At 68.8% G+C, this 57,671-nt stretch carries 39 protein-coding genes (2 of these 39 only partly in view); 24 read left to right on the top strand and 15 right to left on the bottom strand.

Annotated elements, in window-relative coordinates; all coding sequences use genetic code 11:
* The 5 genes from JOD97_RS24415 to JOD97_RS24395 all read left to right on the top strand — a co-directional run.
* Positions 1–623 carry the final stretch of a phospholipase D-like domain-containing protein gene (locus JOD97_RS24415; protein ID WP_209724372.1) on the top strand. Its footprint begins 1,051 nt before the window's first position, so only the last 623 of its 1,674 coding nucleotides appear in the window; its start codon lies beyond the left edge, outside the window; its stop codon occupies positions 621–623.
* 22 nt (positions 624–645) lie between these two features.
* Positions 646–861 (top strand): hypothetical protein, encoded by a 216-nt coding sequence (locus tag JOD97_RS24410; RefSeq protein ID WP_209724370.1) that lies wholly within the window; start codon positions 646–648, stop codon positions 859–861.
* Between the two features lie 22 nt (positions 862–883).
* Entirely contained in the window at positions 884–3,067 is a 2,184-nt protein-coding gene (locus tag JOD97_RS24405) for a tetratricopeptide repeat protein (protein ID WP_209724368.1), read from the top strand.
* Positions 3,068–3,221: 154 nt separating this feature from the next.
* A complete protein-coding gene (locus tag JOD97_RS24400; RefSeq protein WP_209724366.1) occupies positions 3,222–3,890 on the top strand; it encodes a hypothetical protein in 669 nt (222 codons plus the stop codon).
* A gap of 17 nt (positions 3,891–3,907) precedes the next feature.
* Positions 3,908–4,648: a thioesterase gene (locus JOD97_RS24395; protein WP_209724364.1), complete on the top strand. Its 741-nt coding sequence runs from the start codon at positions 3,908–3,910 to the stop codon at positions 4,646–4,648.
* A 14-nt stretch (positions 4,649–4,662) separates the two neighbouring features.
* On the opposite strand, the gene waaF is transcribed toward JOD97_RS24395, so the two are convergent.
* Positions 4,663–5,700, bottom strand: a complete 1,038-nt coding sequence (gene waaF, locus JOD97_RS24390) for a lipopolysaccharide heptosyltransferase II (protein ID WP_209724362.1) — start codon at positions 5,698–5,700, stop codon at positions 4,663–4,665.
* Positions 5,697–6,947, bottom strand: coding sequence for an O-antigen ligase (locus JOD97_RS24385; RefSeq protein ID WP_209724360.1), 1,251 nt, complete (start codon positions 6,945–6,947; stop codon positions 5,697–5,699). Before JOD97_RS24385 ends, waaF begins: the two co-directional genes overlap by 4 nt.
* Before the next feature lie 45 nt (positions 6,948–6,992).
* Between JOD97_RS24385 and JOD97_RS24380 the strand changes: the two genes are divergently transcribed.
* The 3 genes from JOD97_RS24380 to JOD97_RS24370 all read left to right on the top strand — a co-directional run bounded on the left by JOD97_RS24380 (position 6,993) and on the right by JOD97_RS24370 (position 10,249).
* Positions 6,993–7,847 (top strand): glycosyltransferase family 2 protein, encoded by an 855-nt coding sequence (locus tag JOD97_RS24380; RefSeq protein ID WP_209724359.1) that lies wholly within the window; start codon positions 6,993–6,995, stop codon positions 7,845–7,847.
* A 63-nt stretch (positions 7,848–7,910) separates the two neighbouring features.
* A complete protein-coding gene (locus tag JOD97_RS24375) occupies positions 7,911–9,950 on the top strand; it encodes a glycosyltransferase family 9 protein (RefSeq protein ID WP_209724357.1) in 2,040 nt (679 codons plus the stop codon).
* A 65-nt stretch (positions 9,951–10,015) separates the two neighbouring features.
* Positions 10,016–10,249, top strand: coding sequence for a DUF6139 family protein (locus tag JOD97_RS24370; RefSeq protein ID WP_209724355.1), 234 nt, complete (start codon positions 10,016–10,018; stop codon positions 10,247–10,249).
* 29 nt (positions 10,250–10,278) lie between these two features.
* Here the strand turns inward: JOD97_RS24370 and JOD97_RS24365 are convergent, their stop codons facing one another.
* Complete coding sequence (locus JOD97_RS24365) at positions 10,279–10,929, bottom strand: response regulator transcription factor (RefSeq protein WP_209724353.1); 651 nt, start codon at positions 10,927–10,929, stop codon at positions 10,279–10,281.
* Positions 10,916–12,550, bottom strand: coding sequence for an ATP-binding protein (locus JOD97_RS24360; RefSeq protein ID WP_209724351.1), 1,635 nt, complete (start codon positions 12,548–12,550; stop codon positions 10,916–10,918). The genes JOD97_RS24365 and JOD97_RS24360 overlap by 14 nt, the downstream gene beginning before the upstream one ends.
* 311 nt (positions 12,551–12,861) lie before the next feature.
* On the opposite strand from JOD97_RS24360, the gene JOD97_RS24355 reads away from it, so the two are divergent.
* Positions 12,862–13,770, top strand: a complete 909-nt coding sequence (locus JOD97_RS24355) for a DUF535 family protein (RefSeq protein WP_209724349.1) — start codon at positions 12,862–12,864, stop codon at positions 13,768–13,770.
* Positions 13,771–13,943: 173 nt separating this feature from the next.
* Here JOD97_RS24355 and dnaE read toward each other — a convergent pair whose 3' ends face one another.
* On the bottom strand, positions 13,944–17,495 hold the full coding sequence (gene dnaE / locus JOD97_RS24350; RefSeq protein WP_209724347.1) for a DNA polymerase III subunit alpha: 3,552 nt from the start codon (positions 17,493–17,495) through the stop codon (positions 13,944–13,946).
* A 352-nt stretch (positions 17,496–17,847) separates the two neighbouring features.
* Here dnaE and JOD97_RS24345 point away from each other — a divergent pair, with 352 nt between their 5' ends.
* The 3 genes from JOD97_RS24345 (at position 17,848) to JOD97_RS24335 (ending at position 21,719) form a co-directional block, all read left to right on the top strand.
* Positions 17,848–20,244 carry a M4 family metallopeptidase gene (locus JOD97_RS24345; protein WP_209724345.1) on the top strand — a complete coding sequence of 799 codons (2,397 nt, stop codon included), beginning with the start codon at positions 17,848–17,850 and terminating at the stop codon, positions 20,242–20,244.
* 73 nt (positions 20,245–20,317) lie between these two features.
* Entirely contained in the window at positions 20,318–20,752 is a 435-nt protein-coding gene (locus JOD97_RS24340) for a hypothetical protein (protein ID WP_209724343.1), read from the top strand.
* Between the two features lie 70 nt (positions 20,753–20,822).
* Positions 20,823–21,719, top strand: a complete 897-nt coding sequence (locus JOD97_RS24335; RefSeq protein WP_209724340.1) for a sulfurtransferase — start codon at positions 20,823–20,825, stop codon at positions 21,717–21,719.
* 125 nt (positions 21,720–21,844) lie between these two features.
* On the opposite strand, the gene JOD97_RS24330 is transcribed toward JOD97_RS24335, so the two are convergent.
* The 7 genes from JOD97_RS24330 to JOD97_RS24300 form a co-directional block, all read right to left on the bottom strand.
* Positions 21,845–23,383 carry a class I SAM-dependent methyltransferase gene (locus JOD97_RS24330; protein WP_209724338.1) on the bottom strand — a complete coding sequence of 513 codons (1,539 nt, stop codon included), beginning with the start codon at positions 23,381–23,383 and terminating at the stop codon, positions 21,845–21,847.
* Positions 23,384–23,481: 98 nt separating this feature from the next.
* A complete protein-coding gene (locus JOD97_RS24325; RefSeq protein WP_373999928.1) occupies positions 23,482–24,840 on the bottom strand; it encodes a TolC family outer membrane protein in 1,359 nt (452 codons plus the stop codon).
* Between the two features lie 5 nt (positions 24,841–24,845).
* The gene (locus JOD97_RS24320; protein WP_209724336.1) at positions 24,846–26,204 is read right to left on the bottom strand and encodes an HlyD family type I secretion periplasmic adaptor subunit; all 1,359 of its coding nucleotides are present in this window, start codon (positions 26,202–26,204) and stop codon (positions 24,846–24,848) included.
* Positions 26,205–26,206: 2 nt separating this feature from the next.
* Positions 26,207–28,021: a type I secretion system permease/ATPase gene (locus tag JOD97_RS24315; protein WP_209724335.1), complete on the bottom strand. Its 1,815-nt coding sequence runs from the start codon at positions 28,019–28,021 to the stop codon at positions 26,207–26,209.
* A 278-nt stretch (positions 28,022–28,299) separates the two neighbouring features.
* Complete coding sequence (locus tag JOD97_RS24310; RefSeq protein WP_209724334.1) at positions 28,300–31,176, bottom strand: DUF4214 domain-containing protein; 2,877 nt, start codon at positions 31,174–31,176, stop codon at positions 28,300–28,302.
* A 423-nt stretch (positions 31,177–31,599) separates the two neighbouring features.
* Complete coding sequence (locus JOD97_RS24305) at positions 31,600–34,476, bottom strand: DUF4214 domain-containing protein (RefSeq protein WP_209724333.1); 2,877 nt, start codon at positions 34,474–34,476, stop codon at positions 31,600–31,602.
* 373 nt (positions 34,477–34,849) lie between these two features.
* Positions 34,850–36,232, bottom strand: a complete 1,383-nt coding sequence (locus tag JOD97_RS24300; RefSeq protein WP_209724332.1) for a FecR domain-containing protein — start codon at positions 36,230–36,232, stop codon at positions 34,850–34,852.
* 255 nt (positions 36,233–36,487) lie between these two features.
* On the opposite strand from JOD97_RS24300, the gene JOD97_RS24295 reads away from it, so the two are divergent.
* The 7 genes from JOD97_RS24295 (at position 36,488) to JOD97_RS24265 (ending at position 47,734) form a co-directional block, all read left to right on the top strand.
* Positions 36,488–38,308, top strand: coding sequence for a CHASE2 domain-containing protein (locus JOD97_RS24295; RefSeq protein ID WP_229264678.1), 1,821 nt, complete (start codon positions 36,488–36,490; stop codon positions 38,306–38,308).
* Positions 38,296–39,597, top strand: a complete 1,302-nt coding sequence (locus JOD97_RS24290) for a tetratricopeptide repeat protein (protein ID WP_209724331.1) — start codon at positions 38,296–38,298, stop codon at positions 39,595–39,597. The genes JOD97_RS24295 and JOD97_RS24290 overlap by 13 nt, the downstream gene beginning before the upstream one ends.
* A 62-nt stretch (positions 39,598–39,659) precedes the next feature.
* Positions 39,660–40,409 (top strand): Crp/Fnr family transcriptional regulator, encoded by a 750-nt coding sequence (locus JOD97_RS24285; protein ID WP_209724329.1) that lies wholly within the window; start codon positions 39,660–39,662, stop codon positions 40,407–40,409.
* A 181-nt stretch (positions 40,410–40,590) separates the two neighbouring features.
* The gene (locus JOD97_RS24280) at positions 40,591–41,391 is read left to right on the top strand and encodes an ABC transporter permease (protein WP_373999927.1); all 801 of its coding nucleotides are present in this window, start codon (positions 40,591–40,593) and stop codon (positions 41,389–41,391) included.
* 30 nt (positions 41,392–41,421) lie between these two features.
* Entirely contained in the window at positions 41,422–42,642 is a 1,221-nt protein-coding gene (locus tag JOD97_RS24275) for an ABC transporter ATP-binding protein (RefSeq protein ID WP_209724327.1), read from the top strand.
* On the top strand, positions 42,639–43,964 hold the full coding sequence (locus JOD97_RS24270; RefSeq protein ID WP_209724325.1) for a bifunctional 2-polyprenyl-6-hydroxyphenol methylase/3-demethylubiquinol 3-O-methyltransferase UbiG: 1,326 nt from the start codon (positions 42,639–42,641) through the stop codon (positions 43,962–43,964). The genes JOD97_RS24275 and JOD97_RS24270 overlap by 4 nt, the downstream gene beginning before the upstream one ends.
* The gene (locus JOD97_RS24265) at positions 43,964–47,734 is read left to right on the top strand and encodes a glycosyltransferase (RefSeq protein WP_209724323.1); all 3,771 of its coding nucleotides are present in this window, start codon (positions 43,964–43,966) and stop codon (positions 47,732–47,734) included. Before JOD97_RS24270 ends, JOD97_RS24265 begins: the two co-directional genes overlap by 1 nt.
* Positions 47,735–47,762: 28 nt before the next feature.
* On the opposite strand, the gene JOD97_RS24260 is transcribed toward JOD97_RS24265, so the two are convergent.
* Together JOD97_RS24260 and JOD97_RS24255 are read right to left on the bottom strand one after the other, a co-directional pair.
* Positions 47,763–48,962, bottom strand: coding sequence for a hypothetical protein (locus JOD97_RS24260; protein WP_209724322.1), 1,200 nt, complete (start codon positions 48,960–48,962; stop codon positions 47,763–47,765).
* Positions 48,962–50,371 (bottom strand): MBOAT family protein, encoded by a 1,410-nt coding sequence (locus tag JOD97_RS24255; protein WP_209724320.1) that lies wholly within the window; start codon positions 50,369–50,371, stop codon positions 48,962–48,964. Before JOD97_RS24255 ends, JOD97_RS24260 begins: the two co-directional genes overlap by 1 nt.
* Positions 50,372–50,622: 251 nt before the next feature.
* On the opposite strand from JOD97_RS24255, the gene JOD97_RS24250 reads away from it, so the two are divergent.
* Genes JOD97_RS24250 through JOD97_RS24240 form a run of 3 tightly spaced genes read left to right on the top strand, consistent with a single transcriptional unit; the run spans position 50,623 to position 54,067 of the window.
* Positions 50,623–51,609 (top strand): glycosyltransferase family 2 protein, encoded by a 987-nt coding sequence (locus JOD97_RS24250; protein WP_209724317.1) that lies wholly within the window; start codon positions 50,623–50,625, stop codon positions 51,607–51,609.
* Positions 51,602–51,985, top strand: coding sequence for a GtrA family protein (locus JOD97_RS24245; protein WP_209724315.1), 384 nt, complete (start codon positions 51,602–51,604; stop codon positions 51,983–51,985). Before JOD97_RS24250 ends, JOD97_RS24245 begins: the two co-directional genes overlap by 8 nt.
* 9 nt (positions 51,986–51,994) lie before the next feature.
* Positions 51,995–54,067, top strand: a complete 2,073-nt coding sequence (locus JOD97_RS24240) for a glycosyltransferase family 39 protein (RefSeq protein ID WP_209724314.1) — start codon at positions 51,995–51,997, stop codon at positions 54,065–54,067.
* Between the two features lie 9 nt (positions 54,068–54,076).
* Here the strand turns inward: JOD97_RS24240 and JOD97_RS24235 are convergent, their stop codons facing one another.
* A complete protein-coding gene (locus tag JOD97_RS24235; protein WP_209724311.1) occupies positions 54,077–55,822 on the bottom strand; it encodes a glycosyltransferase 87 family protein in 1,746 nt (581 codons plus the stop codon).
* 239 nt (positions 55,823–56,061) lie between these two features.
* Here JOD97_RS24235 and JOD97_RS24230 point away from each other — a divergent pair, with 239 nt between their 5' ends.
* Entirely contained in the window at positions 56,062–56,919 is an 858-nt protein-coding gene (locus JOD97_RS24230; protein WP_229264677.1) for a bifunctional 2-polyprenyl-6-hydroxyphenol methylase/3-demethylubiquinol 3-O-methyltransferase UbiG, read from the top strand.
* 100 nt (positions 56,920–57,019) lie between these two features.
* Positions 57,020–57,671 carry the 5' portion of an acyltransferase gene (locus JOD97_RS24225; protein ID WP_209724309.1) on the top strand. The gene runs 506 nt beyond the window's last position, so the window shows 652 of its 1,158 coding nt (coding positions 1–652); it begins with the start codon at positions 57,020–57,022; the stop codon falls past the right edge of the window.

Raw genomic sequence — 57,671 nt, 5'->3', positions numbered from 1 at the left:
TGGACCGCTACATCGCCGGGATCGGCCAGGCCGACGTCGTGCTGCTGACGCTGGCGTTCTCCATCGACGCGCAGCTGGGCCAGGCCCTGGCGCCCGAACACGCCGGCCTGCGCTACGTGCTGATGGACGGTTTGAAAGGCAACAAAACGCAGGTGGACAAGCTCAAGCAAACGGTGCGGCAAATCCGCGCCACCGAAAGCGGCCGGGTGGCGATCGGCGCGTATCTGCGCACCAACGCGCTGGACCAGTTCTTGATCGAACGCAGCAACGCCATGGCGGAACACGTGCAGTTCGTCCACACCAAATTCATGCTGCTCGATCCGCTGGGCGCGCGCCCGCTGGTGATCACCGGCTCGGCCAACTTCAGCGCCGCCTCCAGCAAGCAAAACGACGAGAACATGCTGGTCATCGCCGGCGACCACGACGTCGCCGACATCTATCTGGGCGAATTCATGCGCTCGTACACGCATTACGCGTTCCGCGACGCCGTGCAATCGGCCGCGCAGTCCGGCAAGCCGTTCGTCAGCAAGCCGCTGAACGAGGACCGCAGCTGGGCCGCCGACTACTACGGCACCGGCTTCAGGAGCCGGCAACGCCAGTATTTTTCCCGCAGCACAGTGTAATCACAACCGAAGGAGCCGCATCATGAGCGAATTGAGCACCACTCCCAGCACCAACCCGCACAACGCCAAATACCCGGAGATCATCACCGAGACGGAAACGGACGAGCGCGAGGAAAGCACCGAGGAGCAAAAACTGGTCTACGAGTCCGGCGCGCCGAAGGGCACCTCCGTCATCAAGAAGGTCACCGTCACCAAGGTCAGGATCCGCACCACCACGCCGTACCTGGGCACCGTGTGAGCGTCGACACGGCCGGCCGGACATGGACATCCGCCACGACTTCACGCAGCCGATAGCGGCGGCGCTGCGCGCGCACGGCATCGTCGTGGTGGCCGCCGCGCGCGGCCTCGGCGCCGGCGCCACCGCGCGCGCCGCCGCCACGGCCGCCCTCCCCGGCGCGACGCCGTGGGAGCTGGACGGCGACGGCCACACGCACGGCTACCTCGCCGGCTTCGAGCCGTTCATCGAGCGCCTGCTCGACGACGCCGACGGCAACCGTCCGGCGCTGGTGGCGCGCCACGAGCAAAGCCTCAAGCGTCTGTGGCCGCGCCGGCCGCGCGCGGCGTTCAGGGTGCCGCGCGACCTGACCGGCACCGCACCGCGCGAGGAACGCACGCGGTTTTATCATCACGAATATCAAAACAAGCTGCTGGTCGGCCTCGCCGAATTCGTCATCGACGCGATGGCCGACCCGACGACGCTGGTGATCGATAACGCCGAGCGCATGCCGCCCACGTCCAGGCATCTGCTCGACATCCTGCGACGCTTGCAAGGTCCGTCCGGCAAACTGCGTTTCATCCTGCTCGACCGCGGCGGCGCCACGCGCTGCGGCGAGCTGCCGGTCATCGCGCTGCCGCCGCCAACCGAGGCCGAATTCGACGCCGCCGCCGGCATCGGCCACCTCGGCGCGGCGCAGCGGCGGGCCTTGTACGTGCAGTCGGGCGGCAATCCGTCGGTATGCAAAACCCTGGCCACCTGCCTGGGCAAGGATCTCGGCGTGGCGGCCGCCCTGCCCGTCGCCGCGGTCATCGATCTGCACCTGGCCACGCTGGGCGACGCCCGCCGCGCCGTGCTGGCGGCCGACTTTGTCGCCGCCGGATGCCGGAGCGATCCGATCGGCGCGCGCAACGCCGAAACCATGCCCGCCGGCCTGATGGACGATCTGCACCACGCGCGCCACGCGGCGGCCCTGGAGCGCCACCTGGCCGGCGCCGGTCCGCTGGTGCTGTGCCACGCGCTGGCGATCCGCGATCCGGCGCGCCGCCTCGAGGCGCTGGTCGAACCGTGCGACGTGCTGATGGGGATAGGCTTGTACGACACCTGGTTCGAGTTCTTCGCGGCGCTGTACGCGGCGCCCCGCCGCCACCGCGAAGGAAGCGACCATGACGCCGTCGACGGCTTGTTCATCAACGCCGCCTTCGTCCTCTACTCGATGGGCTACACCGGCGCCGCGCTGGCGTTCCTGAACGACTTCCTCGCGACGTCGCCGCACAGCCGCTTCGTGCCCACCGCCTTGTACGCGCAATCGATGACGTACGGGCGCTATCAGATTCCGGTCGACCTGGCGGCCGCCGAGGCCTGCGCCCTCCGCAACCTGCGCCTGATCGACGAAAAATTCCACGACCATCCGCGCCACGCCTACATCAAGGTCTTCGCCGAAAACGCCTACGCCTACATCAAGGCGCGCCAGGGCAAGTTCGACGAGGCGCTGGCGCTGTGCGAGCAAGGCATCGCCGACATCGTCAAGGTCTACGGCGAGGATCAGTTCCAGCTGCACCGCTCCATCCTGATCTACAACACCAGCCAGGTCTACGAACTGGTGGACGACGCCGTGCGCGCCGAGCAGCGCCTGCGCGAGGCCATCGCCTGCGATCCGTTCTACGCCGAGTACTACAACGACCTGGGCAACCTGCTGTCGCGGCTCGACGGCCGCGAGGAGGAGGCGCTGGCCGCCTACGCCAAGGCGATCGCGCTGTCGCCGCCGTACCACGAGGCGCACCTGAACCGCGGCATGCTGCGCGCCCAGCGCGGCGACACGGACGGCGCGCGCGCCGACTTCGAGCGGGCGCTGGTCATCAAGCCGTCGGAATGGCGCGCGCTGCGCGAACTGGGCAACCTGCGCCTGATGGCCGGCGACGCGGCCGGCGCGCTGGCCGCTTACGACGACGCCCTGCGCCACGAGGCGCGCGACGCCGACCTGCTCGCCAACGCCGGCATGGCCGCCTCCGAGCTGGGCGACAGCGGGCGCGCCATCCGCCACGCGCTGGCGGCGCTGGCCGTCAATCCCCGCCACGCCGGCGCCCACAACAACCTGGCGGCGGAGTTCATGGCGCTGGGCCAGCGCGACGAGGCGCTGGCCCACATCCGCCGGGCGATCGCGTGCGATCCCGATCCGCGCTACCGCGAGAACGAGGCGGCGATCATGCGCTCCCTCGCTCGCGCGTGATCCCGGTCCGGGCCTGCCCCGCCCACGAGCCGAGCTCTTCAAGAACCGCGCTGTGGCGCGCGAAACACCATCGCCGGCGCGGCGTTTCAAAACCGTCCCACGGCCTTCCGATTGTGATAATGTTGGCGAACATATTACAAATAAAGGAGACAGCATGCGTACCAGCGGCACCCTGAAAACTTGTATCGCCCTTTGCCTGGTCCTGGCCGGACCGTTCGCGCTGGCCGAGGCGCACCTGCCCGCGCCGGCCCCCACGCCCGCCGTCGGCGACTCCTGGACCTACCAGTACACCGATGTGTGGAAGGGCGTCAAAGGCAACGTCAACAAGATGGAGGTGACCGCCGTCGACGACGCCGGCGTGCACGTCGAGGTGCGCCGCGCGGCCAGCAACGCGCTGCTGACCAAGCAGCTGTTCAGCGCGGAGATGAACCCGGTCGACCGCGGCTCGATGCATTTCGCGCCGTCGTTCGCGCGCTTCGCCTTCCCGCTCACGCCCGGCAAGGAATGGAGCACCGAGGCCACCGGCGACAACCAGAAGCTGGGCAAGCAATGGCGCTACACCATCAAGGGCAAGGTGCTGGACTGGGAAAAAATCAAGGTGCCGGCCGGCGAGTTCGACGCCATCAAGGTGGTGGTCGAGGCGCTGTATCGCGGCGAGGCGACCGGCAGCACCGGCGGCAACGGCCAGCTGACCGAAACGGTGTGGTTCGTCCCGGAGCTGAACAACTTCGTCAAGCTCGACTACCGCGACACCGACTGGCAGGGCCGCATCTTCAACCGCGACAGCTGGGAGTTGACCTCCTACGTCCGCACGCCCAAATAACGGCATGCGGAGGCGCCGTGGCCACCCAGTCCCCTGCCGCGCCAGCGCCGCCATCCCCGTATAGCGACGGCCATCTGCACGCCCGCCCGGCGCTGCGGCGCACGGCGCTGCAACAGCGCGAGGCGCCGCTGCCGCTGCCGCCAGGGCGCCACCGGCTGGCGTTCGGCAACGGCCGCCAGGCGATCCTGCACGTGCCGCCGCCGCAGGCCGAAGGCGCGCCGGCGCGCCCGCTACAATTGATCGTGCTGCTGCACGGCGTGCGCCAGCTGCTCGGGGGCGCCGACGACATCGTCCTGGCGCACGCCACGCGCCACGGCGCGCTGCTGCTGATACCACGCTCGCTGACCGACAGCTGGGACGTGATCCGCGGCGGCTACGGCCCGGACCTGGCCTTCCTCGACCGCGCGCTGGCGTGGACCATGCGGCGCTACGACGTCGACGCGCAAGCGGTGGTCATCGGCGGCTTTTCCGACGGCGCCTCGTACGCGCTGTCGGTCGGTTTGATGAACGGCGATTTGTTCAGCGACATCCTGGCGTTTTCGCCCGGCTTCATGAAACCCTTGCGGCGGGTCGAGCGCCCGCGCGTGTTCGTCGCCCACGGCAGCGGCGATCCGGTGCTGCCGGTCGAGCGCGGGCGCGCCATCGCCACGCAGCTGGCGACCGAGGCCTACGACGTGCGGTACGCGGAATTCGACGGTGCCCACGTGGTGTCGGCGCCGATCGCGCGCGAGGCGCTGCGACGGATCGGCGAGCGCTGAACGCTAGCGGACGTTCACGCCAGCATCGGCCGCAAGCTATGCCACACCAGCTCCGGCTCCATCTGCACCATGCAATTCTGATGCCCGAGCGGACACTCGCGCTGCCTGCACGGCGAGCAATCGAGGCGCAGCGAGATCGACGCCGCCAGGTCGGAAAACGGCGGCGCGTGATCGGGATCGGTGGGGCCGTACAGCGCCACCACCGGCCGGTTGAGCGCCGAGGCGATATGCAGCAGGCCCGAATCGTTGGCCACCACCGCCGACGCGTGCGCGATCAGCGCGATCGCCTCGGCCAGGCTGGTGGCGCCGGCCAGGTTGAACACGGCCGCGCCGGCCGGCATGCCAGCCGCCACCTCGGCGCAGGCCTGCTTGTCCTTGGGCGAACCGAGCAAGGCGATCTGCGTGGACGGCCCGTTGGCCAGGATGGCCTGCCCCAGACCGGCGAAATGGCGCGCCGGCCAGCGCTTGGCGCCGCCGAATTCGGCGCCCGGCGCGAACGCCACCAGCGGCCGCGCCGGATCGATGCCGGTGCGGGCGCAGACGGCGGCGATTTGCGCGGCGCTCGCCACCAGCCGCGGACGCGGCAGCGCCGCCCGCGCGGCCGGGTCCTGCGCCGCCACCGGCGCGCCGGCCAGCGCGGCGTAAAACGCCACCATCGGCCGCGGCGGCGTCTCGTCGTGGTGCATGACGTTGATCAGGCCATGCCGGCTCTCGCCCTTGTAGCCGACGCGCCGCTGGATGCCGGCCAGCCAGGGGATCAGCGCGTATTTGATCGTGTTGGGCAGCACGTAGGCCTGGTCGTAGCCGCGCCGGCGCAGCAGCCGCGCGTATTTCCAGCGCTCGCGCAGCTGCAGCGCGCCGTGGCGGAACGGCGTCTCCAGCACCTCGTCGACCTCGGCCATCTGGCGCCACACGGGCGACACCGCCGGCGGCGCCAGCACGTCGATGGCGTGCGCCGGATGGGCCGCGCGCAGCAAGCGCAGCAGCGGCTGCGCCATCACCGCGTCGCCGATCCAGTTGGGCGAGATGACCAGGATGCGCGGCGCGTTCACGCGACCGTCCGCGCGTGCGCCGGCGCGCCGGGCTGGCGGCCGCTCAGGCAAAAGCCGACCAGCAAGAACATCATCAGCGCATAGAACATGGCGCTGCGCACCGACCAGAAGATCACTTCGGTCAGGCCGAAACTGAAGTAGCTCAGCGTGAGCAGCATGCCGGCCAGCGCCGGCGCGGCCAGGCCGGGCTGGCGCATCTGGCGCAGGAAGAACAGGAACGGCGCCACCAGCGTGGCCAGCCAGGCGAGCAAGCCGATGATGCCTCCATATACCAGTTGTTGCACCATATCATTGTGAAAATGCTCGAACTCCAGCACGAACGGCCGGCTCTGGCCGCTCTCGACCATCGCCTCCAGCTGCCGCCTGACGTTGGGCGCGCTGGCGCCGACCAGCGGGCTGCGCTCGATCACGTGCAACGCCGTGCGCCACAGTTCGATCCGCACGCCGACGTTGGTGTAGCGCTGCTCGCCGTCGACATACTGGCGCACGTCGTTGATGCCCTGGTCGAGGCGCTCGCGCGCGCCCGTTTGCGGGATGAAATAGCTGCTCACCAGCAGGGCCAGCCCCAGCAGCGCCAGGCCCTTGCGCCGGCGTCCGCGCAGCACATGGCCGTAGCGCGCCAGCAAGACCATCGAAAACAGGATGGCGACCCAGCCGCCGCGGGTGCCGGTGGCGATCGAGCCGACCAGGCCGGCCAGCGCGCCGAGCGCGGGCCAGACGGCCGCGCGGCCGGCGAAGTCGAGCGTGGCGGCCAGGCACAGCAGGCCCATCAGCAGCATCAGGTCGCCGTAGGTGATCGAGTTGATCAGGCCGCCGGGGCGCTCCAGCCCCAGCACCCAGCGCTGGTAGGCGATGAAGGCGGCGCCGGCGAAGGCGCCGGCGATCAGCCCCCACCACAGCGCCTTGCGGCTGGGCCGGCACACCAGCACGGTGAGCATGGCGCTGGCCGCCAGCAGCATGCGCAGCGGCTTTTCGAGGTCGCGCGCGCGGCCGTCGGGACTGAACGCGGCGTTGGCCACGGCCAACAGCAGGAACAGGCCGACCGCTACCAATACACCACGAATATTAGTAAGATGAGGTAACAATGCTGGCGCCGCCCGGCGCCAGTGGTACAGTGCCACCACCAAAAACCCAACGCTGCACAAGCCGACGCCAAAGTTGGTGATCAAGACCAGAAATGGCAAACTGAAGACCAGGCTGTGGATAAAGACAGTGCGGACGTCGAACTTGGTTAAGGTATTATTCATTCATTTTTTCGATTATTACAACAGGGCACTGGTAGCACTTCTTACATGTCAGCCGTCACTATTTCACTCATCATCACGACCTACAACCGGCCCGACGCCCTCACGGCCGTGGTCGAGGCGTGCTTCGCGCAGTCGGACCTAGGCTACGAAATCATTATCGCTGATGACGGCTCGGGCCACAACACGCGCCAGGCCGTGGCCGCGCTGCAGGCGCGCGCGCCGCTGCCGCTGCGCCATGTGTGGCAGGAAGACAAAGGATTTCGCGCGGCCCGGGCGCGCAACCTCGGCACCCTGGCCGCCAAGGGCAATTACATCATCTTCCTCGACGGCGATTGCATCCCGCAGCGAAATTTTATCAGCCAGCACCGGAAACTGGCGCAACGCGGCCACCTGGTCTCGGGCAGCCGCGTCCTGCTGAGCGAGGCGGCCACCCGCCGCACCCTGGAACACCACCTCGACCTGCACCGGCTGAGCCTGATGGACAAGCTGCGCTGGCGCCTCCGGGGCGACCTCAACAAGGTGCTGCAACTGTTGATGTCCTGGCCCGACTGGAAGCGCACCAGCACCCGCTTCACCTGGCGCCGCATCAAAAGCTGCAACCTGGCCGTCTGGCGCGCCGACCTCGAACTGGTCAACGGCTTCGACGAGAGCTTCGTCGGCTGGGGCCACGAGGACGCCGACCTGGTGGTGCGCCTGTTCAACGCCGGCGTGATGCGCAAGGATGGCGCCTTCGCCACCGAGGTGTTCCACCTGTGGCACAAGGAAACCAAGCGCGACCAGGCCGGCAGCAACCGCGCCGTGGTGCGCCAGCGCGCCATCGACCGCTGCACGCGGGCCGTTAGGGGACTGCAGCAACAACAGCCGGCGGACGTGGCCGCCGCCCAGATAGTGCCGCAATGAACTGCTATAATCGGCATATTGCGTTGCGGCCACCCCGGACCCTCCGCCCCCTCTCTCTCGCCCATGAAGACTGCCGTTAACTCGCTGCCGCTGCCCGAGACCGGCAGCCCGTTTGCTTCCGCCTTGCTGTTCGCGCTGCCCGCGCTGGCGCTGGCGGGCGCGGCCGGCGTGGGCGCGCTGCAGCTGGCGGTCCTGCTGCTGTTCATCTCGCGCCTGCGGCCGGTGTGGAAGGTCTACCAGCAATACTGGTTCGAGCTGGCCGGCGTGATCGCCGCCTTCGGCGCCTGGTTCGCCGTGGCGCTGGCGCGCGCGCTGCCGCCGGCCGGGCCGGCGGCGCTGGCCGCGCCGGCGCTGGCGCTGCTCGGCCTGGGCGCCATCGGCGCCATGTACCACCTGCGCCCGCGCGCCCAGCAACTCTGGACCGGCCTGTGCGCCGCCGGCATCGCGGCGGCGTTGCTGGCGATGTACCAGGCCTTCGGCGGCGCCCACGCGCCCGGCCTGCCCTCCCAGGCGCTGAGCTTCGCCGACCTGGCGCTGGTGTGCGGCCTGACGGGCCTGTGCGGCCTGGGCGCCCTGCGCACCACGCGCCAAGCCTGGCTGCCGGTTGTCGCGTTGCTGTGCGGCATAGCCGCTTCCCTGCTGTCGGGCGCGCGCGGCTGGCCGGCCATGGCGCTGGCGCTGATTCCGCTGCTCGTCTACGGCCGCGCCCTGCCGCGGCGCGGCCTGCTGGCGCTGTGCGGCCTGGCGCTGGCGCTGGCCTGCGCGCTGCCGGCCGGCGGCCTGGCCGCGCGCCTCGGCGGCGCCATCGACGAGGCGCGCCGCCACGTCGCCGGCGCCGACCCGTTGGGCGCCGGCCTGATGCTGTTGCTGTACCTGGCGCCGTTGTTCCACTTCGCCGGCCAGCTGCGCCGTCCGGACCGCGGCCAGCACGCGCTGGCGCTGGCCGGCCTGGTGCTGGTGGCCGCGTTCGTCGGCCTCGCCCTCGGCGGCGCCATGCCGGGCCCGCTCGCGCCCGAGGCGTTCTACGTGATGATGGTGGGCAGCCTGAGCGGCATGTGCCTGGCCAGCCAGCACGTGCCGCCGCCGCGCCGCATCATGATCACCCGCACCGACAACATCGGCGACGTCGTGCTGACCCTGCCGCTGGCCGGCTACCTCAAGCAGCTGTATCCGCACTGCGAGATCGTGTTCGTCTGCCGCCGCTACGCCGCCGCCGTGGTGGCCCAGTGCCGCCACGTCGACCGCGTGCTCACGCTCGAGGAACTGGGCGACGACCTGGCCGGCGGCATGGCGCGCAGCGGCTGCGACACGGTGTTGTTCGCCTTTCCTCGGCGCAACCTGGCGATCGCCGCGCGCCGCGCCGGCATCGCCCGCCGCGTCGGCAGCAGCCGCCGGGTCTACCACTGGTTCACCTGCAACCGCCTGATCAACATCAGCGCCAAGAAAACCCCGCTGCACGAGGCCCAGCTCAGCTTCAAGCTGCTGCTGCCGCTCGGCGTCGACTACGTGCCCTCGCTCGAGCAGGTGTCGAAGCTGTACGGGCTGACGGTGCCGCGCCACCCGGCCGCCGACGCCGTGCTGGCCGGCCCCGGCTTCAAGCTGATCCTGCATCCCAAATCCAACGGCAACGGCCGCGAATGGCCGCTCGAACACTACACCACGCTGGCGCGCCTGCTCGGCGCCGACGCCGACGGCGTGCGGGTGCTGATCACCGGCAGCGCCGCCGAGGGCGAACTGCTGGCCACGCAGGCGCCGGCCCTGCTGGCGCTGCCCAACGTCGAGAACCTGTGCGGACGGCTCGACCTGGAGGCGTTCACCGCGCTGGTCGGCGGCTGCGACGGCCTGATCGCCAGCGGCACCGGGCCGCTGCACCTGGCCGCCGCGCTGGGACGCCCGGTGGTGGGCCTGTTCCCACCGCTCAAACCGATCGACCCCACGCGCTGGGCGGCGGTGGGGCCGCGCGCGCACAACCTGGTCACGGCGCCGGCCTGCGGCCATTGCGCCGACCCGGCCCGCTGCACCTGCATGCTGGCGATCACCCCGGCGCAGGTGCATGGGCTGGTGCGGCTATGGTGCGCGGAGGCGGCCCCGGCCGCCGCCTGAGCGGCCGTGCGCGCCGGCCAACGAAAATCCGGTACTATGATTTTTTCGTCCAAGGAGGAAATGTCATGCGCGTGGATATTTATTGCCGAGATGAAGCACAGGGGAAGCACAGTTATCTGGCGGTTCCGGAAGGAAAGCCAATCCCCGAGGAAGCGACCAACACCGATTGGCAGCCGGAGGCCCGGCAGGTCGAGGTCGACGACGACAGCGATGACTTGCCGCGCTATCACATCGTCCATCCGCTCGAGCAGATCGGCGCCAAGGGCTACGCGATCACCAGCTTGAACGAGCAACTGTAACGCCGGCGGCGCGTTATCACGGCGCGCCGCTACGGCGCGTCGCCCGCCTCCAGCATGCTCAGCCGCACCAGGTCGGCGACGTTGTCCACCCCCAGCTTGCTCATCAGGCGCGCCTTGTGCACCTCCACCGTGCGCACGCTGATCCCCAGCGCCGGACCGATCTGGCGGTTGTGGCAACCGCTGACCACCAGTTGCAACACCTCCCGCTCGCGCGGCGTCAGGCAGGCCAACCGGTCGGCGCCGGCGCCGCGCCGGCGCTGCTCGCCGCCGACCTGGCGCGCGCGCGCCAGCCCCTCGTCGATGGCGGCGATCAGCTTGTCGTCGTCGAACGGCTTTTCCAGGAAATCGACGGCGTCGGCGCGGAACGCCGCGCGCGCCGTGCCGACGTCGCCGTGGCCGCTCATGACGACCACCGGGATGCGGCAGCCGCGCGCGGCCAGCTCGCCTTGCAGCGCCAGGCCGTCCATGCCGGCCATGCGGATATCGACCAGCAGGCAACCGTTCCAGTCCGGCCGCCACGCCTGCAGGAAGGCCTCGCCGCTGGCGAACACCGCCGTGCGGTAGCCGCGCACGCCCAGCAGCAATCCCAGCGCGTCGCGCACCGCCGCGTCGTCGTCGACGATCATCACCGCCAGATCGCGCCCGCCCGCCTCGCGCCCGCCCGCCTCATTTGTGCCCATCGCCACCCCGCTCCTGTTCCTGTTCCTGTTCCGCTTGTCCCGCGCGCGCCAGCGGCAGCGCCAGTCTGAATACCCCATGCCCGCCCGCCTCGGCCCACAACGAGCCGCCGTGCGCCTCCATGATAGCGCGGCTGAGCACCAGGCCCAGCCCCAGCCCGCTGGCCTTGGTCGACACGAACGGTTCGAACAGGCCCGCCGCCAGCGCCTCGGTCACGCCGTGGCCGCTGTCCTCGACCGTCAGCTGCAGGCAGCCATCGCCGCCGCGCCCGCCGCCGAGGAGGCGCGCCGACAGCGTCACGCGGCGCGCGCCGGGCGGGCGCTCCTGCGCCGCCTCGAGCGCGTTGGCCACCAGGTTGCGCAGCACCAGCGCCAGCTGCACGCGGTCGGCCAGCACCGCCGGCGCCGGGATCTCGCCGATGACCAGCTCGACGCCGTGCTCGCGCAGCGCGGCGGCGAACTGGCGCGCCACCTCGCGCACCAGCGGCGCCGGCGCGACCGCCTCGAGCCGCAGCGCGCCGCTGCGGAAAAAATCGCGCAGGCGCCGCACCACCTCGGCCGCCCGCCCCGACTCGGCGATCATGTGGCGCACCGCGTCCTTGAGCAGGGGGCCGCTGTCGCCGCGCTCGAGCAGCAGTTCGCAGGCCTTGCCGTAGGCGCCGAGCGCCGTCAGCGGCTGGTTCAACTCGTGCGCCAGCGCGGCGGCCATCTCGCCGGCCGCCGCCAGCCGCAGCGAGCGTTTCAGCTCGGTCGACACCTGGCGCAGCTCGTCGACCACGATGCCGATCGAAAAGCCCACCAGCGCCAGCGCGGCGTCGAGCATCTGCAGCTCGTGCACGGCGATGTCGACCGCGTGGTTCCACTTGACCAGCGCGCCGATGCCGGCCTGCAGCAGGCACACCATCAGCGCCGCGCCGCGCAGGCCCTGGCGCGAGGCGGCCCAGATCACCGGCAGGAACAGGAAATAGAACTCCTTGAATTCGGACGTGGCGATGCTGCCGAACACCAGGTACAGCACGCCGGCGGCCAGCGCCAGGTAGCCCAGCGTTTCGAGCCGCCAGACGGCCGCGCGCAACTGGCGGCGGCGCGCCGGGCAGGCCAGCATCCAGATCAGCGGCATCGACACCAGCGCGCCGACCAGGTCGCCGATGCCGAAGCGCAGCACGGCCGCGCCCCACTGCCCCGCGGGGATCAGGCCGCCCAGCGACAGCAGCGCGATGTAGACCAGGTCGTTGAGCGCGGTGCCGGCGGCGAGGATGGCGACCCAGTCGAACAGGCCGCGGCGGTCGTCGAAGATGGCGCCGTCGGCGAAGCGGCGCCGCAGCGCCTCGCCGATCATGCCGTAGCCGAACATCAGCCACAGCGACATCAGCACCGTCAGCGCCGGGCCGGCCGGCATGCCGCGCACCAGCACCTCGCCGGCGGCCAGCGCGATGAACCAGGCCGGCGCCAGGCGCCAGCCGTAGCGCAGCCACAGCACCAGGCCGAGCGCCGGATCCGGGTTCCACGGCGTGATGTTCAAGCCGTACAGCGGATCGAGGTAGGTGCTCCAGTCGAGCAGCAGGTACAGCGCGATGAAGGCCGGGAAGCGCCAGTGGCGCGTGGTGAGCGGGGGCAAAGCCATCGATGCGGTCCGTGTGCGGAGGGCCGCCGCCGGCGCGGCGCTAAGGGAAACCCTTACTGGGCGCCGGCGCGCCAGCGGCGGCCGTGTTTTCTTGCGCGCAATTATTAAGGGAAACGCGTAGGGATTTACACGAATTTACATTGCGTTACACGGAGTCTACCATCGCCTTACCCTGACGGCAATTTAATTGCATCGAGACAACAGCTTACCCGCTGTCGGCCGCCCCCGCACCCCCGCGACGGCCCGCGTCCCGGCGCCGTCGGCCGTCATTGCCGCCCGACCCGGGCGGCGGCATTCTTGAAAGACGCCCCATGTCGCAGTTGATCACCCTCCATTCCGGCACCGCCGCCCGCACGGGACTCAAGCGGCTCGGCGCCAGCGCCAAGCTGGCGTTGCGCGCGCTGCTGGCGCGCTCGGCCAGCAGCCGCTGGCTGCAGTTGCTGAACTCGCACCCGATGTTCACCGAGCTGGTCAAGGCTAAGCCGCAGCTGGTCTACAAGATCTACCGCCCCTACCTGAGCAAGAAATTCAGCTGCGACCAGCGCGTCGAGCTGCTGGGCGCGCACTACCGTTTCATCCTGCGCCAGGGAATGGCCGCGCTGACGGTGCGCGCCGCGCGCGCCAGCGTGGCGATCGGCGGCGTGACGGGCAAGTCCGGCCTGCCGTACGTGATCCGCCTGAGCGCGGTCGACCACATGGAGCGCGAGGGCGACCTGGCGCTGCAACTGCTGCAGGGCGGCGCGGCGGTGTACACCTGCGCGTTCTCGTTCTTCGCGCTGGCCGCCGACGCCCCGGGGCGCTCCGGCATGGGGCTGTTCGTCGGCTGCATGCAGGGGCCGCGGGACGCGCGCGGGCTTGAGCTGATCAAGGAGGCCACGCGCGAGCTGCATGGGCTGCGGCCGAAGAATCTGATGATACGGCTGCTGGCGCGCATCGCCCATGAGCAGGGCTGCGGCGAGCTGCGTCTGGTCGGCAACGACAACCGCGCGGCCTGGCGCGCGGCGCGGCGCGGCAAGGTGCACGCCGATTACGACGCGCTGTGGGCGGAGCTGGGGGCCGAGCGGCGCGCCGATGGCGACCATACGCTGCCGTGCGCGGCGCCGGCCGAGCCGGATCTGGCGCTGGTGCCGTCCAAGAAGCGCTCGGAGGTGCGCAAGCGGCATGAGATGTTGACGCAGCTGGGGGACGCAGTGTGCGCGGCGCTCAGGGCGGGCGTGTGATCTTCGGCCCGCGCCGGCCACGGCCACTGCACACACCGGAAACTCCGGAAACACTGGAAACACGTAGGGCGGATTAGCGCAGCGTAATCCGCCATTGCGTGCGTCCCGGCGGCGCGTGCAATGGCGGATTACGGCGTTCCGCCTAATCCGCCCTACGTCGAACACGGGTACTCTTAGTACTCGATCTCGACTTCGCTGGCGCCCAGGCCCTGCTTCAACGCCAGCTGCAGGTCGTCCGACGGCGCCACGCGCCAGCCCTCCCCCAGCTGCAGCACGCATTTGACGCCCTGCGGCGCCACCCGCATCGCCACCGGCAGGCCGTCGGCCATGCGGTGCGGCGCCAGCAGCTCGGCCATCTTCTTGGCGTCCACATTGGCCGGCAGCGACAGCGCCAGCTGCTTGCCGTAGTTGACGCGCGCGGTGACGATGTCGAACACCCGCTCGGCCGAGATCCGCAGCCCGCCCGAGAAGCGGTCCTCCGACACCTTGCCGACGACGGCGAGGAACTCGTCGTCCTTGAACATGCGCTTGTTCTCCTCGAACACCTCGGAATACACGGTCACCTCGACCACCGCCGTCTTGTCGTCCAGGGTGACGATCAGGATCTTGCCGCGCTGCGTCATCTGCGGCCGGATGCCGGTGATCACGCCGCACAGCATGCGCGGCTCGCGCGACGGCTCCAACTCGGCCAGCTTGGTGCGGGCGAAGCGGCGCGCCTCGGGCGCGAACGAGTCGAACATGTGGCCCGACAGGTAGAAGCCGAGCGCGATCTTTTCCTCGGCCAGCTTCTGGCGGTCGGTGAACGGCGCGCATTTGACATACTCGGGCGGGGCCACCAGGTCGCTGTCGTCGCCGCCGAACAGGCTGACCTGGTTGGCCGCCTTGGCTTCCTGGTCGGCGCACTCCATCGCGAAGCCGACCGATGCCAGCAGGATCGCGCGGTCGACGTCGAGGCAATCGAAGGCGCCCGAGCGGATCAGCGATTCGATGGTGCGGCGGTTGATCTGCTTCTTGTCGACCCGCTTGCAGAAGTCGAACAGGCTGGTGAACGGACCGCCGGCGGTGCGCGCGGCGATGATCGCCTCGATCGCGTTCTGGCCCGAGCCCTTGACGGCACCGAGGCCGTAGCGGATCTGCGTGACCTTCTTGCCGGTGACCGATGGCGGCGGGCCGTCCGGCGTGAAGCGGTAGTCGGACTTGTTGATGTCCGGCGGCAGGATGGTCAGGCCGCAGATGTCGATCGCGTCCTCGACCAGGATCTTGACCTTCTCGGTGTCGTCCATCGCCAGCGACATGTTGGCCGCCATGAACGCGGCCGGGTGGTGCGCCTTCAGGTAGGCGGTGTGGTACGACAGCAGCGCGTAGGCGGCGGCGTGCGACTTGTTAAAGCCGTAGCCGGCGAACTTTTCCATCAAGTCGAAGATCTCGTCGGCCTTCTGCGCGGTCAGGCCGTCCTTGGCGGCGCCGGCGCGGAAGATCTCGCGGTGCTCGGCCATCTCCTCGGCTTTTTTCTTACCCATCGCGCGGCGCAGCATGTCGGCGCCGCCCAGCGAGTAGCCGCCGACGATCTGCGCCATCTGCATCACCTGCTCCTGATACACCATGATGCCGTAGGTTTCGGACAGAATCGATTCGGTGCGCGGATCGGGATAGTCGAACTTCTCGCCGTGTTTGCGTTTGCAGAAGTCTGGGATCAGGTCCATCGGGCCCGGGCGGTACAAGGCGACCAGCGCGATGATGTCCTCGAAGCGGTCGGGCCGCGCGTCCTTCAGCATGCCCTGCATGCCGCGCGACTCCAGCTGGAAGACGGCGACGGTTTTCGCCTTGGTCAGCAGCTCGTACGACGGCCGGTCGTTGAGCGGCAGCTTGGCCAGGTCGAACTCGGCCTCCTTCGGGTCGAGCGCCTTGATGTAGCGCACCGCGCGGTCCAGGATGGTCAGCGTGGTCAGGCCCAAGAAGTCGAACTTGACCAGGCCCACGGCCTCGACGTCGTCCTTGTCGTACTGCGACACCACGCCCGAATCGCCGCCCTGCGTGTACAGCGGGCAGAAGTCGGTCAGCTTGCCCGGCGCGATCAACACGCCGCCGGCGTGCATGCCGATGTTGCGGGTGATGCCCTCGACCTGCTGCGCCAGATCGAGCAGCTGCGCCACCTCCTCCTCGTTCTGCTGGCGCTCCTTGAGCATCGGCTCCTCCTCGATCGCCTCGGCGATCGACACCGGCTTGCCCGGCTTGAACGGAATCAGCTTGGAGACGCCGTCGCAGAAGTTGTAGCCGAAGTCCATCACGCGGCCGACGTCGCGGATCGCGCCCTTGGCCGCCATGGTGCCGAAGGTGGCGATCTGCGAGACCGCCTCCTTGCCGTACAAATCCTTGACGTGCTGGATGACGCGGTCGCGCCCCTCCTGGCAAAAGTCGATGTCGAAGTCGGGCATCGACACCCGTTCCGGGTTCAGGAAGCGCTCGAACAGCAGGTTGTATTTGAGCGGGTCCAGATCGGTGATCAGCAGCGAATAGGCCACCAGCGAGCCGGCGCCCGAACCGCGGCCCGGTCCGACCGGCACGCCGTTCTCCTTGGCCCACTGGATGAACTCCGCCACGATCAGGAAGTAGCCGGGGAACTTCATGTTGCAGATGGTATCGGTCTCGAACTTCAGGCGCGCCTCGTAGCGCGGGCGCTCCTTTTCGCGCCGCTCCGGGTCCGGGTACAGGTGGAGCAGGCGCTTTTCCAGGCCGGCCTTCGACTCGGCCACCAGGAATTCGTCGATCGTCATGCCCGGCGGGGTCGGGAAGTTCGGCAGCTGCGGCTTGCCCAGCGTGAGCGTCAGGTTGCAGCGCTTGGCGATTTCCACCGAGTTTTGCAGCGCCGCCGGCAGGTCGGCGAACAGCGCGCGCATCTCGGCCTGCGACAGGAAGCGCATGTTCTCGTTGAACTTGCGCACCCGCTTGTTATTGGCCAGCATCTCGCCCTCGGCGATGCAGGTGCGCGCCTCGTGGGCGATGTACTCGTCGCCGGAGATGAACTGCACCGGATGGGTGGCCACCACCGGCAGCCCCAGTTTGGCCGCCAGCGCGACCGAGTGGCGCACCTGCGTCTCCTGGTTGGCCTGGCCGGCGCGCTGGATCTCGATGTAGAAATGGCCGGGGAAGATCGCCGCCCACTTCTGCGCGTTCTTCTCGGCCAGCGCCGGGTTGCCGTTTTCGATGGCGATGCCGACGTCGCCGAAGTGGGCGCCCGACAGCGCGATCAGGCCGTTGGCCGGATTATCGTCGGGCAGCAGGTCGTAGGTTTTCGACGCCAGCTCGGCCAGCCACTCGGTGCGCAGCTCGGCGCGGCCCTTGTACTGGTTGGTCAGCCAGGCGGTCGACAGCAGCTCGCACAGCTGCAGGTAGCCCATGCGGTTTTTGGCGAACAGCATCAGGCGCGACGGCTTGTCGCGGTTGTCGTCGTTGGTGATCCAGACGTCGACGCCGACCACCGGCTTGATGCCCTTGCCGCGCGCGCTCTTGTAGAACTTGACCATGCCGAACATGTTGGACAGGTCGGTGACGGCCAGCGCCGCCTGCTTGTCCTTGGCGGCGGCGCCGACCAGGTCGTCGATGCGCACCAGGCCGTCGACGATCGAATACTCCGAGTGCACCCGCAGGTGGACGAAGGCCGGCCCGACCGGCGCCGCGATGCCCTCGTCCGGCGCCACCACTTGTTCGTTTGCTACCATGTTCATACGCTGCCCACCGCTGATCAATAACCAGCTATTTTACCGTGCGGGCGTCGATCCCGATGATCTGATTTGCGCCGCCCGGCCGGACCGCAGCGACCCTCCCGGCGAGTTTACCCGGCATTTGCCCCGGCAAAACTCTACGAATCTCACAATCCCGCAAATATTAACAAAAAATAAAAATAAATATTTTTGACAATTTTTGTTGGTTATTATTTCCCGGAGTCAAGGGTCAGCCAGCCGATTTCCTTGGCGCGTCCGTCCATCCACCACGAGGGAATACATGAAAATTAGTCAATTAAAAGCGATTAAGCAGGCGATTCTTCTGTTATGTCCACTGCTGACCGTGAGCCCTGCCATGGCGCAGATCGCTCCGGTAGGTGTCGAACTGGCCAGGCAAGCGAGCCAGCCGGCCGCCGTGCAGGCCCGCGTCGCGGCCGCCAGCGAGCACCTCAACGCCATGCGCGGGGAACTGGGACTGACCGGCAACGACCAATTGACCCCGGTCAGCACGGTGGTCGACGAGTTCGCGCACAGCCACACGCGCTTCCAGCAGCGCTACCAGGGCGTCAAGATCTGGGGCGGCGAGGTCATCACCCACGCCGACGCCGGCGGCCAGCAACTGGCGCTGACCAACGCGCTCAAGACCGAGATCAGCGTCGGCACCACCCCGCGCCTGTCGACCGACGAGGCGCTGGCGGTGGTCCGCAAAACCCTGCTGCCGAAAGGAAAATTCTCCGCCGAGCCGGTGTTCGAGCTGGTGATTTATCCGCAAACCGAACCGGTGCTGCCGCGCGGCGTGGCCAACGAGGAGCTGGACGCCACCATGGTCGGGGAGCGCGTGCTGGGCCACCTGCTGACCTACCATGTCCACGTCGAACTGAACAACAAGAACGACGGCGTCAAGCATGTCGACTTCCTGATCGACGCCAACACCGGCGCCATCGTCAAGCAATGGAACAGCCTGCAGACCGCGCACACCGTGGCCACCGGCGCCCGCGGCTACTACAACGGCACCGTCTCGCTCAACACCAACAGCACCGCCAGCGGCTACGAGCTGCGCGACATGCTGCGCGGCACCGGCGGCAGCTTCGGCAACAACGTCGTGCTCAAATACAATACCGCGACCCCGGTCATCGGCGACATCTTCACCGACCCCACCAACACCTGGGGCGACGGCCAGAACTACACGCCCGGCAGCGGCACCACCAGCGACTCCTACCAGACCCCGGCCGTCGACGTCGCCTACGGCATCGGCGCGACCTGGGACTTCTACAAGAACATCTTCGGCCGCAACGGCATCGACGGCGCCGGCAAGGCCACCTATGCCGTGGTGCACGATCCGCTGCCGCAGTCCAGCGGCGTCAACGCCTACTGGTCCGACACCTGCTTCTGCATGCACTACGGCGACGGCAACGCCACCTACAAAAACGTCACGTCGCTCGACGTGACCGGGCACGAGCTGACCCACGGCGTCACGGCCAAAACGGCGGGCCTGTACTACATCGGCGAATCGGGCGGCCTGAACGAGGCCACCTCGGACATCTTCGGCTCCCTGGTCGAGTTCTACAAGCGCGGCGGCGGCACCTCGACGATTCCGGCCACCGGCGGCAATTGGACCATCGGCGAGGGCATCGGCCCCTCGCCGTTCCGCTATATGTACAAGCCGAGCCTGGACGGCGGAAGCTTCGACGCCTGGACCCTGGCCATCGCCGAGGCGGACGTGCACTACAGCAGCGGCCCGATGAACCGCGCGTTCTACTTCCTGAGCCAGGGCGCGACCACCTCCGGCGACACCTCGTCGACGTATCTGCCGTCGGGCATGACCGGCATCGGCAACGACCGCGCCGGGCGCATCTGGTACCGCGCGCTGACCGTCTACATGACCAACACCACCAACTACGTGTCGGCGCGCTCGGCCGCCATCACCGCCGCGCGCGACCTGTACGGCAACGGTTCAGCCGAGGAAAAGGCGGTATGGAACGCCTTCCGCGGCATCAACGTCGGCGCCGCGTGGAGCGCCGCCGCCTGCGGCGCGCTCGACGCCGGACGGGTCATGTCCAGGGACGAGGCCATTCCTTCGTGCAACGGGCAATATAAACTGGTGATGCAAGCGGACGGCAACCTGGTGCTGTACAAGGTCTCGCCGCTGACGCCGGTGTGGAACGCCAACACCTACAACAACCCGAACGCGACCGCGCTGCTGCAGGCCGACGGCAACCTGGTGGTCTACCAGAACAGCAGCAAGACGCCGCTGTGGAACGCCGGCACCTTTAGCTCGCCGGGCGCCACCGCCGCGATCCGCGACGACGGCAACATGATCGTCACCAGCCCCAACGGCCTGCCGGTGTGGTACGCGGTGCCGCCGGCGGCCACGCCGCTGCAGGCGACCGGCGCCGGCAACACCTCGATCGCCACGTCCGAAGTCCTGGCCGCCGGCAAAACCGGCTTCATCGGCAACGCCGACCCGGCCACCAACCGTTACTATCAGGTGACGCTGTCGCCGGGACAGACCGTGACCGGCGACTTCGTCGGCTCCTGGCTGTCGAGCGAGTACGCCTACTGGGGCCTGTTCGTCGTCAGCAACGCCAACACGGATGTCGTGCCTTCGAAGTACAGCAGCTATTCCAACACCCGCATCGTGCAGTCGTACAAAAACACGGGGACGACGCCGACGACGGTGTATTTCCGCACCTACCGGGGCGGCGCGGCGTACGAACTGGTGCCGTTCACGATCGCGTTCAGGTTCAATTAATCGGGTATAAGTGAACTGCGCGGCCCGGGGCGAGTTGTCGCCCCGGGCCGCGCTCATTACCAAGGAGGACATCATGAGCCGACATCGATCCGCCCGCATCGGCGCCGCCGCGGGGGGCGTGGCGCTGCTGGTCCTGCTAGGTTGCGCCACCGCGCAATCCCGGCAGCCGGCGCCGTCGCGCGCGCAACTGCTGGCGGCCTTCGGCCCGTCGCCGGGGGACGCCAACTGCCAGTTCAGCACCACGCTGCTGCTGGTCGACCAGCGCCTGGTGTACAGCCGGCGCGTGGCGCGCGCCTGCTCGGACGGCGCCGGCGGCGCGTTGTACGACGGCGCTCCGGAGCGCGTACTTTGCACCAGCGGCGGCATCCTGCCGGCGCCGCGCTGCGACGACGAGCGCTGGCGCGCGCTGTTCCTGCAGCTCGAAGCCCAGCGCGACCTGGCCAGGGCGGCGCTGCCGGGCCACGAGGTCACCGTGCTACAAGCGCCGGGGCCGTCCCCGGGGCGCTAGCGGCCGCCGTTTTTTTGGGCAGAAAAACGCGTATAATGTCGCCTTTCCCGTTTTTTTGATCCCATCCATCATGCCCGCTAATACCGCTTTACAAGCTGAAGCGCATGCCGCCGCCATCGCCGCCGCTGCCGCCCACGTCAACATCGCCGCCTACAAGTTCGTCACCTTCGACAACACCGAGGAGATGCGTCCGCTGTACCAGGACATTTGCCAGCGGCTCGGCCTCAAGGGCACCATCCTGCTCACGCCCGAGGGCATCAACATGTTCCTGTCCGGCCCGCGCGCGCGCATCGACGAGTACCTGGCCTGGGTGCGCGACGACGCCCGCTTCGCCGACCTGGAAGTGAAGGAAAGCTATTCGGTCGAGCAGTCGCACAAGCGCATGCTGGTCAAGATCAAAAAAGAAATCATCACCATGCGCATGCCGCTGATCAAGCCCGAGGAGGGCCGCGCGCCGTTCGTCGACGCCCACACGCTCAAGCGCTGGCTCGACAACGGCGTCGACGACCACGGCAAGCCGGTGGTCATGGTCGACACCCGCAACGATTTCGAGGTCGACGTCGGCACCTTCGACAACACGGTCGACTACCGCATCACCAAGTTCACCGAGTTCCCCGAGGTGATCGCCGCGCACAAGCCCGACTTCGACGGCAAGACCGTGGTCACCTTCTGCACCGGCGGCATCCGCTGCGAAAAGGCGGCGATCCACATGCAGAACATCGGCTACCAGGACGTCTACCAGTTGGAGGGGGGCATCCTGAAATACTTCGAGGAGGTCGGCGGCGCCCACTACACGGGCGATTGCTTCGTGTTCGACTACCGCACCGCGCTCAACCCCAAGCTGGAGCCGACCGAGACCGTGCAGTGCTTCGTCTGCCGCGCCGTGGTCACGCCGCGCCAGCAGTTGTCGCCGGAATACGTGTACGAGAAATCGTGCCCGCATTGCTACGGCAAGAAACAGGCGTAAAACGATTTTCGTAGGGCGGATTAGGCGGAACGCCGTAATCGGCCATCGATGAGCCGCCGATAACGCACGCAGGGCGGATTACGCTGCGCTAATCCGCCCTACGTGGTTCCGATGTCCGCGTAGCGTTACAGCAACTTGAGCTGCTGCCAGACCGGCACCTTGTCGCGCAGGATGGCCTCGACGCGCGGGCGCAGCTCGGCCAGGTTGGCGTCCTCGCCCTCCAGCGGCACGCCTTCCTTGGCCATGCGCCGCCCCAGCGCTTCCAGCCTTTCCCACACCTGCCGCGTGACGGCGTCGACGTACACCGTGCCCTTGCGCTGCGACAGCACGCTGTAGACCAGGCGGTCGATCACGTCGGCGCCGACGCCATTGCCCGTCAGAGGCGAGCACAGCACCTGATACTCGTCGCTGTAGCGCAACAGCCGCACCAGCGCCGCGTTCATCCGCGTTGCAGCCTCGGTCTTGCCGCCCGCATGCAGATACACCGCCGCCTGGCCGCTGCTGGCCAGCAGCGTGGCCACCTCCATCAGGCTGGTGACGGGCCGCCCGGCCAGCGAGGGCAACGCCATCAATTCCCCCAGCGTGTGCGGACGCGTCGCCAGCGCGTCGCACACGGCGCCATACAGATTCACATCACCGTTGAAGGTGCCCACCGCCGTCTTCAGCGTCACGGTGCAGGCGGCGCGCGGCACCGTCAACGCCACGCCGACCTGCGACAGCACCTCGGCGTGCCGCAGCGGGCTCATCCTGCGAAGCCCGCGCACGAACACGTCCTTGCGGAAGGCGTTGTCGAGCACGTAGTCCTTCAGCGTTTCCTGCATCACGGAGTCGGGGAAGGTCTCGACCACCGCCCTGCGCTCGGGCGACAGGTACAGGCTCGGATAGGCCATCGGCAGCACCGCCGAACCGGCGTACTCCATCTTGGCGTCGGCCAGGTCGCGCGCCACGTCGGCGTGGTACAGCGGCTGCCAGTGCTTGTGCATGTATTCGTGCACCAGATAATTGCGGTTGCCCGATTTGAGCGTCTCCAGCCGCGGCTTGAGCGACGGATGCGCTTCGATATAGGCCGACTGGGCCCCGGCCAGGCGCTCGACGAACTGGACGGCGCCGGCCATCTCGGCGTTGCTGCGGTTGGGGAAGGCGTCGCCGTACTCGACCAGCAGACGCTGCAGCGGCTGCGCGCCGGCCCAGCCGGGCATGGCGTTGTAGCTGATATAGACGGCGCCGCCCGGTTTCAGGTAGCGGCCGATGAAATCGACGATATGCCGGCGGTTTTCGGCCGTCACCCAGGTGTAGATGCCGTGCAGCGTGATGTAGTCGAACTGCGGCAGGTCGCCGACCTTGCCCTGCGCCAGCTCCTCGAAACTGTTTTCCAGTAAGGTCAGGTTGGACAGCTGGGCGCTGGCCGCCAGCGCGCGGGCGCCGGCGACGTGGGCCGGATTGAAATCGGCCGCGTAGAAGGTGCCCTGCGGATTGCCGGCCGCCAGCACGTTGGCGGTCAAGCCGCGGCCGAAGCCCAGCTCGAAATAGGTGAACGGACCGGACAGCACCGGCGGCTCGTAGCCGTTCAGCGCGCACACCAGGTTCAGGTAGCTGGGCCCCTGCTCCATGTAGAACCCGGCCGTGTATTCGACGTCCGACGCATATCCCGCTGTCCAGTCCATTTGCTCTCCCCAAGCGCGTTAAAAATGACCGCAGGAAGTATCGCACCCTTTTAACATTTCATGCAACATGAACCAAACGGCCACAGCAGGCCGTGCGCTCAACGGAAGTTGGCCGCCATTTCGCGCACGTCGCTCTCGCCGAGGGTGCCGACCGAGGCCCGCATGCGCAGCGAGGTCAGCAGATAGTTGTAGCGCGCCTGGGCCAGGTCGCGCTTGGCGGTGAACAGCTGCTGCTTGGCGTTGAGCGCGTCGAGGTTGATGCGCACGCCGCCCTTGATGCTGCGCTCGGTGGCGACGATCAGCGTCTCCGACGACGCGACCGACTTGAGCAGCGCGTCCACGCGCTTGACGCTGCTGGCCATCACGCTGTAATCCTTGCGCAGTTCCAGCACGATCTTGTCGATCTGCGCCTGCAGGTCGGCCTTGGCCTTTTCGCGGTTGGCCACCGCCTGGCGCGCCTGCGCGTTGACCTGGCCGCCGGCGTACAGCGGAATGTTGACCTGCAGGCCGATGCTGCGGATGGTCTGGTCCTGGTTGTAGGTGTTGATCGAGTCCGACGCCGTCTTGCCGTAGGTGCCGACGATGTCGACGCGCGGTGCGTGGCCGGCGTAGGCCTTCTTGACTTCGCTGTCGGCGATGTCGACGCCGTAGGCCAGCGCCTTGATGTCCGGGTTTTGTTCGATCGCCACCTTTTTCCAGTACTCGAACGGCTGGCCGTCGGCGGGGCGCACGCGGAACTCCGGCACCAGGTCGTCGACGCCGTCGACCTCGCCGCCGATGATGGTGCCCAGCGTGTCGCGCGAGGCCGTCAGCGCGTCCTCGGACTCGAGCACCTGGGCCTCGGACACGTCGAGCCGGGCCTGGGTTTCCAGCATGTCGGTGCGGGTGCCCTCGCCCTTGTCGAACATGCGGTCGTTGACCTTGCGCTGTTCGGCGTACATGTCGCGCTGGACCTTGGCCAGCTCCAGCAGGTCGCGCTTGTACAGCACGTCCAGATAGGCGTTGACGACGCGGAAGATGACCTCCTGCTTCTGGCTGTCGAACTGGGCGGCGGCGTAATTGGTCTGCGCCACGCCCTGCTTGTAGCGCGCCCAGCCGTCCAGGTTCAGCAGCGGCTGGCGCACCTGCACCGTGGCCGAGCGCGAGATATAGTCGCGCGGCACCGAGACATCGCCCTGCCGCGTCGCTTCGGTCAAGGTGGTGCGGTTCTGGCTGCCGTTCCAGCTGCCCGAGACGTTGGGCAGCAGGTTCGACAGGCCCAGCTTGCGGTTCTCCTTGCCCGCCTCGTTCGAATAATACGCCGCGCGGTAGGCCGGGTCGTTCTGCAGCGCCGCCTCGTAGGCCTGCACCAGGCCGATCGCCCGCGCCGGCTGGCCGCACAGCAGCGACAGCGCGGCGCCGACGGCGGCCGCGACCAGGCGCGGCGGGCACTGCAACGTCGCATTCAACTTGAACACCGCCATCATTCCTCCGTCATCGAGGTTTTGGCGCGGTCGAACACCGGCTTGAGCAGGTAGCTCATCATGGTGCGCTCGCCGGTGCGCACGAAGATCTCCACCGGCATGCCGGGGATCACGTCCATCTTCTTGGCGGCGATCATTTTCATGCCCTCCGGCGTGACCTTGGCGCGCACCTTGTAGTACGGGTTGCCGGTGCGCTCCTCGACGATGCGGTCGGCGCCGACCTGGGTGATGACGCCCTTGATGTGCGGCGTCTTGTTGGCGTTGAAGGCGGCGAAGATCAGCTCCACCGGCAGGCCGACGTGGACCTTGTCGACCAGGTTGACCGCCAGCTGGCCCTCGACCACCAGGCCGTCGTCGGTCGGCACGATCTCCATCATCTTGGCGCCGGGCGCGACCACGCCGCCGCGGGTGAACACGCTCGAGCCGATCACCACGCCGTCGGCCGGCGCGCGCACCTCCAGGTTGGCCAGGTCGAATTCCTGGCCCTGCATGCGGCCCTCGAGCGCCTCGGCCTCCTTCTGGGTGTCCGACAGCACGGTGCGCAACTCCTTCTGATAGTCCTGCAGCCGCTGCGACTTGCGCAGCGTCATCTCCAGCACCTGGCGCCGGGCGCGGCCGATGTTGCCGACGTCCTCGGCGATCGAACCGGCGATCTGCGCATAGGTGCGCTGGATGTCGAGGAAGCGGTTGCGGGCGATGTAGCCGTCCTTGGCCAGGTCGCGCGTGTTGTCGACCTGCTCCTTCATGATGGCCAGCTGTTCCTTCTTGGCGTCGCGCGACTCCTCCAGCCCCTTGGCCTGGATCGTGATGCCGGCGATGTTCTCGTCCACGCCGGCCAGCTCGTTGCGCAGCGCCGACTGGCGCGCGAGCATCAACTGCTCCTGCTGGGCCAGCGTGGCGGCCACGCGCGGATCGTTCTTGTACTGCTCGAGCTTGGCGGGGAACGGGATGCTGGTCTTGCCGGCCAGTTCGGCCAGCACCCGCGCCTCGACCGCGCGCGTGGTGATGTACTGCGGCACCGACACTTCCAGGGTCGAGCGGGCCTGGGTGTCGTTCATGCGCACCAGCACCTGGCCGGCCTTGACCTGGGCGCCGTCGGCCACCAGGATGTCCTTGACGATGCCGCCCTGCTGCATCTGCACCGCCTTGCGGTTGCCTTCCTTGGCCACCGTGCCCACCAGCGGCACGCCCTTGTCGAGCGGCGCCAGCGTTGCCCACAGCACGAAGCCGAGGAAGCCGACGGCGACGATGATCCAGCCCATCCGGGCGTAGGCGCGGGCGTCGGTGTTGACCGTCAGCGGCGTGACGTCGTGGCTGATGACCTCGACCGCCGGTTCCTGTTTGTTCACGATGTTCATGCTTACTCCTGTTCCGCCGCTGCTGCCGCGGCCGCGGCCGCCGCCTGTTGCTGCTGTCGCTGGACGACCTGCTGCGCATCGGCCTCGGCCGCGCGCTGCGCCGCCTGCTGATTCGCTTCCAATTGTTTTTGATTCGCTTCCTGCAGCGCCGCCAGCACCTGGTTGGTCGGGCCGAACATCGACACCACGCCGTCGCGCAGCAGCAACAGCTTGCTGGTGGCGCTGATGACGTTGGTGCGGTGGGTGATCAGGATGATGGTCTTGCCGCGCGCGCGCAGGTCGTTGATGGCTTGCACCAGCGCCGCCTCGCCGACGTCGTCGAGGTTGGAATTGGGTTCGTCGAGCACCAGCAGCGCCGGATCGTCGTACATCGCGCGGGCCAGGCCGATGCGCTGGCGCTGGCCGCCGGACAGGCCGGCGCCGCCGTCGCCGAGCACCGTGTTGTAGCCGTTCGGGAAGTGCAGGATCAGCTCGTGCACGCCGGCGCGCTTGGCCGCCTGCACCACTTTTTCGGGATCGATGTCGCCGAAGCGGGCGATGTTTTCGCTGATGGTGCCGCCGAACAGTTCGATATCCTGCGGCAGGTAGCCGATGTGCGGACCGAGTTCGGCCTTGTTCCAGCTGTAGATGTCGGCGTTGTCGAGCCGCACCTTGCCCATCGCCGCCGGCCACACGCCCACCAGCAGGCGCGCCAAGGTCGACTTGCCCGAGCCGCTGGGGCCGATCACGCCGAGCACGTCGCCGGCCTTGATGGCGAAGTTGACGCCGCGCAGCACCGGCACCTGGGTGCCGGGCGGGCCGGCGGTCACGCCCTCGACCGCCAGGTCGCCGACCGGCTTGGGCAGCGGCATGCCGGCCGCGCGCGCGGGGTTGCGTTCCAGCAGTTCGTTGAGGCGCTCGTAGGCGCTGCGGGTGCTGGCCACCGACTTCCACACACCGATCAGCTGCTGCACCGGCGCCAGCGCGCGGCCCACCAGGATCGAGGCGGCGATCATCATGCCGGCCGTGATTTTGTTTTCCAGCACCAGCAGCGCGCCGAAGCCGAGCACCAGCGACTGCAGCGAGGTCTGGACGAATTTGGTCACCGCGCCGACCATGCCGGCCTTCTCGCTGGCCTCGGCCTGCAGGCGCAGGAACTTGCCGTGCAGCTTGTACCAGCGCGCCATCAGGTTCGGCAGCATACCCATCGATTCGATCACCTCGGCGTTGCGCAGGTTGTTGGTGGCCAAGGTGTTGGAGCTGATCGCCATCGCGTTGGCCTCGGCCAGCGGCTTGTGCGAGACGCGCTCGTTGACGTAGGCGCACAGCACCAGCAAGGCGGTGCCGCACAGCGCGAACAGGCCCAGCGAGGGCTCGAAGACGAAGATGACGATCAGGTAGACCGGGAACCACGGCGCGTCGAAGAAGGCGAACAGCGCGTTGCCGGTCAAGAACTGGCGGACGTTGGTCAGGTCCTGCAGCGCCTGGCCGGCGTTGCCGCCGACGCGCTTGAGGTTTTGCTCGAAGGCGGCGGTGTAGACCCGCTTGTTGAGCTGCATGTCGAAGCGGGCGCCGACGCGCACCAGCACGAAGCTGCGGATCAGTTCGAGCGCGCTCATCAGCATGTAGGCGCCCAGCACCATCATGGTCAGCATCAGCAGGGTGATTTCGTTCTTGCTGCCCAGCACGCGGTCGTAGACCTGCAGCATGTACAGCGACGGCGCCAGCATCAGCAGGTTGGTGATGGCGCTGAAGGTGCCGACCGTGACGAAGGTGCTCTTGAACGTGCGCAGCACCTGCGCCAGCTCGCTGCCTTGATCGAATAGTTTGTTTTTCATGTGGATACGCGCGGACGCGCTCAAGTCAATAAGGAGAGATTTCCCGAGAGTACGGACATTATCCCCCAAATCGCTTGAAAAATGTGATCTCCGTCACAAATTTTGGGTGTTTTCAGGCAAAAAAATGCGGCGGCGGGCCGCCGCGCCACACTTTCGGTCGCGCCACGGGTCGCGTAAACGAAAAAAAGCCAGGCTCGCGCCTGGCTTTCATAACCGAAGTTATTTCCTGCCGACAGGACCCCGCCGGGGCGGGGCCTTGCCGGAGTACCCGCTCCTGATTACACCAGGATGAAGGCAGTCGAGGTGATGGTGCTCACGCCCGTCAGGTGGATGTAGAAGTCAGCAACGCCGTCGCCGGTGTTGTCGACATACAGGTTGTGGTTGGCGGCATCCAGCGATGCAACAACGGTGTTCGCATTTTTGTTGTTAGCCAGGAAGGTGGTCGCGTCAGCGGCCGAGGTCTGGACGTCAACAACAATGCCGCCCGTACCATTACCTGCGTGCACGAACGCCAAGGCGTCGCCGGTCAGCTTGGTCAGGTCGGTGACCGCGCCAGTCTTGTCCGCAGCGCCGCTGGTGCCGTTACCAACGGTGTTCGCGCTGAAGTCGGTGATGGTGTCGAACTTGCCGGTACCGATTTGCGAATCACCAGTTGCGTAGTGGAAGATATCGTTGCCTGCGCCACCGGTCAGGGTGTCGCCGTTGGCGCCGCCGGTGATGTTGTCAGCCTTGGCGCCACCAATGATGGTGTCGACGGTCGCGCCGCCGGTCAGATTGGCGTTGCCAGCGGTGGCCGAACCTTTGATCGTCAGGGCAGCCGAACCAGCCACAGCGGCCGAAGCGTTGATGTCCACACCAGCGGTGTTAGCCGACGCGTCGATCGTTGCCAGTTTGGTTTCGGTACCGGCGGTGGCGTATACCAGTGCCTTGTCGCCGGTGATGTTCAGGGTGACCAGTTGGTCATCGCTCAGCACCAGGGTGTTGGTGACGACATCGGCTTTGTAGCCAGCAACATGATCAGCGGTCTGCAAGTCGATGCTGGTGCTGGTCACGTTCAGGGTCTCAACGTTGGCCGCAGTGACGGTCTCGGTGACGGCGATCGCGGCAGCGGTCGTATTGTTGTCGTCCGTGTAGGCGTGCGCCAGGGTCAGGTTGACGGTGTCGGCCGCGGTGTCGGTTTTCAGCGCGACAGCCAGGGTACCGGTGTTGGTAGCCAGATCGCCGGTCAGGGTGACGTTGGTGTTGGCGCCCAGGCCGGTGACGGTTGCGGTCGCGGCGGCAGTCACGCCGTCGCCAGCGACGAAGTTCACCACGCCAGCGAAGCCCGAAACGTCGGTCGGACCATTGCCCATCACGTCGGTGATTTTCAGGGTTTCGAAGTTGGTGAACTTGGTGGCCGAGCTGGTCACAGCGCCCAGAGCGGCTGCCGCGAAGGCGATCGTGTCGACGCCGTCGCCGCCGTTGACCGAACCACCGGTACCCAGAGCCGAGGTGGCAACAATGGTGTCGTCGCCAGCGCCCAGGGCGATGGCTTTGGTGGTTGCAGCAACGCTGACGGTGTCGTTACCAGCACCGCCGGTGAAGACAACGGCGTTAGCCAGGGCTGGGGTGATCACCACGCCACCGGCTGCGGCGGTCGCGTCGATCGCGGTCAGCGCGGCAACAGCGCTCAGGCCGTTGATGGTGGTGACACCGGCGCCGGTCAGGGCGATGGAGGTCGCCTTGTTGACGGCCAGGTCGGTCAGGGTCAGGTCGACGCCGGCGTTGATGACGACCGAGGTCGCGGCGGCGGCGGCGACGCTCACGCCGGCGCTCTTGGTGGCGACGGCGTTCAGGGTCAGCGAAGTCGCGCCGGCATCGGTGATCGTGCCGCCGGTGACTTTGTTCAGCGTGACGGTCTCGGCGTGGGCGGCGCTGTTGGCGATGGTGGTCGACTGGTTGGTGTTGGCCAGCGACACGGTGGTGATGCCTTTACCGGTCAGGGTAGCGGCGCCAGCGTTGCCATTCAACGACACCGATTTCAGCACGGTGCCCGAGGTCGAACCGTCGGTGATGGTGATGACCTTACCGCCTTTGACCACGGCGCTTGCCAGGGCGGCGTTGGTGGTCGCGGTCACGTCGCCAGCGACGTTAGCGGTCACGTTGATCGACGAACCGCCTTCAACGATGACGCCACCGGCGCCGGTGTTGGTCACGGTGACAGCGGTGGTGTCGGCAGCGGTAACGGTCTGGTCAACAGCACCCTTCACCGTGAAGCCGGCCGAGGTCAGGCTGGTCCATGCCGAGACGTCGGCGGCGTCGGACTTGAGGCCGGCCGACGAGGTGATGTTCAGCTTCTGGATGTTGGTCACAGTGGCGATCGACAGATCGACACTGGCGCCGGTGACGTCAACGATGTTCAGCGTGTTGACGCCGGTGCCGCCGTTGATGTTGTCGAGCGCGGTGAAGGTCTTGTCGGTGGCGTTGATCACGTCGTTGGCGGCGGTGCCGACGAAGGTGTCAGCGGCGTCCGTCAGCACGGAAACAACCGACGGTGGCGCGGTCAGGGTGGTGATCGTGTCGTTGATCTTGACTTGGTAGTCGGCGACCACGGTGGTGTCGCTCACGCCCAGCAGCAGACCACGCGCCAGGGCGGCGGCGTCGTTACCAGCGTAGGCATTGATCTTAGGGATCGAATCCAGCGAGCTGGTGAACTCGGTGGCGACCGCCAGGGTGTTCTTAACGGTGGCAGCGTCTTTCAGGCCTTGCTCGCTGGTGTTAGCCAGGGCGCCGTTGGTGATGGCCATGGCAGCGTTAGCCTTGGTCAGGTTGCCGGACATGATGGCGTTGATCCAGAACGTGCCGCCGCCGGTGTCGGCGTCGCGGTGCAGGACGTTGTTGTAGATGGCGTTGACGAACTTGGAGATTTCCAGGATCGAGTTGCCCGAACCGTACAGGGCGACCGATTCCGGCGAGGCGCTGAAGCTGTTGACCAGTTGAGCCAGAGCACCGGTAGGCTGCGATTGAACCAGCGTGTCCAGCGCGGCGATGGTGGTTGGCGCGCCCAGCGAGTCCAGTTGTGCCGAGAACGCTTGCAGACCATAGGTGTCCGCAGGACGACCGAAGTACGAAACGTACAGTTGTTGTACCAGTGCAGTGTAATCAGTTGCCGCCATAATGATGTTTCCTTAAAAAGTTTTGGTTTGAACCATAAATCCGCAGCTCAGAGTCCCTGGCGCCTATGACACCGGGCCCTTATTGCAGAGGTGGACGTATCTTGCCATACCGCACGACAATTGTTGTGACGGGCATCACAATCGAGAAGATTTATCAAAATAATTTTTATCAATCGTTAATTCGAGAATGAATATTTGTGAAAAAATCGCCAATACTCACCAAATATCACGATCGAATGCCCCATAGCTGTTAGATATCCCATCCGGCGCCCTTTATATCACAGCGGCAACGTAAAACAAAATCGACAATGTTTCCCTGGAATATAAAAAAAGCCAGGCTTTCGCCTGGCTCGGGTTACCGCGGTTATTTCCTGCCGGCAGGACCCCGCCGGGGCGGGGTCTTGCCGGACCGCCTGCCGTTAATTAGGCAACGGTGAAGGCGGCGGCGGTGATGGTGCTCACGCCGGTCAGGTGGATATAGAAGTCGGCAACGCCGTCGCCGGTGTTGTCGACATACAGGTTGTGATTGGTCGCATCCAGCGCGGCGACCACGGTGTTGGCGGTACCAGCGTGGTTGGCCAGGTAGGTCGAGGCGTCGGCGGCCGAAGTCAGCACGTCGACGATCACGCCACCGGCACCCGAACCGAATTTAGCGAACTGCAGGATGTCGCCAGTCCACTTGGTCGTATCCACCGCAGCGCCGATGCCGGCGGCGCCGCTGGTGCCGGTGCCGTAGGTGTTGGCGGTGAAGTCGGTGATGGTGTCGAACTTGCCGGTACCGATTTGCGAATCGCCAGCGACGAACACGAAGCTGTCGTTGCCCGCGCCGCCGGTCAGGGTGTCGCCGTTGGCGCCGCCGGTGATGGTGTCGGCCTTGGCGCCGCCGACGATGGTGTCGACGGTCGCGCCACCGGTCAGGATGTTGGCGGCGGTCGCCGAGCCCTTGATCGACAGCGCAACCGAACCACTGGCAGCCAAGGTAGCGTCGATGGTCACGCCGGCGGTGTTGGCCGAGGCGTCGATCGATGCCAGTTTGGTTTCGGTGCCGGCGGTGGCGTACACCAGTGCGCGGTCGCCGGTGATGTTCAGGTTAACCAGTTGAACATCGGTCAGCGTCAGCGTGTTGGTGACGACGTCGGCCTTGTAGCCGGCGACCGCATCGGCGGTCTGCTGGTTATTGGCCGAGCTGACCACGTTCACGGTTTCGATGTTGGAGGCGGTGATGCCAACGGCCACGGCCACCGGATCGGCGGTGGTGTCGTTGTTGTCCGTGTAGTTGTGGGCCAGGGTCACGTTGACGACGTCGGCCGCGGTGTCGGTCTTCAAGGCCAGCGCCAGGGTACCGCTGTTGGTGGCCAGGTCGCCGGTCACGGTGACGTTGGCGTTGGCGCCCAGGCCGGTAGCGGTGGCCGTGCCAGCGGCAGCCACGCCATCGCCGGCGACGAAGTTGGTGATGCCAACGATAGCGGACACATCGAACGAGGCGCCGTTGGTCAGCACATCGGTCACTTTCAGGGTCTCGAAGTTGGTGAACTTGGCGCCGCCGGCGGCCACGGTGGCCACATCGGCGGTCAAGACCGCCAGCGTATCGACGCCGTCGCCGGCGTTGACCGAGCCGCCGGTGCCCACGGCCACCGAAGCGGTCACGGTGTCGTCGCCGGCGCCGGTGGTGATGGCCTTGGTGGTCGCGCCAATGGTGATGGCGTCCTTGGCCGCGCCGCCGGTGAAGGTGACGCCGACCGCCAGAGCCGGGGTGATGGTCACGCTGCCGGTGGCGGCGGTCGTGTCGATCGAGGTCAGCGCGGTCGGCGTGGTCAGGGCGCTGATGGTGGTGGCGCCGGCGCCGGTCACGGCGATGCTGGTCGCCTTGGCGACGGTCAGGTCGGTCAGGGTCAGGTTGACGCTGGCGTTGATGGCGACGGTGGTCGCCTCGGCGGCAACCACGGTGATGCCCGAGCTCTTGGTGCCGACCGCGTTCAGGGTCAGCGAGGTCGCGCCGGCGTCGGTGATGGTGCCGCCGGTGACTTTGTTCAGGGTGACGGTCTCGGCGTGGGCGACGCTGTTGGCGATGGTGGTCGATTTGCTGGTGTTGGCCAGCGACACGGTGGTGATGCCGTCACCGGTCAGCGTGGCGGCGCCGGCGTTGCCATCGAGCGAGACCGATTTGAGCACGGTGCCCGAGGTCGACGCGTCGGTGATGGTGATGACTTTGCCGCCTTTGACCATGGCGCTCGCCAGGGCGGCATTGGTGGTCGCGGTCACGTCGCCAGCCACGTTGGCGGTCACGTTGATCGACGAACCGCCCGCAACGATGACGCCACCGGCGCCGGTGTTGGTCACGGTGACAGCGGTGGTGTCGGCTGCGGTAACGGTCTGGTCAGCAGCGCCCTTCACCGTGAAGCTGGCCGAGGTCAGGCTGGTCCATGCCGAGACGTCGGCGGCGTCGGACTTCAGGCCGGCCGACGAGGTGATGTTCAGCTTCTGGATGTTGGTCACGGTGGCAACCGACAGATCGACCGTGGCGCCGGCGACGTCAACAATGTTCAGCGTGTTGACGCCGGTGCCGCCGTTGATGTTGTCCAGTGCGGTGAAGGTCTTGTCGGTGGCGTTGATCACGTCGTTGGCGGCGGTGCCGACGAAGGTGTCAGCGGCGTCGGTCAGCGTGGCGACCACCGACGGTGGCGCGGTCAGCGTGCTGATCGTGTCGTTGATGTGGCTCATGTAGTCGGCCACCACGGTGGTGTCGGTCACGCCCAGCAGCAGGCCGCGCGCCAGGGCGGCGGCGGCGTCGCCCGAATAGGCGTTAATCTTGGGGATGGAATCGAGCGAATCGGTGAACTGGGTGGAGACCGCCAGCGTGTTCTTCACGGTGGCGGCGTCGCGCAGCCCCTGCTCGCTGGTGTTGGCCAGCGCGCCGTTGGTGATGGCCATGGCGGCGTTGGCCTTGGTCAGGGCGCCGGACATGATGGCGTTGATCCAGAAGGTGCCGCCGCCGACGTCGGCGTCGCGGTGCAGGACGTTGTTATAGATGGCGTTGACGAACTTGGAGATATCCAGGATCGAGGTGCCCGAACCGTACAGGGCGATCGATTCCGGCGAGGAGCTGAAGCTGTTGACCAGTTGCGCCAAAGCACCGGTAGGCTGCGACTGCACCAGCGTGTCCAGCGCGGCGACGGTGGTCGGCGCGCCCAGCGAGTCCAGTTGGGCCGAGAACGCTTGCAGGCCATAGGTGTCCGCCGGACGACCGAAGTACGAAATGTAGAGTTGTTGTACCAATGCAGTGTAATCAGTAGCCGCCATGATGATTTTTCCTTAAAAAGTTTTTGGGTAGAACCATGAATCCGCAGCTCAGAGCCGACAGCACTTGATGACACCGGGCCCTTCTAGCGCAGGTGGGAGTATCTTGACATACATCACAATGGGGATTGTGACGGGCATCACAATTCAAAAGGTTTTTCAAAAGAATTTACAACTAGTTGTTAGTTAGCGACTGAATACTTGCGACAAATCATCACTTGCCGCCGGAGATAGCCAGCGCCGCCCCGTCGCCATTGCGCGCGGCGCGCCCGCCGCCCGCGCCCTAAACAAAAATGGGCAACATTACCGAGGTAACGTTGCCCATCTTTTTGCCTAACTATCACTAACTATCGCTACGGGCCGGCGCCCGCGCCCATCAGCGGCGCCAGGTGGTGGCGCCGTTGATCGTCACGCTGGTGCCTTTATATTGGAACAGATAGGCGGCCTCCTCGACATTGGCCCCGCCGAGATACCCCTTGATGCGCGTATCGGTCAACAGCGTGGTATTGACCAGCTCGCCCAGCTTGGTGACGTTGCCGCTGACATTGAACGGCACGCTGACGCCGTCGCCGACCACGGTCAATCCGGTCTGGAACGTGCGGGCGCCGAAATCGACGGTCAGCTTGGCGTCCTGCACCGCCGCCGGCACCAGCGAACGGCCGCTGCGCTGCAGCGTGGCGTCGCTGCCGGTGAGCACGAACGCGGCGGTGCCCTCGCGCGGCGCCACGTAGGCGGTCGAGCTCAGGCGCGCGATCTGGTAGCCGCCCAGCAAGGTGGGGTTGTCATACTTGCCCGTGGCCAGCTCGTCGCGCACCTTGGTATCGACGCCGGCGCCGGCGATGGCGGCGTAACGGCCCCAGATCACCTCCTTCGGCCCGGGCGTGACCACCGGCGGCAACGGCGCCGGCCCGGCCGGCACCACTGGATCGACCAGCGGCGGCACCACCACCACCTCCGGCGGCGGTTTCATATCCGGCGGCGGCGGCGTGAGCGACTGGTTGACCTGTTTGTTACCAGTGAGAACGTTGACCGATTTCTGGGCGTCCAGGTTGACCTCGGTGCCGGCATTGCCCGAAGGACCGATCTTGCCGATGGGCTCATCCGGGCGGGCCGGCGCCCCGTGCTCCGACGGCGACAGCGTCTGGCCGCGCATCAGTTGCGGATTGGTCTGGCCGCGCTCGACCTGCAGCATCATGCCGGCCTGGCCGGCGAACAGCTCGCGGCTGCCGCCGCCCTCGCACGGGCCGCCGCCCTCGGGACCGCAGCCGCCGGCGAAACCGCTGACCACCACGCCGCCGGAGACGACCGTCACGCGCGAGGTCTTGTCGTCGGTGTAGACGACGAAATCGGTGCCGCGCACGCCGATCGCCGCCACCGGGGTGTTGAAGCGGAAGTTCTGGCGCGCCCGCTTGACGCCGGTGCCGGAAATGCTGCGCGCCACGCCGTTGAGCAACTCCAGCTTGACCCGCGTGTTGGCCGGGTTCTTGTCATCGATGTGGTAGGTGACGATGCGCGCCTTGCTGCTCGGACGCAACACCAAGAAACCCTGGTCGACGGTCTTGACATAGATATAGCCGTCGGCGCCGGTGCTCAGTTCGTCGCCCTCGCGCACCGTCCCGTCCAGCGCGGCCGCGTGGTCGGCGACGCGGACCTGGCCGGTGACGAACACGATTTTGCCGGCCTCGGCGGCGCAGGCGGCCGACAGCGCGCCGGCCAGCAGCCCGGCGGCGATCAGCATGTTGCTTAGTTGTTTGCGCATGTGGATATTCCCCTTCAGTATCGCATTTTCCGCCATCCTGCGTTAAAGTATGTGATACCGGTCACATTCTTTCATTTGGATACAATTTGCCGGCGCCGCCATCCACAGTTTCAGCCGTTGCGCGTAATAAAGATGTAAAAAAAGTAATTTAACCTGTCCACTGCGGCAACTAAACGCTATACTTGACGACGATTTTACCTGAGAGCAATAGCCTCCCACGCTTGGGCTCTTTTCCAGAACACGACCAGCCTTATTTTGCCCACCCCGCCCTTACACAACGCCCTGGCGCGCAGCGGCCTGGCCCTCGCCGCCGTGCTGATCACCGTCTGGTTCCAATGGGACCAGACCGGCGTGGCCGGGCGCGGCAATGACTGGCTGCGCGACCGCTACCTGCAGCTGCAGGCCGAGCGGCGCCCGGAGTCGCGCATCCTGCTGGTCGACATCGACGAGGGCAGCCTGGCGCGCTACCCGTGGCCGTGGCCGCGCAGCCGCATGGCCGACCTGATCGAGGCGCTGGTGGCCGACGGCGCGCGCGGCATCGGACTCGACATCCTGCAGGAAAAACCGGCCGACGCCGCCGGCGACGCCCGCATGGCCATGCTGGCGCGCCACGCGCCGCTGGTCATGGCCCAGCTGTTCGACTTCGGGCTGCGCGAGGAGCCGCTGCGCATCGGCGCGCTGGCCGGCGGCGCCCCCGCCAGCCACGCCGGCGCGGTGCCGGCGCACGGCTATATCGCCAACCACGCCGGCCTGGCCGGGGCCGCCCACTTCGGCAACATCGGCGTGGCGCCCGACGCCGACGGCGTGCTGCGCCAGGTGCCGATGTACACCCGCTTCGGCGGGCGCGACTATCCGACCCTGGCGCGCGCGCTGTTCGACTGCTGCGCCGGCGGGCGCGCGCTGGCGCCCACCGGCGCCGGCCTGACGCGGGTGCCGTACGCGCGCGACTGGGGCGCCTACACCTGGGCGCGGGCGGCCGACCTGCTCGACGGCCGGGTGCCGCCGGAACTGATCGCCGGCCGCCTGGTGCTGGTGGGCTCGTCGGCGCTGAGCATCGGCGACCGCGTCCCCACCCCGCTCGAGCCGCTCACGGCCGGCCTGCTGGTGCACGCATCGATGCTCACCGGCCTGCTCGACCGCCAGGCCGGGCTGGCGCCGGCGCCGTGGCCGGGCCGGCTGGCGGCGGTGCTGTACTGCGCCGCCGTGGCGCTGCTGGCCACCTACACGCTGCCGCGCAAGACGGCCGCCGTCAACGTCGCCCTGCTGACGGCCGGGGCGGCGCTGTGGCTGGCGCTGGCGTACGCGATCGTGCCCCACGACGAGCGCTTCGGCCCGGCCGGGCCGCTGCTGTCGGCGCTGTTCCTGCTGACCGTGGCGGTGCCGTTCCAGTGGCAGCTGGCGCAGCAGCGCTCGCGCCGCCTGCTCGACACGCTGCGCCAGTACGTGGCCGGCGACGTCGTCGACGAACTGTTGCGCAGCAACCTCGAGGACCCGCTGGCGCCGCGCCAGCTGCAGGTGACCACCTTGATCGCCGACATGGAGGGCTACACCAGCCACGTCGAGGCGCTGCCGGTGGAGCAGGCCGCGCGCCTGACCACCGAGTTCCTCGACTGCCTGACGCGCCCGGTGCTGGCGCTGCGCGGCACGCTCGACAAATACACCGGCGACGGCATGGTGGCGTTCTGGGGCGCGCCGCTGCCCAACACCGACCACGCCAACCTGGCGCTGGACGCGGCGCGCGCCATGCTGGCGGCGGTGGCGCGCTTCAACCGGCGCCGCGCCGACGCCGGCCTGGCGCCGGTGCGGGTGCGCATCGGCGTCGAAAGCGGATTGGCCATGGCCGGCGACTTCGGCACGGCCGCGCGCAGCATCTACACGGCCGTCGGCGACAGCGTCAACACCGCCGCCCGCCTCGAGCAGGCCGCCCGCGACTTCCCCTACGACATCATCATCGGCGAGGGCACGGTGGCGCGCGCCGACCGCCACGCGTTCCTGCCGCTGGGCCAGCGCACCTTGCGCGGCAAGGAGCGGCCGGTCAACCTGTACACGCTCAAGGACTTGCCATGCGCCGACTGACGGCCCTGCTGCTGACGCTGTGCCTGGCCGGCGCCGGTGCCCACGCGCGCGGCGGCGAGCGCGCGCCGGCCGCCGACGCCGCCGTGGTGGCGGCCATCGTCGCCAGCGAGGCGGCCGCCGACGACGCCGCGCCGCGCGCGCCCGACGAGGACCTGTACCGCGAGGCGATGCGCGCGCTCACCAGCGACCAGCCGGAGCGGGCCGCCGCCCTGCTGCTGCGCTTTCTCGAGCACGAGCCGCGCCACGCCGGCGCCTGGCTCGACCTGGCGCTGAGCCAGTGCGCGCTGGGCCACGCCGACGAGGCCGAGCGCCTGTTCCGCGAGGTCGAGACGCGCTTCGATCCACCGCCCGGCATCCGCGAGCTGATCGCCCAGCACCGCGCGCGCGGCTGCGACACCAAGCCGTCGTGGAAGGCGCTGTGGGTGGCCACGCTCGGCCGCGGCCACGACGACAACGTCAACCAGGGCGCCAGCAACGCGCTGTTCAGCACCGGCAGCGGCAGCAACCTGACCCAGTGGGAACTGGACCCGGACTTCCTGCCCAAGGGCGACAGCCAGACCTCGGCCGGCCTCGACTACATGCAGCAGCTCGACGAGAACGGCGCGCTGCTGCTGGCGCAGGTGCGCATGCGCCACAACGACCATGTCCACGAGCAGGACTACGCCTCGCTGCTGGTCGGCTACGAGCGGCCGTGGCAATGGGGCGCTTGGCGCGGCTTCGGCACCGTGGCGCTGAGCGCGCTGCGCCTGGAGAACCAGCTGTACCAGCGCCAGGGGCAGCTGCAGCTGCGCGCCACGCCGCCGGTCGAGCTGGGCGAGAAGCTGCAATGGTCGCTGCTGGGCAGCCTGAGCCACGTGCGCTATCCGACCCGCACCAACTACGATTCGAACACCGTGGAACTGGGCTCGAGCCTGTCGTGGCGCGGCCGGCGCCAGGTGACGTTCTCGCTCAGCGGGCTGGCCGACCGCGGCGAGAACGGCCGCCTGGGCGGCAACCGCCACGGCTGGTACGGCGCGCTGCAACTGAACGAGCCGCTGACGGACCGGCTGCGCGCCGACCTCGGCCTGACGCGCCAGGTGTGGCGCAGCAGCGACGTCTACGCGCCGGACCAGATCGACATCGCGCGCCACCAGGACACGGTGCAGCTGCGCGCGGCGCTGCAGTGGGCGCTGACGGCCAACCAGAGCGTGCAGCTCGAGTGGCGCGGCGTGCGCAACAAGGAAAACATTTCGCTGTTTCAATATAATAGCCGCCTCATCCAGCTAAATTGGCGCTGGGACAACTTTTAACCTCCGGCCACGGACGACACCGACATGGCGCTACACCCCCTTTATCACCGGACGGCACGGCCATGAGCAAGGCCGACCTGCCCCAGCGGGCCAAGGTCTCGGGCGCGGTGGCGCTCGAGGCGCTGCAGGCCGGGCTGCAGGTGGACGTGCACATCCACCTGCGCAAGATCCCGCTGCTGGCCGAGCTCACCGACGACGAGATCGCCCGGGTGCGGGCCGACCTGCGCGTGCGCCAGTACGCCAAGCGCGAGGTGGTGCTGCAAAAGGGCGCCAGCGGCGACAGCCTGCTGTTCCTGCTGCAGGGCCAGCTGCAGGTGGTCGACATCACCGAGGACGGGCGCGCGATCGGCCTGCGCATGCTGGCGCCGGGCGACTTCTTCGGCGAGATCGCCGTCATCAACGGTTCCATGCGCTCGGCCTCGGTGGTCGCGCTCAGCCCGGTGCTGGTGGCGCTGCTGCCGCGCGCCACGGCGCTGCACCTGTTCTCGCACTCGCCGTCGGTGGCCAACCAGATGCTGCGCTTCCTGGCCAACAAGGTGCAGCGCGATTCGGAGTTCCGCGCGCTGCTGAGCATCGGCAACACCGGCAAGCGCATCTACACCTTCCTCGACCTGCTCAAGGAAAAAAAGGGCGACCTGCTGGTGGTGGAGAACCTGCCGACCCACCAGGACATCGCCAACATGATCAACACCAGCCGCGAGACGGTCACGCGCACCTTGCTCGGGCTGGTGCAGCAGGGCGTCATCGAAAAGGGCACGCACCGGCTGGTGATCGTCGACCCCGAGGCGCTGCAAAAACTGATCCAGAGCTAGGCCGGCGCCGGCCGCGGCGGGGCCGCGCGGCAGCCGCCGGGGGGCCGCCGGCGCCGGGGCGGCATGCTATAATCCGCCGCTTTGCCACCCGGCCCGCGCGCCACCGCGACATGACCACGACCACCCGCCCGCCCCTCCGCCGCGCCCCGCGCCGGCCCACCCGCCCGACCGGAGCGGCGCGGTGATCTCGCGCGCGATGTTCAGCGGCCTGTGGCGCTACCGCGGTTTCGTGCTGGGCAGCGTCAAGCGCGAATTCCAGGCGCGCTACCGCAACTCGCTGCTCGGCGCGGCCTGGACGGTGCTCAATCCGCTGGCCATGATCGTGGTCTACACGGTGATCTTCTCGCAGGTCATGGGCAGCCGCCTGCAGGGCAGCAGCGGCACCTTCGCCTACAGCATCTACCTGTGCGCCGGCGCGCTGACCTGGGGCCTGTTCGCCGAGATCACCGGGCGCAGCCAGTCGGTGTTCATCGACCACGCCAACCTGATCAAGAAGATGCAGTTCCCGCGCGTGTGCCTGCCCATCATCGTGGTGCTCAACGCGCTGGTCAACTTCGCCATCATCTTCGGCCTGTTCACCGCCTTCATGGCGCTGTCGGGCACCTTCCCCGGCTGGGTCTACCTGGCGGTGTTCCCGGTGCTGGCGCTGCAGGTCGCCTTCGCCATCGGGCTGGGCATGGTGCTCGGCGTGCTCAACGTCTTCTTCCGCGACGTCGGCCAGTTCTTCGGCATCGTGCTGCAGTTCTGGTTCTGGTTCACGCCGATCGTCTACCCGGCCAGCGCGCTGCCGGCGCCGGTGCGCGCGGCGCTGGTCTACAACCCGATGGCGGCGGTGATCGGCGCCTACCAGCAGGTGCTGGTCAACGGCCAGTGGCCGGCCTGGGGCTCGCTGCTGCCGGCCGCGGTGCTGGCGCTGGCGCTGTGCGCGCTGGGCCTGCGCCTGTTCCGCAAGCGCGCCGGCGAGATGGTCGATGAACTGTAAGCACACCACGCACTTCACCACGGGCACAGCATGGGCAGCATAAGCGTCAAACAACTGGGCAAGGCCTACAAACAATACACGAACCGCTGGGGCCGCCTGGCCGAGTGGGTGCTGCCCGCGCTCGGGCCGCGCCACCGCCTCAAGTGGGTGATCGAGGACATCAACTTCCAGCTGGCGCCGGGCGAGGCGGTCGGCATCATCGGCGTCAACGGCGCCGGCAAGAGCACCCTGCTCAAGCTCATCACCGGCACCGCCCAGCCCACCACGGGCAGCGTCCACATCACCGGGCGCGTGGCCGCGCTGCTGGAGCTGGGCATGGGCTTCCACCCCGACTTCACCGGGCGCCAGAACGCCTACATGGCCGGCCAGCTGCTGGGCCTGTCGGTCGAGGAGATCGGCGCGTACATGCCCGAGATCGAGGCCTTCGCCGACATCGGCGACTACATCGACCAGCCGGTGCGGGTGTACTCGTCGGGCATGCAGATGCGCCTGGCCTTCAGCGTGGCCACGGTGCGCCGCCCGGACGTGCTGATCGTCGACGAGGCGCTGTCGGTGGGCGACGCCTATTTCCAGCACAAGAGCTTCGAGCGCATCCGCGCCTTCCGCAAGCAGGGCACCACCCTGCTCATCGTCAGCCACGACCGCGCCGCGATCCAGTCGATCTGCGACCGCGCGCTGCTGCTCGACCGCGGCCGCCTGGCCTACCAGGGCGCGCCGGAGGCGGTGATGGACTACTACAACGCCCTCATCGCCGAGCGCGACGGCGCCAACGTCGAGCAGACCACGGCCGCCGACGGCCGCACCCAGACCAGCTCGGGCAACGGCCTGGCCACGGTGACGGCGATCGCCATCGAGAACGCCGACGGCGCCCCGCTCGAGGTGGTCAACGTCGGCGCGCCGGTGACCTTGCGGGTGACGGTGGCGGTGCACGCCGACCTGCCGCGGCTGGTGCTCGGCTACATGATCAAGGACCGCCTCGGCCAGCAGATCTACGGCACCAACACCCACCACATGGGCCGCCCGCTGGAGCAGTTGCGCGCCGGCGAGCGGGTCGAGTACCGCTTCCACTTCCCGCTCAACCTCGGCCCGGGCAGCTATTCGGTGACCACCGCGCTCACCAGCAGCGAGACGCACCTGGCCGACAACTACGAGTGGCGCGACCTGGCGCTGCTGTTTATCGTCATGAATATGAACCGCAATGAATTCGTCGGCACCAGCTGGATGGAGCCGGCGATCGAGATCGCCCGATGAGCGCCGGCTTCTACCGCGCCTTCGAGGACCGCTACCGCGGCTCGCGCGAGACCATCAAGCAGCGCCTGCGCGCCTATGAGCCGTTCATCGCGCCGCTGGCCGGCCTGCAGACGCGGCCGCGCGCGCTCGACGTCGGCTGCGGCCGCGGCGAGTGGCTCGAGCTGCTGGGCGAACAGGGCTTCGCCGCCCACGGCGTCGACCTCGACGACGGCATGCTGGCGGCCTGCCGCGAGCGCGGCCTCGACGTCGAGCTGGGCGACGCCATCGACTGCCTGCGGCGCCTGCCCGACGCCAGCCTGACGCTGGTGTCGGCCTTCCACCTGGTCGAGCACATCCCGTTCGAGCTGCTACAGACGCTGGTGGCCGAGGCGCGCCGGGTGCTGCTGCCGGGCGGCCTGCTGATCATGGAAACGCCCAACGCCGAGAACCTGGTGGTGGGCGCGACCAGCTTCTACCTCGACCCCACCCACCTGCGCCCGCTGCCGCCGCAGCTGCTCGCCTTCGTCACCGAATACGGCGGCTTCCCGCGCCACAAGGTGGTGCGGCTGCAGGAGGACGCGGCGCTGCGCGGCGACGCCCCGATCGGCCTGATCAACGTGCTCGACGGCGTCAGCCCCGACTACGCGGTGGTGGCGCAGAAGGACGCGCCGGCGCCCGTGCTGGCGCCGTTCGAGGCGGCCTTCGCGGCCGACTACGGCCTGGCGCTGGGGACCATGGCGCAGCGCTTCGAGCAGCGCCTGCTCGACCGCGACGCCGCGCTGCGCCACGCGCTGGCGCAACTGGAGACCCACACCATCGACAGCAAGGTGCGCGTGGCCGGCGCCGAATCGGCGCTGCACGAACTGGCGCAGGCGTTGCAAGGGCAGGCGCAGGGGCTGCAGGGGCTGGCGCAGACGGTGCAGGCGCAGGCGGCGCGGCTGGACGCGGCCGAGGCCTTCGCCCAGCAGGCCAGCGCCCAGCGCCACGCGGCCGAACAACACATCGCGGCGCTGCTGGCGAGCAGCTCGTGGCGCATGACGGCGCCGTGGCGCCTGGCCGGGCGCTGGGCCAAGGGCGCGCGCGCGGCCGTCAAGCCGGGCCTCAAGGGCGCGCTGCTGGCGCTGGCGCGCGCGGCGCTGCGCCGTCCGCGCGCCAAACGCGCCGCCGTCGCGCTGCTGGCGCGGGTGCCGTCGCTGCGCGCGCGCCTGCAAGCCATGCTGCACCACGCGGCGCAGTCGCAGACCTTGCCGCCGGAACCGCCGGCGCCGCTGGGCGACATGACGCCGCGCGCCGCGCGCGTCTACCACGATCTTCAAACCGCGCTCAAACGAAGGAAACATTGATGCGTATCGTCATCGATTTGCAGGGGGCGCAGTCCGAGAGCCGCTTCCGCGGCATCGGCCGCTATTCGCTGGCGCTGGCGCTGGGCGTGGCGCGCAACGCCGGCGGGCATGAAATCTGGCTGCTGCTCAACGGCGCGCTGGGCGACGCCATCGGCGAGCTGCGGCACGCCTTCGCCGGCCTGGTGCCGCCCGAGCGCATCTGCGTGTTCGACGTGCCGGCCGGGCTGGCCGAGCGCGACCCCGGCCACGGCGGGCGCGCCCGCGCGGCCGAGCTGGTGCGCGAATACGCGCTGGCCCGGCTGCAGCCGGACGCGGTGCTCGTCACCAGCCTGTTCGAGGGCTTCGTCGACGACGCCGTGGTCTCGGTGGGCCGCTTCGCCGGCGCCGAGCGCACCGCCGTCGTGCTGTACGACCTGATCCCGTTCCTCAATCCGGACGCCTACCTGGGCACGCCGGCGCAGCGCGACTATTACGCGCGCAAGATCGCCTCGCTGCGCAGCGCCGGCCTGCTGCTGGCCATTTCCGACTACTCGCGCCAGGAGGCGATCGAGGCGCTGGGGCTGGCGCCGGAGTCGGTGGCGGCCATCTCCACCGCCGTCGACGACAGCTTCCGGCCGGACGCGCCCGACGCGGCGCGCTGGGCGGCGCTGCGGGCGCGCCTCGGCGTCACCCGCGCGCCGGTGATGTACGCGCCGGGCGGCTTCGACGCGCGCAAGAACATCGACGGCCTGATCACCGCCTACGGGCTGCTGGCGCCGGCGCTGCGGGCCGGCCACCAGCTGCTCGTGGCCAGCAAGCTGGGCGCGGAGGACCGGGCGCGCCTGCTGGCGCACGCGGCGCGCGCCGGCCTGGCGGCGGACGAACTGATCCTGACGGGCTACGTCAGCGACGACGATTTGATCGAGCTCTACCGCAACGCCGCGCTGTTCGTGTTCCCGTCGCGCCACGAGGGCTTCGGCCTGCCGGCGCTCGAGGCGATGGCCTGCGGCGCGCTGGTGATCGGCGCCGACAACACCAGCATTCCCGAGGTGATCGGCTGCGCCGAGGCGCTGTTCGACGCCGCCTCGCCGGCCGCCATCGCCGCCAAGATCGCCGAGGTGCTGGGCGACGCCGCGCTGCGCGAGCGGCTGCGCGCGCACGGCCGCGCGCAGGCGGCGCGCTTCTCGTGGGACGCGACGGCGCAACGGGCGCTGCGCGCGCTCGAACGCTGGCAGGCGCCGGCCGGCGCCGGCAGTGACATCGCCCCGGGCAGCGCCACCAATCCCGACGCGGCCGCCGCGCCGGCGCGGCCGCGGCTGGCGTTCGTGTCGCCGCTGCCGCCGGAGCGCACCGGCATCGCCGACTACGCGGTGCAATTGCTGCCGGCGCTGGCGCGCCACTTCGACATCGAGCTGGTGCTGCGCCAGGAGCAGCTGGCCTTGCCGGCCGAACTGGCCGCGCTGCCGCGGCGCGACGTCGCCTGGTTCGACGCCCACGCCGGCGAGTTCGACCAGATCCTCTACCAGTTCGGCAACAGCCCGTTCCACAGCCACATGTTCGAGCTGCTGCGCCGCCATCCGGGCGTGGTGGTGCTGCACGACTTCTTCCTCAGCAGCGTGCTGGCCTACGACCAGATGACCGGCGCCGCGCCGGGCGCCTGGGCGCGCGCGCTGTTCGACAGCCACGGCTATCCGGCGCTGCTGGCCGGCCAGCGCGCCGACCACTTCGAGGCCGCGCGCGACCTGTATCCGTGCAACCTGGCGGTGCTGCAGGACGCCACCCGCGTGATCGTCCACTCCGAGCACGCGCGCACGCTGGCGCGCCACTGGTACGGCGAACAGGCGGCGGCCAACTGGGACGTGGTGCCGCTGCCGCGCGCGCGGCCGGCGCGCCACGACCGCGACGGCGCCCGGCGCGCGCTCGGCATCGCCGACGACGCCTTCCTGGTGTGCAGCTTCGGCTTCATCGCGCCGACCAAGCTGACCCTGGAGCTGGTGGCCGCGTGGCGCGCCTCGCGCCTGCATGCCGATCCGCGCTGCGTGCTGGTGCTGGTCGGCGCCAACCACGGCGGCGACTACGGCGTCGAGGTCGACGCCGCGATCGCCGCCGCCGGCGGCGAACGCATCCGCATCGCCGGCTGGACCGACGAGGCGGTCTACCACCAATACCTGCAGGCGGCCGACGCCGGCGTGCAGCTGCGCAGCGTGTCGCGCGGCGAGACCTCGGCGGCCGTGCTCGACTGCATGAACTACGGCCTGGCCACCATCGTCAACGCCAACGGCTCGATGGCGGCGCTGCCGGCCGACGCCGTGTGGCCGCTGCCGGACCGCTTCGCGCCGGCCCAGCTGACCGCCGCGCTCGAGGCGCTGCACGGCGAGCCGGCGCGGCGCGCCGCGCTGGGCGCGGCGGCGGCCACGCTGCTGCACACCGAACACAGTCCCGAGCACGGCGCGGCGCTGTACGCGGCGGCGCTGGCGCGCGCCGCGCGCGACGCCCGCCAGGACCGGCCGGCGCTGCTGCGCGCGCTCGCCGCGCGCGACGACCTGCCCGCCGACGACGCCAGCCTGCAACAGCTGGCCGCCTGCGTGGCGCGCGCGCCCGACCCGACCCAGCCGCGCCAGCTGCTGCTCGACGTCACCGCCATCGCCCGCCACGACCTCAAGACCGGCATCGAGCGCGTGGTGCGCAACCAGGCGCGCGAGCTGCTGCGCGCGGCGCTGCCGGGCTGGCGGGTCGAACCGGTCTACCTGAGCGACGAGGGCGGCCGCTGGCACTACCGCTACGCGCGCCGCTACACGGCATCGCTGCTGGGCATCGCCGGCGAGTTCGCCGATCCGGCCGCCGACAGCGCCGCCGGCGACGTCTTCTACAGCGCCGACTACGCGCCCGGCGCCGTCATGGCGGCGGCCGGCGCCGGCCTGTACGCGCACTGGCGCGCCCGCGGCGTGCAAGTCAATTTCCTGGTGCACGACCTGTTGCCGGTGCTGCGGCCGGAGTTCTTCCCGGACGGCGCCGCGCTCACGCACGGCGGCTTCCTCGACTGCGTGGCCGCCAGCGGCGACCGCCTGATCGCGATCTCGGGCGCCGTGCGCGACGAACTGCGCCAGTGGCTGGCGCGGCGCGACGGCGTGCCCACGCCGCGGCTGGCGGTGCTGCACCACGGCGCCGACATCGGCGCCGGCCAGCCGGCGGCGCCGGCGCCGGACGACCCGGCGCTGGCGCGCTTCGCCGAGCTGCCCAGTTTCCTGATGGTCGGCACCATCGAACCGCGCAAGGGCCATCTGCAGGCGCTCGACGCGTTCGAGAAGCTGTGGGCCGACGGCGTCGAGGCCAACCTGGTGATCGTCGGCGCCGAGGGCTGGAAGCCGCTGCCGGGACCGGCGCGGCGCACCATTCCGCAGATCGTGCGGCGGCTGCGCGAGCACCCCGAGCTGGGGCGGCGCCTGTTCTGGCTGCAGGACCTGGACGACCACGCGCTGCAGCAGCTGTACCGCGACTGCGCCTGCCTGCTGGTGCCGAGCGAGGGTGAGGGTTTCGGCCTGCCGCTGATCGAGGCGGCGCGCCAGGGCCTGCCGGTGCTGGCGCGCGACCTGCCGGTGTTCCGCGAGGTGGCCGGCGCCCACGCCTACTACTTCAGCGGCCTGGACGGGGTGGCGCTGGCCGCCGCCGTGCGCGCCTGGCTGGCGCTCGACGCCGACGGCGCGGCGCCACCGTCGGCCGGCATGCCGCGGCTGACCTGGGCCGACAACGCGGCCGAACTGCTGCAGGTGCTGCAGGGCCGGCGCGACTAGCGGCCGGCCCCGCGCCTTCTAACAAGACTTACGGCTTTTCGTGGAAGCGTTCCAGCCCGTACTGCAAGGTACCGGTGCTGGCGCCGCCGTCGTGGTACAGGATCAGCAGGTCCATGTTCTCGCGGTCGCGGAACAGATAGGCCTTCAGGCGGGCGATCTGGCCGGCGCTCAGTTGCGAGATATTGTTGGTGGCCACCTGCTCGACCTCGTCGTAATAGCGGGCGTACCAGCCGGAGATCTTCGAGCCGAACGAGTCGGTCAGCATGACCAGGCGGCGCTTGGGCGCCTTCGGATTGTGGAAGCGCGAGATGTCGTACAGCGTCTCGGCGTATTCCTCGAATTCCGGGAAGCAGCGCCCGCCGTAGCACGAGGCCACGCCGGCGGCGGCGAAGTCGGCCTCCTCCATCGTGGCCATGATGCCGATGCCCTCGAACAGGTTGGCGACGTCGGACGCGCCCTCGCGCCGGGCGATCGGGAACGCCGGCGCGGGCGTGCCCAGCGGGTGGCCCCACATCGGCAAGGTCAGTTGCGCCACCTCGTCCAGGCCGGGACCGTTCCAGTGGAACCAGTTCTTCGGGAACAGGGTCGCGCGCTGCTTGATCTCGCGCATCTGCGCCAGCGGATAGAGCGTGGCGCGCCGCACCTCGGGGTCGAGCCGGTCGCCGGCCAGCAGTTCGGTGAACGGCGTCGCGCTCGACGCGCAGCCGGCCTCGAGCCAGCGCGGCAGGTCCTCGTACATCACCACCGGCGCCGACGGCACGATCAGCATGCGCGGGTCCAGGCCCATGGCGTGGAAGTCGCGGAACAGGCGGTTGATGTACTCCGGCGTGCCCGGCTTGAACTGGCCGCCGCGGCACACCGACGTGACGGCCGAAAACGGCGGCGAGCTGGCGTTGTGCGAGGTCAGGAAGAAGCGGCCGTGGCGCCCGCGCGTGACCTGCACCGACGGGAATTCGTCGAACACGCTGTAGCGCAGCCGGTTGTGGGCCAGCAGCAGCGCGTCGCGGAAGCCGAAGTGGTCGTTGATCCAGGCGTCGGTCTTGGCCGGCAGCGCCAGCGCGCCGGCCCAGTCGGTCGGCACCGCCGGCAGCGCCGCCATGGTGCGGTTTTCGCCGCCGTGCTGGCCCGAGCGCCAGGCGCCCACCAGCGCGGGCAGGGACAACAGCGCGACCAGCGCGATCTTGGCGGCGTGGCGCCGCAGCGGGCCTTGGGAGGGGGACGTGGTCATCAGAAACGGAAATAAATGAACGGGTTGTAGGTGCCGGCGGCCATGTTGAGCACGCACAGCATGAAGGCGGCCGCCAGCGCCAGCGTTTGCAGCGGCAGGCGCAGGCGCCCGAGCGCGGCGGCGGCGCGCGCCGGCGCGCCGGGCGCCAGGCGCACGGTGGCGATCAGCGCGCCGAGCACCAGCGCGGTGGCCGCGGAGGCGCTGAAATCGCTCTGCCAGGCGTGCGGCGCGGCCGCCGCCGGGTGCAGGCCGGCCATGGCGCGCAGGTAGGACAGCGCGTACGGCACGTTGTCGGCGCGGAAGAACACCCAGCCGAGCATGACCATCAACAAGGTGTAGGCGTGCGCCAGCGGCGCCGGCGCGCGCGCCAGCGCCGCGCCCAGGCCGAGCCGCTCGAGCACCAGCAGCGCGCCGTGCCACAGGCCCCAGATGACGAAGGTCCAGGCGGCGCCGTGCCACAGGCCGCACAGCAGGAACACCAGGCCGAGGTTGACGTAGGTGCGCAGCGGGCCGTGGCGGTTGCCGCCCAGCGGAATGTACAGGTAGTCGCGGAACCACGACGACAGGCTGATGTGCCAGCGGCGCCAGAACTCGGTCATCGACAGCGACGCGTACGGCCGCTGGAAGTTGGGCGGGTAGCTAAAGCCGAGCATGTGGCCGATGCCGATCGCCATGTTCGAGTAGCCGCCGAAGTCGAACAGGATCTGCACCGTGTAGCAGGCGATGCCGATCCAGGCGCCGGTCGCGCCCAGCTGCGCCGGGTCCTGGGCGAACAGGCGGTCGGCCGTCACCGCCACGGTGTTGGCGATAAGCATCTTCTGCGCGAGGCCGACGACGAACTGGCGGAAGCCGGCCCAGACGCGGGCGTTGGGCAGGTCGCGGTGCTCGATCTCGTGGGCGATCTGGCGGTAGCGCACGATGGGGCCGGCGATCAGTTGCGGGAACATCGATTTGTACATGGCGAAGCGCCAGAAGCTGCTTTGCACCTCGATGTCGCGCCGGTGCAGGTCGATCAGGTAGGAGATGCCCTGGAACGTGAAGAACGAGATCCCCAGCGGCAGCACGACGGCCGGCACCGGCACGGTGTGGCCGAACGGGCCGATGGCCTCGTTGAGCACGGTGGCGAAAAAGCCGATGTACTTGTAATACATCAGAAACAGCAGGTTGGCCGCCACGCCCAGCGCCAGCAGCAGCCGGCGGCGGCGGCCGGCGGCGGCGGCGATGGCCGCGCCGAAGCCGTAGTTGAGCAGCGCCGACAGCAGCAGCAGCGGCACGAAGCGCGGCTCGCCCCACGCGTAGAACAACAGGCTGCCGACCAGCAGCACGCCGTTCTTCCACGGCAGCACGTAATACAGGAGCAGGAACAGCGGGAAAAAATAAAATAGGAACGTGGCGGAACTGAAAACCATGAAGACCCTCAAGGGGACCGGCGGCGCGCCGCGGCGGTCGGTCAATAGTGTTTTTGTAATGGGCGCCCATGATAAACCAAATCGGCCGCGGCCAAGGCGCCCGGGGGAAAAATTTGCGGCGCCGGCCGGGAACCGGGGGTGGCTGCCGTATAATCACGTCCGGATTGCTTGCCTTAAATGTAACGAGATGTTACGCGCAACGGCGCGCGTCGGGCCGGCCCCGGCGTCCGCCCCTTTCACTATCGGATTTTATGCTGCACACACACGACTTTCCCGTCGCCGTGGTCATCCCCTGCTATAAGGTGACCCGCCACATCCTCGGCGTGCTGGCCGCCATCGGCCCCGAGGTCGACCGCATCTACGTGGTCGACGACCGCTGCCCCGACCACTCGGGCGACCATGTCGAGGCCCACAACCGCGACCCGCGCGTGGTGGTGCTGCGCCACGCCGAGAACCAGGGCGTCGGCGGCGCCGTCATGACCGGCTACCAGGCCGCCGTCGCCGCCGGCGCCACCGTCATCGTCAAGGTCGACGGCGACGGCCAGATGGACCCGGCGCTGATTCCGGCCTTCGTCGCGCCCATCCTGGCCGGCGAGGCCGACTACACCAAGGGCAACCGCTTCTTCGACCTCGAGCAAATCCACAGCATGCCGCCGCTGCGCCTGTTCGGCAACGCCATGCTGTCGCTGCTGACCAAGCTGTCGTCGGGCTACTGGGACTTGTTCGATCCGACCAACGGCTACACGGCGATCCACCGCGACGCCGCGCGCCACCTGCCGTTCAACAAGATCAGCCGGCGCTATTTCTTCGAGACGGACATGCTGTTCCGCCTCAACACGCTCAACGCCGTGGTCCAGGACGTGCCGATGGACGCCGTCTACGGCGACGAGGTCAGCAACCTGAAGATCTCCAAGATCGTCACCGAGTTCCTGGCCAAGCACGTGCGCAACTTCGGCAAGCGGGTGTTCTACAACTACTACCTGCGCAACATGTCGCTGGCCTCGATCGAGCTGCCGCTGGGCGCCCTGCTGCTCGGCTTTGGCGCCGGCTTCGGCATCTGGCACTGGGTGGCGTCGGCGCGCACCGGCGTGGCGACCACGGCCGGCACGGTGATGCTGTCGGCCATGCCGGTGCTGATGGGCATGCAGTTGCTGCTGGCCTTCCTGGCCTACGACATCGCCTCGGTGCCGCGGCGCCCGCTGCACAAGCGCGCGCCGCGGCTGGCCCGCGATGTTTAGGCGCACCTTCCTGACGCGCCAGTTCCTGTTGTATGTCGGCGGCGGCGTACTGTCGGCGCTGGTCGACGTCGGCCTGATGCGGCTGCTGCTGGGCGCCGGCGCCGGCCTGTGGACGGCCACCAGCTGCGGCTTCGTGGCCGGGCTCATGGTCAACTACGCATACCACGCGCGGCTGACCTTCGGCCACGGCGGCAGCGGCGGCGCGCTGGCGCGCTATCTGTGCGTGGTCGCCGGCAACTACCTGCTGACCCTGGCCTGCGTCGGCGCCGCCCAGGCGCTGGCCAGCCTGCCGCTGGCGGGCAAGCTGCTGGCGCTGCCGCTGGTGGCCGCGGTCGGCTACGTGGCCGGCAAGCACTGGATCTTCAAACCCCAATAAAGCACAAGCATGAACCTATTCCACCGCTACGCCCGCCGCTGGTCGACGCCGGCCCTGTTCACCGCCGCCCTGATGCTGGCGTTCGCCTACATCGCGCTGCGCAACGTCGGCCTGTATCCCAGCGTGTTCGGCGACGAATGGACCTACAGCAGCGCCGCGCGCCTGACGCCGTGGGCCGACGCCCAGATCCCCAACTACCTGTACTACACGGTGTTCGGCGCCACCAGCGTCTGCGGCGACGGCTTCCTCGAATGCGCGCGCCTGCTCAACGCCGGCTTCATGGTGGCGGCCGCGCCGTTGATCTACCTGGTCGCGCGCCAGTACATGACGGCGCCGGTGGCGGCCGCGGTGGCGCTGCTGGCCGTGCTCTCGCCGGGCAACACCTACACCGGCTACTTCATGCCCGAAGCGATGTACTACTGCGGTTTCTGGCTGTTCAGCTGGAGTGTGCTGCGCCGCCGCGGCCACGCCGACGCGCGCGCGGTGGCGCTCAGCTCGGTGCTGCTGGGCCTGCTCGCGATGGTCAAGGTGCACGCCTTGTTCCTGCTGCCGCCGTACCTGCTGTACCTGGTCTACCGCGCCTACGCCCAGCGCGCCGCCACCGGCGGCGCCTGGCTCGGCCCGGCGGCGCGGCTGCTGGCGCTGGCGCTGGCGTGCGCCGCCGCCGCGCGCTACGGGGTCGGCTACCTGTACGCCGGCGGCAAGGGCCTGCATCTGCTGGGCACGATGTACGCCGACCAGGCGCAGACCCGTCCGGCGCTGGCGGTGCTGCTCGACCTGGCGCAGAAAAACCTGCGGGGCCACCTGATGGCGCTGACGCTGCTGTTCGGCCTGCCGCTGGCGGCCGCCGCGCTGCAGGGCGCCAGCGCGCGCGCGCGCGCCCAGCTGGCGCCCGGCGCCACCGCGCTGCTGGTGTATTCGGCGCTGACGATCCCGGCGCTGGTGGCGGTGACGGCGCTGTTTACGGCCGTGGTGGCCGGCAGCGGCGCCGAGAGCGGCGCGCGGCTGCACATGCGCTACTACGATTTCGCGCTGCCGCTGCTGCTGATGCTGGCCGGCGCCCAGCTCTCGCGCAGCGGCGAGGCGCCGCGCGCGCGCCGGCTGCTGGCGGCCGCGCCGCTGGTGCTGCTGCTGGCGCTCGCCAGCCAGTACCTGCTGCCGGCCTACACCCCGAACCACATCGACAGCCCGGCGCTGTTCGGCGTGGTCCACTACCTGCCGCTGCGCCAGGCGCCGGCGATCCTGGGCCTGCTGTGCGTGCTGGTCTGGATCTTCCACGCGCGCCTGGGCACGCGCCTGTTCCTGTTCGGCTTCATGCCGGCCGCGCTGCTGGTCGGCGGCGTGCTCGTCAACCTGTACGCGCGCACGGCGCAGCGCCCGGACGACTACGTCAAGGCCGGCCTGTACGCCCACCAATACCTGGAGCCCAAGGAGGCGTCGCGCCTGACCATCGTCGGCGCCGACATCGCCAACCTGTTCAAGACCCGCTTCTTCCTCGACAACACCGACGTCCGCCTGCTGCGTCTGCCGCAGGGGGCGGCGATCACGACGGCGTCGCTGGACTACCCCAACGGCTGGCTGCTGACGATCGGCGATTACCAGTTGCCGACCGGGGCCACCCGCCACAGCGGCAACCGCGGCTACACGCTGCTGCGCGTGGTGCCGCCGGAGCAGGCCAACATCTACAGCTTCGCCGAGGCCGAGCGCGACGACATGCGCAGCACCGGGCTGTCGGTCGTCGAGCACTGGGGCCGCTGGTCGGAGGGGCCGGAGGCGGTGTTCGAGTTCGCCCGCCCGCTGCCGCGCCGGCTGCTGCTGCGGCTCGACGCGGCGGCCTACGGGCCCAACGCGGAACAGGATTTCCAAGTCACCATCGACGGCAAGACGCTGCCGTTGCGCGTGCGCGCCGAGCACGGCGTGGTGGAACTGCGCATGGACACCAGCGGCGCGGCGCGCCGCATCCACATCGCCGTCCCGCGCCCGACCTCGCCGCAGGAGCTGGGCTTCGGCGCCGACCGGCGCAAGCTCGGCATCGGCCTGTACCGCATGGAAGTGATCGACGCGGCCGCGCGGCGGCCCTAGGCGCCGCCGCTAAGGAGTTGCCGGCGCGGCTGGCGCGGCGGCCGCCGCGGCGCGGTCGCCGTCACGCAGGACCGCGCACCATTGGTAGGGCAGGTAATTGACGCCGATATAGGCGCGGTAGACGGCGCAGCCGGCGGCGTCGTCCCAGCGCAAGCCGTAACGGGCCAGGATCACGGCGGCGTCGGCGCGCGCGGCGGCGTCGGCCTGGTCGGCGGCGCGCTGGCGCGCCGGGTCCGCCACCTCGGACGGATCGGGCTGTTGCGACATCATCAGCACGTAGAACGGACCGCCGCGTTCGGCCATCATGGCCGCCAAGCGCTCGTTGTAGCGGGGCGATTGCGGGAAGCCGCCGCTGATCGAGACGAACGCCAGCGACGACGGGAACCCGGCCGTGTACCAGCCGATCGGCACCTGGGTGGTCAGCGCGACGCTGCGCTCGGGATGGGGCAGCGGCGGCACCTGCACGCGGAACGCCTCGGCGGCCCAGCTGGTCCGGCCCCAATGCGGCGTCGGCAGCGCCAGCGCGACGGCCAGCACGATCAATGGCACGGCCAGCAGACGGGCGCGCACCGGCGCCAGCAGGCGGTGCAGCAGCAGCCACAGCACCAGCGGCGCCAGCAATTCGAGCGGCACCAGATAGCGGTAAATGCTGAACAGTGCTTGCCAGCCCAGATACGACAACACAAAAAACGCCAGCACCAGGCGCACCGGCGGCGCCAGCGCGGCCACCGCCGGCGGGCGCCTGGCCAGGGTCAGCACGACGTGCACGGCCAGCGCCAGCAAGGCCACGTACAGCACCGGCCACAACAGCAGACGCATCTTGATTTCCGTGACGCGGTGCGGGTCGAGCGTGAAGATGAACGGCCACAACACGTGCTCGGCCAGGCCTTTGGGCAGCCAGCGCGTGTCGCCGATGCCGATCGGCGCCGCCAGCGGGCCCTGGAACAGGTCGTTAAACTGCGGGAACAAGGGGTTGCCGAACAGCTCCCACATGCGCCAGAACCAGTGGCCGGCCGTCGCCGCGATGGCCGCGACGACGCCGACGCCGAACGCGAACGCGCGCCCGATGCCGCGCGACAAACCGCCCGGCAGCGCGAACAGCGCCAGGCAGGCGGCCAGCGCGTAGGGCGCGTTGGTCAGTTTGAGCCCGGTGGCGGCGCCCATCAGCAGTCCGGCCAGCGCCGCCAGCACCAGGCCGCGGCGGCCGCCGGCGGCCAGCGCCTGCCAGTGGCGCACCAGCAGCAGCAAGCTGCCCAGCACGCCGAGCGCGGTGATGTTGTCGCCCATCGTGTTGCCCAGCTGACTGAAGAAGGCGCACCCCATGCAACCGGCCAGCGCCAGCAGCATCGGCGCGCGGTTGGCCGACATCGACGGCGCATGGGCCGCCAGCGCGCGCCCGATCGCCAGCACCAGCAGTATATTGAGGCCCTGCAGCGCGCCCATGACGAAGCCGGCCGGCCGCGCCGGCATCAGTTTGATCAGCCCGTAATACAACAGATCGAGGACGGGATTGAAATAGCTTTGAAACTGGGCCGGCGCCAGGTCCAGGCCGACCTTGCCGTTGAGCAGCGCGTAAGGGTTGTAGAGGTGGTAGTTGCGCAAGTCCCAGTTGTCATCCTGGCCCAGCGACACCGACATCAGGCCGAACGCCAGCGGCAGCAACCAGGCCAGGCGTTGAACCACCCCGCCGTCGAGCCAATCCCAGCCGCGCGCCAGCATGGCGCGGGCGACACCGACCTCCTGCGGGCGGGTCATCGACGCGCCCCGGTCGGCGGTGTGGCGGCGGTGCCGCGCGAAAGTGGGAAGAATAATGGTAGCGGCGGTGCGCCGGACGGCGTGGCAAAAGAAGGGGTCACTGGCATTGAGCTCAACTATAGAAACGGCAATTTTACATGCTGCGCGCCGTACTGCGCGGTGGCAAAAAAATATGTCTTGCCAATGATACCTATATTGCCATAAATTTAAGCCCTTCGCGCGAGCGCAAGCAAGGAACCATGATGAGATGTGTAGTGTGCGGCACCCCGACCGTGGCCGGACTGTCGGCCTGGCACTCGATCTGTCCGGCCTGCGGCTACGAGGGCGCGGCCCTGCAACCGACCATCAACGAGGCCGACGCGCACACGCGCCTCAACGAGGCCGACCGCGAGGCCGGCCTCAAGGCGATACGGCAGGAAAACTTCCGCACCATCGTCGGCCACGCGGCGCGGCTGGCGCCGGCCGCCACCACCCTGCTCGACGTCGGCAGCGCGCACGGCTGGTTCCTGGAGGCGGCCGCGGCGCGCTTCCAGGCGCTCGGCCTCGAGCCCGACACGGCCGTGGCGGCCGGCGCCGCGGCCCGCGGGCTGCCGGTGCGCAACGGCTACTTCCCCGGCGCGCTGCGCGACGGCGAGCGCTTCGACGTGATCGTGTTCAACGACGTCATAGAGCATATCCCGGACATCCGCGCGGCGCTGGCCGCGTGCCGCGAGCGGCTCAACCCGGACGGCGTGCTGATCCTGAACCTGCCCAGCAGCGCCGGCCTGTTCTACCGGCTCGCCAAGCTGTTCGCGCGCGCCGGCTGGCGCGCGCCGTTCGAGCGGCTGTGGCAAAAAGGCTTGCCGTCGCCGCACGTGCACTATTTCCGGCCCAGCAATCTGACGACCCTGGCCGAGAGCGAGGGCTTCGCGCTGGCACTGAGCGCGGAGCTGCCGGCCGTGCGCGCCGACGGCTTGATGGCCCGGTTGCGCTGCGCCGGCACAACGAGCGCGCCGGCGCTGTACGCCAACTACGCGGCCGTCATGCTGGCGCTGCCGGTGCTGCGCGCCTTCCCCAGCGATATCGTGGTGTGCGCCTACCGCAAGCGGCCGGCCTGAAGCGCGCCCGGGCGCGCCGCCGCGACGGGGGGGCGCGCGCGGGCCCGGCCGCGGGTAGAATTGCGCCTTCGCCCGCGCTTTGCCGAAAGTAACAATCTCAATGAATCGAACCAACAACCTCGAGTGGGTGCAACTGTTGCGCGGCGTCGCCGCGCTGCTGGTGGTGCTGGCCCACGGCCGCTACGCCCTGCTCGGCTCGCCGGCCTACCCGCTCGCCGACCAGCTGCTGGGGCAAGGCGGCATGGGGGTCGACCTGTTTTTCATCATCAGCGGTTTCATCATGTGTTATTCGACCGCCGGCGACGGCGGCGGTCCGGCCGCGACGGCCCGCTTCCTGATCAAGCGCGTGACGCGGGTGTGGCCGGTGTACGCCGTGGCCACGCTGCTGTCGGTGTTCGTGCTGTACGGCGGCGCCGGCCACTTCCACTCGGCGGCCAACCGCTGGACATTCTGGCATACGCTGGCCATGCTGCCGGCCGATCCGCGGGCGGCGCCGTATTTCTCGCTCACCTTGCCGGTCGCCTGGACGCTGGAATTCGAGATGTATTTCTACCTGCTGTTCGCCGCCAGCCTGCTGTTCCGGCGCTGGCGCTGGGTGGCGCTGGCGACCTGGGTGCTGGTGACGGTGGTCGCGCTGCCGCAGCTGCGCGGCGCGGCCGGCCTCGACGTCGGCCGCGATCTGGGCTACCGGCTCGGCTACATGACCATCGTCAGCAGCCCCTACGTGCTTGAGTTCGCGGCCGGGGCGGCGA

This window comes from Duganella sp. 1411, assembly GCF_017833525.1.
Taxonomy (GTDB): domain Bacteria; phylum Pseudomonadota; class Gammaproteobacteria; order Burkholderiales; family Burkholderiaceae_D; genus Rugamonas.
The sequence above is the reverse complement of the archived record's forward strand: the minus strand, read 5'-3'. Positions and strand labels throughout refer to the sequence as shown.

What these genes read in the sequence shown, in the direction of transcription:
- JOD97_RS24400 (WP_209724366.1), top strand. Translation starts at nt 3,222, where the DNA reads ATGCGTACCAGCGGCACCCTGAAAACTTGTATCGCCCTTTGCCTGGTC.
- JOD97_RS24260 (WP_209724322.1), bottom strand. Translation starts at nt 48,962, where the DNA reads ATGACCACGTCCCCCTCCCAAGGCCCGCTGCGGCGCCACGCCGCCAAG.
- JOD97_RS24285 (WP_209724329.1), top strand. Translation starts at nt 39,660, where the DNA reads ATGAGCAAGGCCGACCTGCCCCAGCGGGCCAAGGTCTCGGGCGCGGTG.
- JOD97_RS24250 (WP_209724317.1), top strand. Translation starts at nt 50,623, where the DNA reads ATGCTGCACACACACGACTTTCCCGTCGCCGTGGTCATCCCCTGCTAT.
- JOD97_RS24245 (WP_209724315.1), top strand. Translation starts at nt 51,602, where the DNA reads ATGTTTAGGCGCACCTTCCTGACGCGCCAGTTCCTGTTGTATGTCGGC.
- JOD97_RS24345 (WP_209724345.1), top strand. Translation starts at nt 17,848, where the DNA reads ATGGCGCAGATCGCTCCGGTAGGTGTCGAACTGGCCAGGCAAGCGAGC.
- JOD97_RS24310 (WP_209724334.1), bottom strand. Translation starts at nt 31,176, where the DNA reads ATGGCGGCAACTGATTACACTGCACTGGTACAACAACTGTACGTTTCG.
- JOD97_RS24235 (WP_209724311.1), bottom strand. Translation starts at nt 55,822, where the DNA reads ATGACCCGCCCGCAGGAGGTCGGTGTCGCCCGCGCCATGCTGGCGCGC.
- JOD97_RS24300 (WP_209724332.1), bottom strand. Translation starts at nt 36,232, where the DNA reads ATGCGCAAACAACTAAGCAACATGCTGATCGCCGCCGGGCTGCTGGCC.
- JOD97_RS24290 (WP_209724331.1), top strand. Translation starts at nt 38,296, where the DNA reads ATGCGCCGACTGACGGCCCTGCTGCTGACGCTGTGCCTGGCCGGCGCC.
- JOD97_RS24315 (WP_209724335.1), bottom strand. Translation starts at nt 28,021, where the DNA reads ATGAAAAACAAACTATTCGATCAAGGCAGCGAGCTGGCGCAGGTGCTG.
- JOD97_RS24240 (WP_209724314.1), top strand. Translation starts at nt 51,995, where the DNA reads ATGAACCTATTCCACCGCTACGCCCGCCGCTGGTCGACGCCGGCCCTG.
- JOD97_RS24340 (WP_209724343.1), top strand. Translation starts at nt 20,318, where the DNA reads ATGAGCCGACATCGATCCGCCCGCATCGGCGCCGCCGCGGGGGGCGTG.
- JOD97_RS24380 (WP_209724359.1), top strand. Translation starts at nt 6,993, where the DNA reads ATGTCAGCCGTCACTATTTCACTCATCATCACGACCTACAACCGGCCC.
- dnaE (WP_209724347.1), bottom strand. Translation starts at nt 17,495, where the DNA reads ATGAACATGGTAGCAAACGAACAAGTGGTGGCGCCGGACGAGGGCATC.
- JOD97_RS24230 (WP_229264677.1), top strand. Translation starts at nt 56,062, where the DNA reads ATGATGAGATGTGTAGTGTGCGGCACCCCGACCGTGGCCGGACTGTCG.
- JOD97_RS24410 (WP_209724370.1), top strand. Translation starts at nt 646, where the DNA reads ATGAGCGAATTGAGCACCACTCCCAGCACCAACCCGCACAACGCCAAA.
- JOD97_RS24365 (WP_209724353.1), bottom strand. Translation starts at nt 10,929, where the DNA reads ATGGGCACAAATGAGGCGGGCGGGCGCGAGGCGGGCGGGCGCGATCTG.
- JOD97_RS24385 (WP_209724360.1), bottom strand. Translation starts at nt 6,947, where the DNA reads ATGAATAATACCTTAACCAAGTTCGACGTCCGCACTGTCTTTATCCAC.
- JOD97_RS24355 (WP_209724349.1), top strand. Translation starts at nt 12,862, where the DNA reads ATGTCGCAGTTGATCACCCTCCATTCCGGCACCGCCGCCCGCACGGGA.
- JOD97_RS24275 (WP_209724327.1), top strand. Translation starts at nt 41,422, where the DNA reads ATGGGCAGCATAAGCGTCAAACAACTGGGCAAGGCCTACAAACAATAC.
- JOD97_RS24270 (WP_209724325.1), top strand. Translation starts at nt 42,639, where the DNA reads ATGAGCGCCGGCTTCTACCGCGCCTTCGAGGACCGCTACCGCGGCTCG.
- JOD97_RS24255 (WP_209724320.1), bottom strand. Translation starts at nt 50,371, where the DNA reads ATGGTTTTCAGTTCCGCCACGTTCCTATTTTATTTTTTCCCGCTGTTC.
- JOD97_RS24335 (WP_209724340.1), top strand. Translation starts at nt 20,823, where the DNA reads ATGCCCGCTAATACCGCTTTACAAGCTGAAGCGCATGCCGCCGCCATC.
- JOD97_RS24375 (WP_209724357.1), top strand. Translation starts at nt 7,911, where the DNA reads ATGAAGACTGCCGTTAACTCGCTGCCGCTGCCCGAGACCGGCAGCCCG.
- JOD97_RS24305 (WP_209724333.1), bottom strand. Translation starts at nt 34,476, where the DNA reads ATGGCGGCTACTGATTACACTGCATTGGTACAACAACTCTACATTTCG.
- JOD97_RS24405 (WP_209724368.1), top strand. Translation starts at nt 884, where the DNA reads ATGGACATCCGCCACGACTTCACGCAGCCGATAGCGGCGGCGCTGCGC.
- JOD97_RS24330 (WP_209724338.1), bottom strand. Translation starts at nt 23,383, where the DNA reads ATGGACTGGACAGCGGGATATGCGTCGGACGTCGAATACACGGCCGGG.
- JOD97_RS24370 (WP_209724355.1), top strand. Translation starts at nt 10,016, where the DNA reads ATGCGCGTGGATATTTATTGCCGAGATGAAGCACAGGGGAAGCACAGT.
- JOD97_RS24360 (WP_209724351.1), bottom strand. Translation starts at nt 12,550, where the DNA reads ATGGCTTTGCCCCCGCTCACCACGCGCCACTGGCGCTTCCCGGCCTTC.
- JOD97_RS24265 (WP_209724323.1), top strand. Translation starts at nt 43,964, where the DNA reads ATGCGTATCGTCATCGATTTGCAGGGGGCGCAGTCCGAGAGCCGCTTC.
- JOD97_RS24320 (WP_209724336.1), bottom strand. Translation starts at nt 26,204, where the DNA reads ATGAACATCGTGAACAAACAGGAACCGGCGGTCGAGGTCATCAGCCAC.